The organism is uncultured Eudoraea sp. (genome assembly GCF_947260015.1).
GTDB lineage: Bacteria > Bacteroidota > Bacteroidia > Flavobacteriales > Flavobacteriaceae > Eudoraea.
Map to the genome: position 1 here is coordinate 57672 of NZ_CAMYOM010000006.1, position 57671 is coordinate 115342.

Annotated in this window: 52 protein-coding genes and 2 pseudogenes (1 of these 54 only partly in view); 9 read left to right on the forward strand and 45 right to left on the reverse strand. The window is 36.0% G+C overall.

The genetic code is table 11. The features are described from left to right. Positions 1-65: 65 nt before the first annotated feature. The 7 genes from Q0X66_RS04945 to Q0X66_RS04975 form a co-directional block, all read right to left on the reverse strand. Entirely contained in the window at positions 66-1136 is a 1071-nt protein-coding gene (locus Q0X66_RS04945) for a HesA/MoeB/ThiF family protein (protein ID WP_297703809.1), read from the reverse strand. Continuing rightward, entirely contained in the window at positions 1133-1738 is a 606-nt protein-coding gene (locus Q0X66_RS04950; protein WP_297703811.1) for an NTP transferase domain-containing protein, read from the reverse strand. The genes Q0X66_RS04945 and Q0X66_RS04950 overlap by 4 nt, the downstream gene beginning before the upstream one ends. Before the next feature lie 54 nt (positions 1739-1792). Continuing rightward, on the reverse strand, positions 1793-2776 hold the full coding sequence (gene moaA, locus Q0X66_RS04955) for a GTP 3',8-cyclase MoaA (RefSeq protein WP_297703813.1): 984 nt from the start codon (positions 2774-2776) through the stop codon (positions 1793-1795). Between the two features lie 37 nt (positions 2777-2813). Then, positions 2814-3059, reverse strand: a complete 246-nt coding sequence (locus Q0X66_RS04960; RefSeq protein ID WP_297703815.1) for a MoaD/ThiS family protein — start codon at positions 3057-3059, stop codon at positions 2814-2816. A 1-nt stretch (position 3060) separates the two neighbouring features. Continuing rightward, positions 3061-5232: a molybdopterin cofactor-binding domain-containing protein gene (locus Q0X66_RS04965; protein ID WP_297703817.1), complete on the reverse strand. Its 2172-nt coding sequence runs from the start codon at positions 5230-5232 to the stop codon at positions 3061-3063. A gap of 22 nt (positions 5233-5254) precedes the next feature. After that, positions 5255-5716, reverse strand: a complete 462-nt coding sequence (locus Q0X66_RS04970; RefSeq protein ID WP_297703819.1) for a (2Fe-2S)-binding protein — start codon at positions 5714-5716, stop codon at positions 5255-5257. A 97-nt stretch (positions 5717-5813) separates the two neighbouring features. Then, positions 5814-6740: a polysaccharide deacetylase family protein gene (locus tag Q0X66_RS04975; RefSeq protein ID WP_297703821.1), complete on the reverse strand. Its 927-nt coding sequence runs from the start codon at positions 6738-6740 to the stop codon at positions 5814-5816. A gap of 161 nt (positions 6741-6901) precedes the next feature. Here Q0X66_RS04975 and Q0X66_RS04980 point away from each other — a divergent pair, with 161 nt between their 5' ends. Then, positions 6902-7993, forward strand: a complete 1092-nt coding sequence (locus Q0X66_RS04980; RefSeq protein ID WP_297703823.1) for a VWA domain-containing protein — start codon at positions 6902-6904, stop codon at positions 7991-7993. Positions 7994-8435: 442 nt separating this feature from the next. Here Q0X66_RS04980 and Q0X66_RS04985 read toward each other — a convergent pair whose 3' ends face one another. The 5 genes from Q0X66_RS04985 to Q0X66_RS05005 all read right to left on the reverse strand — a co-directional run bounded on the left by Q0X66_RS04985 (position 8436) and on the right by Q0X66_RS05005 (position 13505). Beyond that, positions 8436-9905, reverse strand: a complete 1470-nt coding sequence (locus Q0X66_RS04985; protein ID WP_297703826.1) for a M14 metallopeptidase family protein — start codon at positions 9903-9905, stop codon at positions 8436-8438. After that, positions 9895-10569: a peptidoglycan recognition family protein gene (locus Q0X66_RS04990; protein WP_297703828.1), complete on the reverse strand. Its 675-nt coding sequence runs from the start codon at positions 10567-10569 to the stop codon at positions 9895-9897. Before Q0X66_RS04990 ends, Q0X66_RS04985 begins: the two co-directional genes overlap by 11 nt. Before the next feature lie 54 nt (positions 10570-10623). Continuing rightward, positions 10624-11031 carry a hypothetical protein gene (locus tag Q0X66_RS04995; protein WP_297703830.1) on the reverse strand — a complete coding sequence of 136 codons (408 nt, stop codon included), beginning with the start codon at positions 11029-11031 and terminating at the stop codon, positions 10624-10626. A 14-nt stretch (positions 11032-11045) separates the two neighbouring features. Further along, positions 11046-12542: a VCBS repeat-containing protein gene (locus Q0X66_RS05000; RefSeq protein WP_297703832.1), complete on the reverse strand. Its 1497-nt coding sequence runs from the start codon at positions 12540-12542 to the stop codon at positions 11046-11048. Positions 12543-12632: 90 nt separating this feature from the next. Continuing rightward, positions 12633-13505, reverse strand: coding sequence for a pirin family protein (locus tag Q0X66_RS05005; protein ID WP_297703834.1), 873 nt, complete (start codon positions 13503-13505; stop codon positions 12633-12635). Between the two features lie 522 nt (positions 13506-14027). On the opposite strand from Q0X66_RS05005, the gene Q0X66_RS05010 reads away from it, so the two are divergent. After that, positions 14028-15179 (forward strand): ATP-grasp domain-containing protein, encoded by a 1152-nt coding sequence (locus Q0X66_RS05010; protein ID WP_297703836.1) that lies wholly within the window; start codon positions 14028-14030, stop codon positions 15177-15179. Positions 15180-15206: 27 nt separating this feature from the next. Here the strand turns inward: Q0X66_RS05010 and menB are convergent. The 5 genes and pseudogenes from menB to Q0X66_RS05035 form a co-directional block, all read right to left on the reverse strand. Beyond that, positions 15207-15979: pseudogene (gene menB / locus Q0X66_RS05015) on the reverse strand (1,4-dihydroxy-2-naphthoyl-CoA synthase). A gap of 95 nt (positions 15980-16074) precedes the next feature. After that, on the reverse strand, positions 16075-17322 hold the full coding sequence (locus Q0X66_RS05020) for a glycosyltransferase family 4 protein (RefSeq protein ID WP_297703838.1): 1248 nt from the start codon (positions 17320-17322) through the stop codon (positions 16075-16077). Positions 17323-17420: 98 nt separating this feature from the next. Then, entirely contained in the window at positions 17421-18932 is a 1512-nt protein-coding gene (locus Q0X66_RS05025; protein WP_297703840.1) for a DEAD/DEAH box helicase family protein, read from the reverse strand. Positions 18933-19051: 119 nt separating this feature from the next. Further along, entirely contained in the window at positions 19052-19981 is a 930-nt protein-coding gene (locus Q0X66_RS05030; RefSeq protein ID WP_297703842.1) for a glyoxylate/hydroxypyruvate reductase A, read from the reverse strand. Positions 19982-20046: 65 nt separating this feature from the next. After that, positions 20047-20556, reverse strand: coding sequence for a DUF6155 family protein (locus Q0X66_RS05035; protein WP_297703844.1), 510 nt, complete (start codon positions 20554-20556; stop codon positions 20047-20049). 203 nt (positions 20557-20759) lie between these two features. Here Q0X66_RS05035 and Q0X66_RS05040 point away from each other — a divergent pair, with 203 nt between their 5' ends. Next, the gene (locus Q0X66_RS05040; RefSeq protein ID WP_297703846.1) at positions 20760-21623 is read left to right on the forward strand and encodes an RNA polymerase sigma factor RpoD/SigA; all 864 of its coding nucleotides are present in this window, start codon (positions 20760-20762) and stop codon (positions 21621-21623) included. A 443-nt stretch (positions 21624-22066) separates the two neighbouring features. Here the strand turns inward: Q0X66_RS05040 and Q0X66_RS05045 are convergent, their stop codons facing one another. Genes Q0X66_RS05045 through Q0X66_RS05070 form a run of 6 tightly spaced genes read right to left on the reverse strand, consistent with a single transcriptional unit; the run spans position 22067 to position 31713 of the window. Beyond that, positions 22067-23302 (reverse strand): YaiO family outer membrane beta-barrel protein, encoded by a 1236-nt coding sequence (locus Q0X66_RS05045; RefSeq protein ID WP_297703848.1) that lies wholly within the window; start codon positions 23300-23302, stop codon positions 22067-22069. Next, positions 23302-25698 (reverse strand): LTA synthase family protein, encoded by a 2397-nt coding sequence (locus Q0X66_RS05050; RefSeq protein ID WP_297703850.1) that lies wholly within the window; start codon positions 25696-25698, stop codon positions 23302-23304. The genes Q0X66_RS05045 and Q0X66_RS05050 overlap by 1 nt, the downstream gene beginning before the upstream one ends. Before the next feature lie 4 nt (positions 25699-25702). Beyond that, a complete protein-coding gene (locus Q0X66_RS05055; RefSeq protein WP_297703852.1) occupies positions 25703-27130 on the reverse strand; it encodes a glycosyltransferase in 1428 nt (475 codons plus the stop codon). After that, on the reverse strand, positions 27123-29579 hold the full coding sequence (locus Q0X66_RS05060) for a HEAT repeat domain-containing protein (RefSeq protein WP_297703855.1): 2457 nt from the start codon (positions 29577-29579) through the stop codon (positions 27123-27125). The genes Q0X66_RS05055 and Q0X66_RS05060 overlap by 8 nt, the downstream gene beginning before the upstream one ends. A gap of 3 nt (positions 29580-29582) precedes the next feature. Continuing rightward, positions 29583-29954, reverse strand: coding sequence for a response regulator (locus Q0X66_RS05065; RefSeq protein WP_297703857.1), 372 nt, complete (start codon positions 29952-29954; stop codon positions 29583-29585). A gap of 1 nt (position 29955) precedes the next feature. Beyond that, positions 29956-31713 (reverse strand): ATP-binding protein, encoded by a 1758-nt coding sequence (locus Q0X66_RS05070; RefSeq protein WP_297703859.1) that lies wholly within the window; start codon positions 31711-31713, stop codon positions 29956-29958. Between the two features lie 194 nt (positions 31714-31907). Here Q0X66_RS05070 and Q0X66_RS05075 point away from each other — a divergent pair, with 194 nt between their 5' ends. Then, positions 31908-33194: a dipeptidase gene (locus Q0X66_RS05075; RefSeq protein ID WP_297703861.1), complete on the forward strand. Its 1287-nt coding sequence runs from the start codon at positions 31908-31910 to the stop codon at positions 33192-33194. Between the two features lie 456 nt (positions 33195-33650). Here Q0X66_RS05075 and Q0X66_RS05080 read toward each other — a convergent pair. Next, positions 33651-34506 (reverse strand): annotated as a pseudogene (locus Q0X66_RS05080) (DUF72 domain-containing protein). Positions 34507-34699: 193 nt separating this feature from the next. On the opposite strand from Q0X66_RS05080, the gene Q0X66_RS05085 reads away from it, so the two are divergent. After that, positions 34700-35107 carry a glyoxalase gene (locus Q0X66_RS05085; protein WP_297703863.1) on the forward strand — a complete coding sequence of 136 codons (408 nt, stop codon included), beginning with the start codon at positions 34700-34702 and terminating at the stop codon, positions 35105-35107. Here the strand turns inward: Q0X66_RS05085 and Q0X66_RS05090 are convergent. Then, complete coding sequence (locus Q0X66_RS05090) at positions 35099-35779, reverse strand: DUF2461 domain-containing protein (RefSeq protein WP_297703866.1); 681 nt, start codon at positions 35777-35779, stop codon at positions 35099-35101. The two genes, Q0X66_RS05085 and Q0X66_RS05090, sit on opposite strands and share 9 nt — an antisense overlap. Positions 35780-35871: 92 nt before the next feature. Between Q0X66_RS05090 and epsC the strand changes: the two genes are divergently transcribed. Together epsC and cysM are read left to right on the forward strand one after the other, a co-directional pair. Beyond that, the gene (gene epsC, locus Q0X66_RS05095) at positions 35872-36666 is read left to right on the forward strand and encodes a serine O-acetyltransferase EpsC (RefSeq protein WP_297703868.1); all 795 of its coding nucleotides are present in this window, start codon (positions 35872-35874) and stop codon (positions 36664-36666) included. Next, the gene (cysM, locus tag Q0X66_RS05100; protein ID WP_297703871.1) at positions 36656-37540 is read left to right on the forward strand and encodes a cysteine synthase CysM; all 885 of its coding nucleotides are present in this window, start codon (positions 36656-36658) and stop codon (positions 37538-37540) included. The genes epsC and cysM overlap by 11 nt, the downstream gene beginning before the upstream one ends. Here cysM and Q0X66_RS05105 read toward each other — a convergent pair. From Q0X66_RS05105 to truA, 3 genes are read right to left on the reverse strand one after another with little or no spacing between them, the layout of a single operon-like run. Then, positions 37491-38339, reverse strand: a complete 849-nt coding sequence (locus tag Q0X66_RS05105; protein ID WP_297703873.1) for an alpha/beta hydrolase — start codon at positions 38337-38339, stop codon at positions 37491-37493. The two genes, cysM and Q0X66_RS05105, sit on opposite strands and share 50 nt — an antisense overlap. Continuing rightward, on the reverse strand, positions 38340-39200 hold the full coding sequence (locus Q0X66_RS05110; protein ID WP_297703875.1) for an alpha/beta fold hydrolase: 861 nt from the start codon (positions 39198-39200) through the stop codon (positions 38340-38342). 45 nt (positions 39201-39245) lie between these two features. Beyond that, on the reverse strand, positions 39246-40028 hold the full coding sequence (gene truA, locus Q0X66_RS05115; protein ID WP_297703877.1) for a tRNA pseudouridine(38-40) synthase TruA: 783 nt from the start codon (positions 40026-40028) through the stop codon (positions 39246-39248). 193 nt (positions 40029-40221) lie between these two features. On the opposite strand from truA, the gene Q0X66_RS05120 reads away from it, so the two are divergent. After that, positions 40222-40662, forward strand: coding sequence for a hypothetical protein (locus Q0X66_RS05120; RefSeq protein WP_297703879.1), 441 nt, complete (start codon positions 40222-40224; stop codon positions 40660-40662). A 312-nt stretch (positions 40663-40974) separates the two neighbouring features. After that, entirely contained in the window at positions 40975-41454 is a 480-nt protein-coding gene (locus tag Q0X66_RS05125) for a hypothetical protein (RefSeq protein WP_297703881.1), read from the forward strand. Between the two features lie 170 nt (positions 41455-41624). Here the strand turns inward: Q0X66_RS05125 and Q0X66_RS05130 are convergent, their stop codons facing one another. From Q0X66_RS05130 to Q0X66_RS05210, 17 genes are all read right to left on the reverse strand, one after another. Then, complete coding sequence (locus Q0X66_RS05130; RefSeq protein ID WP_297703884.1) at positions 41625-43094, reverse strand: AAA family ATPase; 1470 nt, start codon at positions 43092-43094, stop codon at positions 41625-41627. Between the two features lie 50 nt (positions 43095-43144). Continuing rightward, on the reverse strand, positions 43145-44287 hold the full coding sequence (locus Q0X66_RS05135) for a VWA domain-containing protein (RefSeq protein WP_297703886.1): 1143 nt from the start codon (positions 44285-44287) through the stop codon (positions 43145-43147). Positions 44288-44351: 64 nt separating this feature from the next. After that, on the reverse strand, positions 44352-44957 hold the full coding sequence (gene hisIE, locus Q0X66_RS05140) for a bifunctional phosphoribosyl-AMP cyclohydrolase/phosphoribosyl-ATP diphosphatase HisIE (RefSeq protein WP_297703889.1): 606 nt from the start codon (positions 44955-44957) through the stop codon (positions 44352-44354). 33 nt (positions 44958-44990) lie between these two features. Continuing rightward, the gene (hisF, locus tag Q0X66_RS05145; RefSeq protein ID WP_297703891.1) at positions 44991-45746 is read right to left on the reverse strand and encodes an imidazole glycerol phosphate synthase subunit HisF; all 756 of its coding nucleotides are present in this window, start codon (positions 45744-45746) and stop codon (positions 44991-44993) included. Between the two features lie 3 nt (positions 45747-45749). Beyond that, on the reverse strand, positions 45750-46271 hold the full coding sequence (locus tag Q0X66_RS05150) for a DinB family protein (RefSeq protein WP_297703893.1): 522 nt from the start codon (positions 46269-46271) through the stop codon (positions 45750-45752). Next, positions 46268-47044 (reverse strand): 1-(5-phosphoribosyl)-5-[(5-phosphoribosylamino)methylideneamino] imidazole-4-carboxamide isomerase, encoded by a 777-nt coding sequence (locus Q0X66_RS05155; protein WP_297703895.1) that lies wholly within the window; start codon positions 47042-47044, stop codon positions 46268-46270. The genes Q0X66_RS05150 and Q0X66_RS05155 overlap by 4 nt, the downstream gene beginning before the upstream one ends. Next, the gene (locus tag Q0X66_RS05160) at positions 47045-47452 is read right to left on the reverse strand and encodes a GNAT family N-acetyltransferase (protein ID WP_297703898.1); all 408 of its coding nucleotides are present in this window, start codon (positions 47450-47452) and stop codon (positions 47045-47047) included. It lies immediately after the preceding gene. Positions 47453-47458: 6 nt separating this feature from the next. After that, positions 47459-48040, reverse strand: a complete 582-nt coding sequence (hisH, locus tag Q0X66_RS05165) for an imidazole glycerol phosphate synthase subunit HisH (protein ID WP_297703900.1) — start codon at positions 48038-48040, stop codon at positions 47459-47461. A gap of 49 nt (positions 48041-48089) precedes the next feature. Then, positions 48090-49241, reverse strand: coding sequence for a bifunctional histidinol-phosphatase/imidazoleglycerol-phosphate dehydratase HisB (hisB, locus tag Q0X66_RS05170; protein WP_297703902.1), 1152 nt, complete (start codon positions 49239-49241; stop codon positions 48090-48092). After that, entirely contained in the window at positions 49241-50281 is a 1041-nt protein-coding gene (gene hisC / locus Q0X66_RS05175) for a histidinol-phosphate transaminase (RefSeq protein WP_297703904.1), read from the reverse strand. Before hisC ends, hisB begins: the two co-directional genes overlap by 1 nt. A 26-nt stretch (positions 50282-50307) precedes the next feature. Continuing rightward, the gene (gene hisD, locus Q0X66_RS05180) at positions 50308-51597 is read right to left on the reverse strand and encodes a histidinol dehydrogenase (protein WP_297703906.1); all 1290 of its coding nucleotides are present in this window, start codon (positions 51595-51597) and stop codon (positions 50308-50310) included. Beyond that, positions 51594-52451, reverse strand: coding sequence for an ATP phosphoribosyltransferase (gene hisG, locus Q0X66_RS05185; protein ID WP_297703908.1), 858 nt, complete (start codon positions 52449-52451; stop codon positions 51594-51596). The genes hisD and hisG overlap by 4 nt, the downstream gene beginning before the upstream one ends. A 202-nt stretch (positions 52452-52653) precedes the next feature. Then, the gene (locus Q0X66_RS05190; RefSeq protein ID WP_297703910.1) at positions 52654-53469 is read right to left on the reverse strand and encodes a prohibitin family protein; all 816 of its coding nucleotides are present in this window, start codon (positions 53467-53469) and stop codon (positions 52654-52656) included. A gap of 11 nt (positions 53470-53480) precedes the next feature. Continuing rightward, complete coding sequence (locus tag Q0X66_RS05195) at positions 53481-55514, reverse strand: vWA domain-containing protein (protein ID WP_297703912.1); 2034 nt, start codon at positions 55512-55514, stop codon at positions 53481-53483. Between the two features lie 85 nt (positions 55515-55599). Continuing rightward, a complete protein-coding gene (fabG, locus tag Q0X66_RS05200) occupies positions 55600-56346 on the reverse strand; it encodes a 3-oxoacyl-[acyl-carrier-protein] reductase (protein ID WP_297703914.1) in 747 nt (248 codons plus the stop codon). Between the two features lie 127 nt (positions 56347-56473). Next, positions 56474-57346 carry a succinate--CoA ligase subunit alpha gene (gene sucD / locus Q0X66_RS05205; RefSeq protein WP_297703916.1) on the reverse strand — a complete coding sequence of 291 codons (873 nt, stop codon included), beginning with the start codon at positions 57344-57346 and terminating at the stop codon, positions 56474-56476. A gap of 66 nt (positions 57347-57412) precedes the next feature. Next, a protein-coding gene (locus Q0X66_RS05210) for a UDP-3-O-(3-hydroxymyristoyl)glucosamine N-acyltransferase (RefSeq protein ID WP_297703919.1) crosses the window boundary here: on the reverse strand, positions 57413-57671 show its 3' end. Its footprint extends 677 nt past the window's final position; only the last 259 of its 936 coding nucleotides appear in the window; its start codon lies beyond the right edge, outside the window — the gene reads right to left on this strand; its stop codon occupies positions 57413-57415.

A 57671-nucleotide genomic window follows, 5' to 3' on the forward strand; every position in this document is an offset into this window, starting at 1 on the left:
ATCATAAAAGTGTTTTGTACAAATACGCTTCTTAAGGTTCAATGAAAAAATAGCGCAGTTACCAATTAAATAAGTAATGCGTTATACTGGTTTATTCCACCCAAGATATTATAAATAATGGTTTTACTATTGACTTTTAGCAATTTTTGTTGTGCGATTCTACTTCTAATACCAGATTGGCAAATAATATAAATGGGATTTGTAAAGTCTAATTCGTGTTTACGATTTTCCATTTGCTCTATCGGGATATTTATCGAATTTACCAGATGATTTTGCTTGTACTCCTTTTTTGACCTGACATCAATGAGTTGAATAGGATCTTTACTTTCCAATAGATGATAAAATTCATTGGCAGAAATTGAATTAGTTATTTCGCATTCACCATCAAAATAATAGTTGCCGAGAACCTTGATTTTTTTGTTTTCAGGGATATGTGGAAATTTCACTTTAAGAAATGACTGATCTAAACCATTATAAATAAGTAACTGGCCTGATAATACTTTACCTTTCCTTATAATTATTTTTACAACTTCTAAGGCTTGTAAACTACCCACAATACCAGGAATAACACCCAGAACACCGTTTATATTGCAATCGGGAATCTCGTCATTAGATGGCATCACAGGAAATAAGCATCTGTAAGTTGGCCCTTCCTGGTAATTAAAAACACTCACCTGAGCTTCAAATCCGTGAAGTGCCCCATAAACAAAAGGTTTGTCCAGGATAACACAAGCGTCATTAATTAGATAACGGGTTGGGAAATTATCTGTTGCATCTACAATAACATCATAATCAGCCAGAATAGTCAAAGCATTATCGCGTGTCAGAAATGTATCATGCCCTATTAATGTTGTACCAGAATTTTGCGATTTTAATCGCTCTAAAACTACCTCAAGTTTCGCTTTTCCAATATCTTTTTCGGAATAGATTACCTGCCTTTGTAAGTTGGTAATTTCTACCTTATCCCCTTCTACAATTCCCAGGGTTCCAATACCCATAGCATTTAAATATTGTAGGACAGGAATACCAAGACCACCTGCGCCTACCACCAAAACGCTTGATTTTAGCAATAAATCCTGCGATTTATGACCAAATTCTTTAAGGGAAGTTTGACGTATGTAGCGATTTGAATTCAAATGGATTCTAATTTGGATAAAACTTCTCTATAGTCTTCCTCAGAGTTGGCATTCATTAAAACAATATCATCCATGGGATAGACCAATTTAATCTCAGAATTAATCAAAAATTTTCGTGGACAACTGCTAGTCGCATGCTCCAAATAATCTATCGAATTGGCTAATCCATGAGGTTCCCATATAGCAGCCAAAGGTTCCGGTAAACCACTTTTCCTTGTGGCGAATGCAGTTGCATTTTTTTCACTATCTCTTGCTGTTATCAATTGTTTTATTGCATTAATATTTATTAAAGGAAGATCGCATGCCAAGACAAACCAGGCAACTTCAGGATAGATATTATGCGCACTCAACAATCCATTAAAAGGGCCTTTAAATTCATCCTTATCAATAATTGTAGCTATATCCTTAGAAATTTCGGAGGCCTGCTCTTTTCGTATACTTAAAAATGTTTTTTCGCAAACGCGGGATAGTAAATTATATATATGCTCTCTCTGTGGGAGGTCATGATATTGAATTACACCTTTATCCTGACCCATCCGGGCACTTTTCCCTCCCGAAAGTACGAGCCCATATAATATTTTTTGTGAGTGAGTTTCTTTCATTTAAATCGTTCTTTAGAATTACCGATATAAGCTGACTAGTCCGGACTTTTAGTATTAACCCCCGATGGAGGTCATGGAATTATCAAATACTCCTTTGTGTTCCTTCTGGGCTTCAAAGCCCGTAATCGCCCTTTTGCCAATGACATTTTGTATTGCGTCTTTAATATTATATTCGGCAGAATTAGCCCTTATTATTTCTCTGAGATTAGTTTTCGGAGGGCCATATAAACAAGTAATAACATCTCCCAAAGCAGTTATTCTTAACCTATTACAACTACCGCAGAAAGTTCTGCTAAATGAAGGAATAATCCCAACATTACCTTTATGACCCGCTATCTTATAATTAATTGAGGTTGACGTTTTTGGTGATGGTATTTTTTGTATTGAGGGATAAGTATTACTTATATGAGACAAGATCATTTTGTAATCCCATTTTATAGTGTTGAATTTTTTAGATCCACCATTAAAGGGCATTTCTTCCAGGAATCGTACACTTACAGGATAATGCTTTTGTAATTCCAAAATTGGAATTATGTCCTGTACATTCTGATTGTCAAGTACAATAAAATTAATACGGACATTAAATCCTTCTGTTATAAGCCTTATAAGGTTATTATGGACGATATCGTACTGATCACGACGGGTTATTCTTTCAAAAGTAGCCTTATTTATAGCATCCATACTTACATTAACATCCTTAATGCCAAGCTCTTTTAGTTCATCAATATAAGGGCCAATCAACGTGGCATTTGTCGTAATTGAAATTTCTTTAAGACCTTCATTATTCTTAAGGTTTCTGAGTAAGACCATCAGATCTTTTCTAACAAAAGGTTCTCCGCCTGTTATCCGAATTTTATCAATACCCATTTGAACTAGTAATTCGCCAATTTTTGAAAGCTCTTCGATGGTCAATAGCTTATCTTTCTTAGCAAAGTCTATACCTTCAGATGGCATACAATAATTGCATCTCAAGTTACAACGGTCTGTAACAGCCAGGCGCAGGTAATTTATTTTTCTATTGTGATTATCTATTAGCATTCAACATACAATATTTACTTTACTTATTTCATAAACACTAACCCCCGCTTACCGGCGGAATCAATGCGATTTCATCAAAGCTATTTATTTCAAAATCATCCGTTGCATAATTGTTATTCACTGCTATTGCCAAAGAACTAAGCTTATTTAACTCAGGAAATGCAATGCCAAGATAGGATTTTAATTCTCCAACTGTGTTCAGCTTTGCAGATTTCACAACAGGCATTGATAAGGTTGAACTACCAACAATATCTTTGGTTATACCAAATAATAATATCGTCATATTAACCAATTATTTCCTTTTCCGGGCCTTTAAGCAGTTCCGGATATTTACTAAAGGGCTGTTTATACAATCTTTTTCCGGTTGCTGCCTTAAAAGCATTTGCAATTGCGCCACCCGCAGGGGGCAAAGTCGGTTCCCCAAGTCCTGTGGGAGAGAACTCGTTCTTCATTAGATGAGTTTCCACAATGGGAGCTTCTTTCATCCTAATCAGCCTATATTTGTCAAAATTGGTAGCCTGAGGTACTCCGTTCTGAAATGTAAAATCACCATACATTGAATGTCCAACACCATCAATAACCCCGCCTTCAATTTGATTTAATGCCCCTAATGGGTTTATAACAATTCCACAATCTACAACACAGGTTATTTTTTTGACTACGGGATTACCATTCTCCAATACCACATCGGCAACTTCTGCAACATGACTGTTATGACAGTAATAATTTACAAACCCCTGGTAGACCCCTTCAGGTTTTGTTCCCCAACCAGATTTTTCAACTGCTTTCTTGATTACCTTTTCCATTCTCTCAGGGGAATATTGAATGCGTTCATCAGTGGATCCTTTAACTTTCTGTAATAAGTCTAATCTAAGTTGTATTTTGTCCACTTCCATCATCTCGGCCAATTCATCAAAGAAACTTTGTTCGGCAAAGGCAAGGAAGTTGGTATAAGGTGCTCTCCAGGCCCCGGTTGTAATATTACTCTGATATTTGGCTACATCAACCTGGTAATTTTCAATTGCTCCAGCTGGAAAAAAGTTAGGTATCAGACCATACATATTAGAGTTAATAGCCGCCTCTTTAAGATGATATCCAGTAACTTTTCCATCTTTTACCGCTGCTTTAATTCGATATTTTATTGCAGGTCTGTAAATACCATCAGCCATATCATCATCTCTTGAAAACACTACCTTTACAGGTTTTCTGGCCAGGTTTGAAATCTCTGCGGCTTCTACAGCAAAATCCCCATACAACCTTCTGCCAAAACCTCCACCCATTCTGGTCATCTCTAAATGAACCTCCTCAAAATTGCGTTCCAGCATTTCAGCGATATGTTTGGCTGTACCTTCCGGTGTTTGAATAGGTCCTACCAAATGAATCTTTTCTGCTGTTACATTAGCATAAAAGTTCATCGGCTCTAAGCAGTTATGTGGAAGGAAAGGAGATTCATAGGTTCTTTCCAAAACCTGATCTGCTTGTTCAAATGCCTTTTTAACATTCCCGTCTGCACGGAGTGTTTCAAATTTGTTCCCGTTTAATAATCCCAACATCAATTTATCGTGATCTTCAGAACTTTCCAATTTTGAATCTGTTTTCCATTCTGCCTTTAAAGCTTTTTTACCTTTCATTGCAGACCAGGTATCTTTTGCCAAAACGGCTATTTTATCGCCAAACTTGAGCACTTCTATTACACCATCTATTGCCTTAGAAGCTGAATCATCATAAGACTCCAGTTTCTGACCAAATGCCGGAGGTCGCATTACAGAGGCAATGACCATGCCTTCGGTTTTATAATCTAAACCAAAAAGAGGTTCACCTGTTATTATTTTATCGATATCGACATTAGCAGCATCTGTTCCAATTATCTTATAGTCTTTAACATCCTTAAGAGTAACTTCTTCAGGTATCTCAAGAGCAGCAGCTTCATTAACAACTTCGCCATATCCCAATGTTTCTCCTGCAGCATTGCTAATAATGCCCTCATTAGTAGTGCATTCAGAAGGATCAACCCCCCATTTTACCGCAGCTGCATTAATAAGCATTTGTCGTGCTGTTGCCCCCGTTTCCCTTAAGGGATCCCAGCCAAATCTAATAGACTGGCTTCCTCCGGCCACCTGACGCGTATAGTTATTCGTATCTAAAATTCCTTGCTTAACATAAACGTCTTTCCATGCAACGTCTAATTCCTCAGCAATGATCATAGGCATGGAGGTTTTTACTCCTTGTCCAATTTCAGGATTAGGTGAAAATATAGTCACTGCACCATTATCTGCTATTTGAATAAATGCGTTAAAATCATTGTAGTTTAATTGCGCCAAATCAATTGCTGGTTTGGCATTGGGTTTACAGGCGTTAAACAAGTTAAAACCGATTAATAATCCACCTCCTGCCAGGGAGCTGGTTTTCATAAAGGATCTTCTGCTAAATGTTATTGAAGTTTTTTGTGTGGACATTTTGATGATTTTTGTTGATTCACTAGGCCAATTTATTAGCGGCTATTTCAACTGCTTTGTAAATTCTTGTATAAGAAGCACATCTGCAAATATTGCCTTGCATGGCATCTTTAATCTCAGCTTCTGTTGGATTTGGATTTTCTTTAAGAAATGCAGAGGCCGTCATAATCTGGCCTGTCTGGCAATAACCACATTGGGGTACATCTACCTCTTTCCAGGCCTCTTGAACAGGATGGTTACCATCTTCAGAGAGTCCTTCTATGGTAGTTATAGATTTTCCTTCTACCTGAGCCATTGTTAGAGCGCAGCTTCTGACGGCTATTCCATCAAGATGGATAGTACATGAACCACAAAGTGCAATACCACAACCATATTTTGTTCCTACTAAGTTTAAATGATCGCGTAAAACCCATAGTACTGGGGTGTCTTCGCTTACTTCTATTGACCTCGATTCACCATTAATATTTAGTTGATACGTTGGCATGTGCAAGTTGTTTTAGTGAATTATTAAAATACTTCTTAAAGTTATCAAAATTATAAGTATGAGATGCTCATTTAACAAATTGTTAAATGTTAAAAGTTTATTCTGTTCTTGTAATTTTATCTCTCAATTCTCTCCAGCTCACCAAAACGATGCCTTCTTGCCGGATAATTTCAATACATTCCTTACTGGTAAAAAAATCGAAATCAGCCTGTCGCCAGTCAGAGGCATAATAAGTGTGATTTATGGTAACTCCCTTCATCTCATAATTATCATATGCCAGATGTATCAAAAGACAATTTAAACCCGGTTCAAGTTTACGAAGAAGTGAACTGTAATATTCTTTCATTCCATTTTCATAATCTGCAGGTGAGGCCATATGGATAAAGTCCATCATTACTGTATTATCATCCAATAAAGATTTTAATTCTTCATTTGTTTCTGTTAGAATTCTTTTATCCAGCAAAACAGGCAATTTAAATTCCCTCCCTAAACGAATATAGGCTTCGGTATACTCTGGCCTTCCTGTAACAGCAGCCATATGTGTATCTAAATGTGTAATATCTATTCCAGTCTTTTTTGCTTTACTTATCTGGTTTCTCAATTCCAATTCTACTTCCAGGGGTTTGGCGAACATGGAGAGACTATCTACAGAAGAAAAGAAATATCCCTTTGAATTAACAAGGCTAGTCACTGCATCCCTTGAGGAAACAGGTCCCCATTTGTAAAAATCCCATTCACTAGTCAGAGTTAGATGCAAACCAAGGTCTAATGTTTGGTTTTTCTTTGCGTAATCGGCAATTTCAGGAAACCATGGACAAGGAACCATAATACTTCCAGAATTTACCGGGCCATTTTCCATAGCATATATACTTGCCATATTTTCGGAATGAGAAACGCCAAGATCATCGGCATGAATTATCAGAAGTTTAGCATCTGCCCTGTAGCCTAATTTTTCCGCGATCGTTTTACCCTGTCCGCAGGTAAATAAATTTCCTAGAAAAAAGAATACTAATACGAGGCGCATGATATGTATATAGATCATTTATTTAAATCTACATTAGAATCCATGACAAGCTACAAAATTTAAATATTTTCCTTTAACAAGATTTAACAAAGTTTTTAAATCCCCTTATAATTTTAAACAAAATTGGTCGTTGTGCTGTTTGAACAACAAAACTTATGAAAATGAAAACTTATCTGAAGCTACTATGCCTTCCGTATATTGCTATCCTATTTTTTTCTTGTGGAAATGCAGATGATGATGTAAATTTTAACATCAATCAGACCGGGTCACTTGGTGAAGGAATTCCGGTTGATGAATGCCTTAATCTTGGTGAAAGCGATCTAATACTATCCATCCAGGATCAGTTTACTACCCTACCCGGTAAAGTATCTGTTTTTTTTAAAGTCTCTGACAATAGCGGTAATCCAGTACCGGGATTAACTGCAGAACAATTTACTATTTATGAACAAGGAAGAAACGACGAATGTTTTAATACCATATCTGCTTCTGAGTCTTTTGCCCGTATTTCACCTAATTCACAAATTTTTAGTAACAGCACTTTATTGGTTTTAGACCTAAGTAACAGCGTGCTTAGTAGTAGTTTAGATGAACTAAAATCTGCCACAACTAGTTTTATAAATAATGTTATGCCAACAGTAGATGAAGCCTCATTTAAAATGGCTATTTATTGGTTTGACGGTGAAGATGAGCTACATTTATTGAATCCCTTAACTGCTTCCAGGGACGAGCTAATAGCTGCAATAGCAAGTATAACAACCACCATAAGTAATGACCCATCAACAGATTTATACGGTGCGGTTATTAAGTCTACCAACATCGCCTCTGAACTTCTCAGCGAAAGCACAAATAACAATATTATTGGTGCTACTTCAGTGGTAGTTTTTACAGATGGTACGGACCAGGCTTCCCGATATAGTGAAGAAGAAGCCCTGAAAAAAGTAGATGAAGCTAACAGTAATATTTCTTTTTTCGCAATTGGCCTGGGATCTGAAATAGATACTGAAATACTAATGAAAATTGGTAAAACTTCTAGTGTTTTTGCTGGTAATAAGGAAGAACTTGAAACAACTTTTAATGATATTTCATCCAGGGTTACTGAACAAGCAAATAGTTTTTATCTCTTTGAATATTGCACCCCAAAACGAGATGGTAGTGGTGAAAACAATCTTGCTATACAGGTTAGCGATGGCAGTTTACAGGGCGCCGTACAAAGCAAATTCGACACTACAGGATTTACGGGAGGCTGCCAATAAGGGGCTAATAACACAGAATATTTAAAGAGGTGCCAATTGGCGCCTCTTTTTTTTTTGGCTAAATAAAAAAATACTGTTAAAGTAGGGTTTTTGTAATCCTACTTGTTTTATAAGTAACAACAACAATTAACTATTGCAACCTAAATATCTTACTAAAAACTAAAAAAATTGTTTAACGCTAAAAAAAAGAAATCATGCATACAATAAATGAAATTATCCGTCAGAGTGCAATAGGGACATTATCTAAATGGTATCAGAGCGCCATACTTTTAGTATTTTCATCAATAGTAGCTATATTGTTTACTATGTTGTTTGTCCTACTTGCAAATGCTTCTCATCTTACAACTAATTTTAGTTACCTGTTCGAGGGAATTATGTAATCTCCGGAATACGAACGAATATGATTTAAATATTCGGGCCATCAATCTTATATTTGACTTATTTATCTATAGATCATGGCATTTACAAAATTGCTGTTCCCTGTATTTAAATCTATTAAAAACCCATTGATCACTGCTTTTTCAATTTTCTGGTCTTTGGTTAGGAGAAAAGTAGGATTCTTACCTACAATGAGATTAAATTTCGGAATCTTATAGTTTGTTGAAATTAGGTTAAGGGGAATTGGTGATTTCGATATATTTTTTTCCAGATGTTCCACTCTTATATAAGTATATCCTGATTTCAGTAATTCCATAGGATCCAACATATCGAGTTCTTTGATTGATTTTAGTGTTTTAGGATATACTTTGCCAGGTTTAAGGATGTAGCCATTGGCATTAAAAGTTTCATATCCATAATAAGTCGAAAGATCACCCTGATCTACTATTCTACTGCTATACCAAAAATCGTTATGATCTTTCATATCAACCTCCGGCCTTTGTATACCAAGATCAAGAATATATTCTGAGCCCAATAATTCATAACCTACCTCCTCTATTTTTAAATCAAAAAGCTTACGATCATTTTGAGGTATTTTCTCATAATCATCAAGGGTAATATCTCTATAATTCCCCTTTGCGATGGTATAAATTGCAGAAAGAATTGATACGTAATTCAACTTACGTATTTCCTGTTTTTCAACATCTCCCGGATAGCCACCGGACTCAATCAATATTGTACTTGTCCCCCACTTTTGAATATTATCACCAAAAGCTCTTGGTTCAAAATCGTCGTTATATCTACCAACCTGTCCCTGGGCATATTTCTGAATGATATCATTCATATAAACAATTACTTTCATAGCATTACCTCTAACCTCATTTATATCTTTCTCATAGTTATAAGCCGGTGCCAGATATGATATAGTAGCTGGTTTATCAGTACGTTCAGCGTTATAATAGGTACTCTGATCATGAAGATTAAATCCAAAGTTGGCACTTAGACTATCACGAACCCTTTTTAAGGTTTGACCTTCCGGCGATTGGAGTCTTAGTGCATCCCGATTAATATCAATTCCAAGGGTATTTCTTCTTTTAAAAACTTCCGCTCCATCCGGATTTAGCATGGGTAAAAAATGAAGTCTTAGATTATTTAAAATATCTTCTTTTTCATCTTTAAAATCATCACTATCCAAAAAGTTTAAAATATCAAATATAGCCTGGGTTGCGGTTGGCTCATTTCCGTGCATTTGAGACCATAAAAAGACATCGGTTTCTCCTTTGCCAATACTGATTAAAGATAAGGTTCTGCCTTCAATAGAATTTCCTGCCGTTATAACATCAAATTTGTGATTATTGCGGTATTCTGTTATCAGAGGTTTCAGATCCTCGTGTTTAATTCGTCTTTTATTCAGAGTCCTTTCTTTATACGCATCATATGTATCGTATAAGGAAATTGTTATATCCTCCTGCTGTGCAAATAGCTTACTTGTGAATATGATAAGAAGAAGTACTATTAGATATTTATATGTCATTATTTTCTGGGTTTTCCGGTACGGGTTTAAAATTAAGATTTTTGGTCGCTTTTCGTACTTTTTGCATAAAATCTTTACCAGGATCTGTTTTTATTGTCCTGTAGGTTTCGTCTTTTTCCAACCATAAAGGATGGCCCACAAAATTTGTATACTCGTAATGGCCAATTAAATAATCAATTGGATATTTGTCACTGAGGTATTCTACCAACCAAATATTTGCTTTTAGCTGTGCCCTGGTTAAGGGTAACTCTTCTGTACCTCCTATGTTTTCAATTCCTATTGCGCAATGGTTAAGCCCTATCACATGCCTCGCCATATTTGTCTCGGGCATCAAACTATAGATAGTACCATCTCTGTCTACCATAAACTGTGAAGATACATTCAGTCCGCTAACGTTTTGTATATCAGGTCGCCAATCAGGTAAAGTGGCTGCATCAAAGGCTTCGAAGGCCTCGTTCAGAGTAGGAATTACAGTATAGTGTAACACAATCATTTTCGGCAAAATGTTGGGAGATTCCTGTTGAATTCCATAGCGTTCTGACAGGTATTCTTGTGTCAATTCAACACGTTTCTGGTCAAAGACAATTGGCTTGTCTACAATTTTCTTAGAAGTTGAACATGAAAAAAATAGTATCGCAATAAGTATATAGAGTAACTTGTTCATTTAACTGGACTGAATTCTTAAGATATTTTCATATTATTTTTTAAGCGTAGATAACTATTCTTCTCGTCTCATAGCGTATTGCATAGTGACTTTTTTAGTCCCCCATTCCCTGGCGTTCTTTATGTTCTCTCCCATGTAAATATCTATTTTATTCTCCCATCGTTTGTTCATTTTATCCTTAACGAGATAGATTCCATCTAAACCATTAATTTTTACCTTGGTGTTGTGATTAATTCCTATGGTCAATAGATCACGGGATACGGCAATGCATTTCATTCCTGGTTTAAGCGTGTCTCCCCAGGCGGCTATATTAGGTTCATTAGAGGTTTGATAACTCACGGAATTATAAGCCGAGGCGATAACTTCAATCGATTTCCATACTAAATCCTCCTTTTTTTCATTTTGCCTTTTGCATGAAAATAGTAGAAAGCCAAATAGTATTGTTATAATGGCTTTATCCATAATATATAGTTGTTTTAATTTAACATATTTTCCAATATAACTATATCTATATTTTCCTTATTCCATCTTTCAGAAAAAGATTCAGGTACAGGTGTAAATACATAGGTAAAGGAAGATAATATTAAATCTTCATCTCCATCGCCATCCAGATCCCCTGTATCCATTAAGAGCCATCTTCCAATAGTGGACTCTTTAAAGCTATTTACTGAAAAATTGAAATTAGTTTCGTTTATATTGTCTAAATATACAAATGACATATCGGGTTTGTTTTGGTAATCCGGGAACGTTGATACCAAGGCTATATCTATATCTCCATCCTGATCAAAATCTAATGCTTCTACCGCCGTTGCCCCATTTAATGGATAGAAGTAAGCTTCAGTAAACCTATTTTCTCCGTCATTTATATGAATGCGCATTCCATGATAGGGTTTGGGAACAAAAGATTTGTCTGCATTATCGCCATGCACGGTAATTAGATCTTGATCACCATCATCATCATAATCGATTAATTGAAACGCACTGGTGCCATAAACAGGACTAAAGCGAATTACTTTCTCAGGTCTGAATTTCAAATCTTTTTCATAATAGAGTATAGTAACACCTTCATCCCCCTGGGCAGTTAAAACTACCAGATCTTTATTACCATCTTTATTCATATCTTTTAATTCGACACGTATCGTGCCTGCTTGATTTAAAAGTACATGTTTTGTATATATTCCATTTTCAGTACTTTTTTCAAAAAGAGACAACTGCCCTTTTAAGTCTCCAAATTCACAAACTAAAAGTTCATCTATCCCATCTTTATCAAAATCATGAGTTAATAAGTGCACTGGCCTGTGGAGTTCTTCAATAATTACTTTCGTGGTATCTTGCTTGACCTCAAATATTCTACCTGTAGACAATTCGGTTGGCCTTAATTGCCCAATTGCAAGTGCCAGCATATTTGCTCCATTATTTGCTGTAGATACAACCGGACTCCCATAACTGCTAATGAGGGTGTTCTGTTTGCCCAGAAAGCTATATTCAGATAAGTTACCATATAGATCCCCAAATAAAAGTCTATTTTGATCCAGTTTAAATTCCAAATAAGTAATTAAGGTTCCTTTTGTACTGTCCAGAGAAATCAAATTCGGAGTAAACAAAGATAATTCTTCAGGAATGTCATTGTTCGCTATTCCCTGTAATGAATCTGGTGCATTAGCAATAATATATGCTTTTAGAAGTTCCCAGTCCTTTTTATTGAGCATTGGTTTTTCCGGATATACCCCAGTTCTAATTACCGCTTCCATTTCTACAAATGAATGGTCTTTATATGGGTTATAACCCGAGTCTCTAATCCCTAACCTTGCCCCCATCTCAGGAAGTATTTTCTCTGACCAAATATCTTTTGGCAAACTATTGATTTCAGGAGGAATGTGACAACTTGCACAATAGGTTTCATAGAGGACCACTTCTTTATTCTTTCTTGGAGAATTACAACTACTTAGCAATATGTAAATAACAAATGCCAAACTGCTGTATTTAAAGCTTTTAAAGAAGTTATATAAGTAGATCATAAAATGAAGATAGCCTTTACAACATATTTATCCAAAATAGTTGACTTAACCGGGCAGTGGTACATAGGTAATATCTGTTTGCATCATTGGAAAAGTCTTATTTTTCCATGCCTCTTTAGCATCATCTATTTTATTTTTGTTATGAGAAACAAAATTCCAATATATATGTCGCTCCTCACTAAAAGGTTCTCCCCCAAACAACAAAAGATGGGAATTGGCTTTGACCGTAATGTTGCAAACATCTGAAACTTTGGAGACCAGGATATTTCCTTTTTTAATATCACTATCACAAGCCAGGATAGCACCTTCTACTATGCAAATTCCAATTTCACCATATAATTCGTCTGATGTATCCAACACAAAATCTTCAACGGTCTTTATTTCTAACATAAATAAAGGGGAATGAACAGGTACAGGTGATGTCTTGCCGTAGCCATTACCCGCTATTAATTTAAAGGTTGTACCACCATTATGCCATTGGGGAAGTTCATCAGCATCAAAATGATAAAATTGTGGATCTATATCCTCTAAATCCTTCGGTAGTGCAACCCATATTTGGTATCCATTGACAACAAAGCTCCTTCCATCCCTTAGATCAGATGGGGTACGTTCTGTATGGGACACTCCTTTGCCCGCGATCATCCAGTTTACAGAACCAGGTGTAATCCGTTGCTTGGTGCCCAAACTGTCTTCATGCATAATTTCTCCATCTAACATAAAAGTTAAGGTAGCCAGTCCGATATGTGGGTGTTGATCAACATCCATATATTTTTCGGGCCCCAAACTGGTAGGCCCCATATGATCAATAAAAATAAATGGGCCTATCATTCGCTTTTTACGAAATGGTATTAGTCTTCCAACGAGAAAGTCGCCAATATCCCTGCTTCTTTCTTCAATAATCAATCCTATATTCGACATTCAATCCATTTTTACATTCTAAATGAATAGGTTATTAATAAAAAAGTTAAGTTAATAAAATTCACTTAAAGATTCTTCAAGTGGGGTTTGAAAGAAATTATCACAATTGCTAAATAATTGAGGTGCCATTTTTGACCAAATAACAGGAATTGCTCTGTTTACCACAAATCTATGATCGCTCACAACAATAATTATATTTTCAGAAAGCTTGGATGTATGTTTACAGTGTAAATAACAAGAATTTAATTTTTTCATTTTCATATAGTGTTCTCGTAAAAGAGTCTTGTCTTAGTTGGCAGGGCTCTTTTTAGTTTTAATAACTTTCAATCTTATTGCTTTCACTAAAACCTATAACTATATCGGCTAGAATAGTGGATTATCCAATATAAATGGTCTTTAAACCACATTTATGTGCTAGATATAAGTTAAGTTCATAATTTCGGTATATTCTGTAAAGCTTAGCTCTATCCGAGTTTAAAAAACACAAGAGTTTAGCAAATTAATTCAAACTGATTGCAATAGATGAGAAGAGATGAGCATCAATTTTCAGTGTTAATCCCTGATGGAGAAAGCAAATATTTAATGCTTGTCTTAAATTGTCTTTCCCTTATTAAAGGTATTAAAGTGCATATAATGTCTAATGAAAAATACATTGCCATGCGGTATTCCAACGGGATAAGCAGTTTTTCATATTATCCAATAACCACTGATGACTCCGTTTGGATTTCGAATATTAACAAAGAACTTGACAAATATAAAATCGATGTTTTGATGCCAATATTTAATAAAGGTATCATGGCATTAAATTTGAATAAAAATTTATTGAGTAATGAATGTACATTGGTTGCTCTCTCCCCCTTAGCTTCATTAAATACTACCTTAAATAAATGGTCACTTGCAAAGCATATGAAGCATCATTTGATAGCCGGACCTAATAGTATTGGTCTAAAACCTTCGGAATTTAAACAAATAGATCAATTTAATTTTCAATTTCCATGTTTGATAAAACCAGCAGTTAACACAGGTGGTGGTGAGGGAATTCAAAAGATAAATTCTAAAGAAGAATTGATCCAATATATAAAAACAAACAATCCGGTAAATACTTTATTGCTACAGGAATATATTAACGGTTTTGATCTTGGGTGTAATGTCCTATGTTCACAAGGCCAAATTTTGGCCTATACGATTCAAAAAGGAAATTTATATACCAATATACCATATTCACCTCAAATTGGATTGCAATTTATAAAAGAGGATAAGGCTCTGGAATTAGCAAAGAAAGTTATGAAATCCTTAAACTGGTCCGGTGTTGCAAACATTGATATGATATATGATAGGGAAAGAGATCTTGTGCAAATATTGGAAATTAACCCACGATTTTGGCTTACTATTGATGCCTCAGCCATTGCGGGCGTTAATTTCCCTTACTTATACTGTCTTAATGCTCTGGGTGTAAATTTTAAAGTTCCTGCGTATTCAGAGCTTAAATACTTAAACCTAAAAGGCTTAGTAAAAAGCGTTAGAAAAGATCCGCGGCTACTGTTTAATTTCAAGTTCATCTGGAACAATACTCCTTTTAAATTTGCAATAAAAGATCCAATACCAATGATTTATCATTTTATATGGCGAACAAAAAACATTCTGCTTCGAAAAATAGGAAAGCTAAGGGGGTAATTTCATCTAAATAAACCTGGGCTAACTTTATGGAATCCATTTATCAGTTCCAAAATCGGGTTTTCTCTTTTCTAAAAAGGCATTTCTGCCTTCTTTTGCTTCTTCTGTCATATATGCCAATCTGGTGGCTTCACCTGCAAACACCTGCTGGCCAACCATGCCGTCGTCTGTGAGGTTCATAGCAAATTTTAACATTTTAATTGAAGTAGGTGATTTTGCTAATATTTCCTGAGCCCATTCATAGGCAGTATCCTCTAATTCTTCATGTGGAATTACGGCATTTACCATGCCCATTTCAAAAGCTGCCTGAGCGGTATAACTTCTTCCTAAAAAGAATATTTCACGTGCTTTTTTCTGCCCAACCATTTTGGCCAGATAAGCGGAGCCATAACCTCCGTCAAAACTTGTAACATCAGCATCCGTTTGTTTAAAAATAGCATGTTCTTTACTCGCCAGGGTAAGATCACAAACCACATGCAGACTATGCCCTCCTCCTACAGCCCATCCGGGCACCACAGCAATAACCACTTTTGGCATAAAGCGAATTAGCCTTTGCACTTCCAGGATATTCAGTCTGTGCATCCCATCATCGCCGAGGAGGGCCCTTCGGCAGAAAGCAATACTACGCCAATAGAAGTATCCTCTTGTGCGTTATAAAAAGCTTCATATAACTCGCTTGTGGTTTTAGGCCTGAAAGCGTTTCGTACATCAGGTCTGTTAAAAGCAATGCGTGCAACCCCATTGCTTTTTTTATAGGTTATATCTTCAAAGGTTTTTACGGTTTTCCAGTTTATATTCATTTCAAAGTATTTCTAAATATGCAATAAAGATAAGACTTGTACTGTTATTGTCTATTCCTTTTTATCAGGTCTTTATCTTATTAAGGCCAAATTTTTTATTGTTGCAAATTGTTTTTGGCCTCAATCCATTTGGACAAATATTTAGTGCTCTGTAAAGTATGATGTGCCAATATGCCCCCAATAATATTAGTAGCTCTATGTTCATCCAGATTTTTACCTAATTCTATAATTTTCTTATAAAGTTCTTTTCCAAAAACTACTTTGTTAAAATGATTGTTTATCAATTCTGTTCCCAGATTTTGGGTTTCATTCCATTTGTCTTTATTCTGGTAAAGTTCAATGGCGAGATTTGAAAAACCTATGGGTTCGTCCTGTGTAATAGGGATTAATGCATCAGAGTCGCCTATACCTTCCACACCAATAGACGTTGTAACAGCAGGTGTTCCGTTCATAAAACCATCCAAAAATTTTCCCTTTAATCCGGCGCCAAAGCGCAAGGGTACCAGATTAAGCCTTGCCTTAGACATTATAGAAGCTACATTACTTACCCATCCCTTAATTCTAAACCCTGTTTTTGCACTATCCATTTTACGAATTCTTTCAGGCATATAGGGTCCATAAATATGCAATTCTGATTCCGGTAGTTTTGCCCTAATTAAAGGCCAGATGTTGGTATTAAGCCATGAAATTGCATCTATATTTGGGGCATGTTTCCCGTTTCCGATGAATACAAAGTGTTGTCTTTTATCAAAAGGCGGCCAACTCTTAGTAATACTTTCGTCTAATTGCTCGTACATAAAAGGAAGATGGAAAAGTAAACTCTCATCTACCTTGACTATATCTTTTAGTAGTTTAATCTCAAAATCGGAAATTATCAACGATAAATCTGAACGGAAAATACTTGCCAGTTCTCTTTTTGTAATATCCAAACTTAGCCAATCAGAAATTTTAAATTCTCTTTGAACAGAGAGGTTTTTTTCTCTTGAGGATCTTAGCGAATGAAGATCTTCCGTATCCAAAATCCGAAGTGCATTGGGTGCATTTTCTGCTACTCTCCAGCCAAATTGTTCCTCCATAATATAACGGTCGAATACGACAATAGAAGGATTTAACCTCCGAGCAAATTCATCAAAACTATTATGGTTTAGTTTTATGGGTTGCTGGTCAATACCATATGCGGTTAAATTTTCGGAGTAATCAGTGTGGGCAGAGGTACTGGCAAAAGTAATTTGAAATTTTTTTTCTAAAAACCAATGAATTAGTTGCATCATCCTGATTCCTGCCGCCGTTGCCAGAGGCTCCGGCCAGGTTAGACCAAGAATCAACACTTTATTTGAATGCATAGCTTTATATACAATTAACTAAGAAATATACCCTAATGAATTAATTAACATTGTCCAGGTCTATTATGGTTGGCTTTAGCTATTCATAGCCGTAAAAATTACATCCTTGACGCAAATTTTTGAGATATATTTAAGCGCAGTTTACGTTCATAATCTTCTTCCAGCCATTCTTTATAATTCTTTGTATTATTCATAATACAATATGAATATTGCCTCACCCGATAGGAGATTTCTTCTTTAAGCTTTTTGGCCAGAATTCTTGCATCAAAAACATCTTCACTATTTTCAACACATATTTGAGCATGCTGTTCTATACTGCGTTCAAGTACAGTTTTAGACTTCAGTCCTTGTTCAAACACTTTTTTATATTCAGCCTTAACATCAAAATCAATTTGGGTTGAATTCGTAAATTCTGACTTGAGTTCGGGAGGCATGGTATAAACAAATTCACGTTCAATTTCTTCATCATTCTTAATGTTTTCCAGGAAAAAATCCGGAAAGTGGAATATTTCTTGCCAGTCAATAGGTGCATCCCACATACCAAAACGGGACGTATTATTTCCCATATCTACAACAGTGAAATCCGTTTTATTTTGAAGAATACGCGATCCTCTACCAATCATTTGAAAATAAAGAGTTAGTGATCTTGTTGCCCTGTTAAGAATAATAGTCTCCACGGTTGGTTCATCAAATCCGGTAGTTAAAATACTTACAGAAGTCAAAATGGCATCTTTGGTTTCTGAAAACCATTCTAAGATTTGCTTTCGCTCTGAAGCAGTATTTTTATTATCTAAGTGTTTTATAGGATAACCAGCCTTTTTAAAAGTTTCATATACATAACGGGAAGTGTTTATCCCGTTATTAAAAATCAATGTTTTTGTTCCTTTAGCAATCTGCTCGTAGGCATCTAATAATTTAGCCAGCATATTTTGATTTCCGTACAATTCATCCGAAGATTTTACGGTGTAATCTCCACTAATACCCAGCTTTAATGAACGCAGGCTAACATCATAGCTATACATATTGGCATTCGCAAGAAACTTCTTTTTAATAAGCGATTCAATTGATTCTCCAACAATTAACTTGCTGTAATTATCCTTCATAGGAAGCTTAATGTTGGAACTCAGCGGTGTAGCAGTTACGCCTAAAATAATCGATTTTTCAAAGTACTTAAAAAGCTTTCGGAAAGAATTATAATGTGCCTCGTCAATAATTACCAAACCCACATCGTTTAGCTCAATCATCTCCTCCTGTAGTCTGTTATTCAGCGTTTCAACCATTGCTACAAAGCACATGAAGTCATTTTGGTCTCGTAATTCCTTAATTTCACTATTAATGATCAAGTTCTTAACTCCAAATCCACTCAGCATTCTGGAAGTTTGGACACTTAATTCTATCCTATGGGTAAGAACTACTACCTTTTTTTGGGTATTGGCAATAAATCTTTTGGCTATCTCGGAAAATACGACGGTCTTACCACCACCTGTCGGTAGCTGATAGAGCAGATTTACGTCTTCCGGAGCTTCTTCCAAATAGGAAAAAATTGTATTCAGATCCTCTAATTGGTAATCGTAAAGTTTTTTTTCTATTTGATTTGTTTGTATCTGCAAAAGCGAAATTTCATTGAAAGATTTAAGGAAATACTAATCTTGAAGTTGTCGTGACTCCAATTTTGCAAAATTATATGTTTTTTATACTTAAATGAAATTATAACGCTGAAAACTACAAGTTAATATCCCTTTTCGCGATTAACTGTATTATTTAAAGGCTTTCCTTCAGTTAGTTTTCTATAGTTCTCTAATAATTGTGGTATTACAGATTCAATATCAGAAACACTGGCAACATGAGGTGTAATTTGTATTTTTGGATGAGTCCAAAAGGGATGTTCGCATGGCAGTGGTTCCTCGTGAAAAACATCTAATCCTGCTCCGGCCAGATGTCCGTTGTTAATATATTCCAATAGGTCTTCATCTACCAAATGACCTCCCCTTGCGACATTAATAACATAAGATTGTTTTGGTAATTCTTTAAACAATTTACTATTTAAAATTCCTGTAGTTTGCTGAGTTAGTGGCAACAGACAAACAAGTATATTACTCCTGGACAGAAAGGTGTTTTTTTCACTATCACCGGCGTAAACTTCTGACTCAGGAATTTCTTTGGGTGAAGTTGCCCATCCAATTACTTTAAATCCATTTTTTATTAAGTCTACCGCGAGCTCCTCGCCTAAAGCTCCCATACCCATAATTCCAACAGTAATATCCGAAATCCTTTTGTATTCCCGGGGGTTCCATACCTTTTTTAATTGATCTGTTTTATAGCTATTGAGATTTTTTAAAAAACTAAGTATTAAAGCTAAAACAAATTCAGACATATCACCGGCTAAAACAGGATCTACTACGCGAGTTATTGGAATATGTTTAGGGATAGACTGGTCTTTGAATATAAAATCGACCCCGGCTCCAAATGAAGCAATACATTTAAGGTTGGGATATTGTTTTAGAATATCTACAGGTTGTTTCCAAACGCATGCCAGAGTAATTTCTTCTTTTGGATGTTCTTCCAAATAACTGTAAATAGAGATATCCGGAGCTTTGGCTACTAAAGCTTTCTTCCATGAATCTATCTTGCGGTCTTGTCTTATAATTACAATAGCCATTTAGATTGTAAAATTTTAAAATATAAAAACATTTAATTTGTTTCCAAAGCTTTAATTTTCAAGACTTAATCAATAATATCCAATGCCCTGGTAAAACCTTCGGAATACTCCCATTTTTGTTCCAAAGTGGCATTATATACTTTTATAATTCGATCCTTAAAGTCGGGGAGCAATTCATAGAAAGCAACATGGTGTATTAGCTGTGTAAATGAATTAAGCATGCTTTTATAAAAGGCATCAGGAACGTTGCGATTTTGAGAAAATGATTGAGCTACTTCAAGGTTAAATAGCATAACATCTGCTATCAAATAGGGAGCCATACCCAATTTCAAAAACTGTTTAATATACTTTTGTGCGACTGACCTTCTGGCCCTTGCTTTTTTCCTTTTAAGAGGAAAGTACTCATTGGAGATTTTTACTTTAGCTTCCTGTACCCATTTATCTTCTCTGGGATTAAAAACAAAGTCATAGTATTGTTTTACAGTAGGAAAACGGTCATATAAATCAACCATTTGTTCTTCTAATTCTGGCTTTTTAAGACCCGTCAAATACTTTTTAAGCGCTCGTCTACTCATAATACACCTATAAAGATAGTATTGTTAACTTTAATCATCATATAAAGTAAAGTATAATAGTATTCAAATGTCATAAAAATAAGGCCTTCATCCGAAATTTAGAATCGTCATATTTTATGTAAAACATTAGTGGTTTCAGTTTGGATAAGACAGAATAAAACACTATACTGAGAAATTATAAACTAATAATCTAGACAATATATATGAGGCAACTTAAGATTATCAAGCAGGTAACCAATAGAGAATCAAAATCATTAGATAAATACCTGCAAGATATCAGTAAAATAGAGCTAATCACGGCAAATGAAGAAGTAGAATTAGCGCAGAAGATCAGGACCGGGGACCAGGCTGCACTGGAAAAATTAACTAATGCCAATTTGAGATTCGTAGTCTCCGTGGCTAAACAATATCAAAACCAGGGATTAAAACTTCCCGATTTAATTAATGAAGGCAATGTGGGCCTCGTAAAGGCGGCCAAAAGATTTGATGAAACCAGAGGGTTTAAATTTATCTCCTATGCGGTTTGGTGGATACGCCAGTCTATTTTACAGGCATTGGCGGAACAATCAAGAGTAGTTAGATTGCCTTTGAATAAAATTGGATCTATAAATAAGATTAAGAAAACTTTTTCCTATTTGGAACAAGCGCATGAAAGACCTCCTTCTGCTGAGGAAATTGCAACGGAATTGGAAATGAGTGTCAGTGAAGTAAAGCAGTCCATTAAAAATTCAGGCAGACATGTTTCTATGGACGCACCTCTTAAAGAAGGTGAAGATTCCAATTTATATGATGTTATGCGATCCGGTGAATCTCCCAGACCAGATAAAGATCTGATGCAGCAATCACTCAACACAGAAATAAACCGGGCTTTAGAAACTTTGTCCCCAAGAGAGGCAGATGTCGTTAAACTTTATTATGGTATTGGAGATCAGCAATCAATGACCCTTGCAGAGATTGGACAAACATTTGACCTTACCAGAGAACGGGTAAGACAAATACGGGAAAAGGCAATTCGGAAATTGCGTCATAATTCCAGAAGCAAGCTACTTAAAACGTATTTGGGATAAATACAAAATAAAAGCCCGGTCTTCCCGGGCTTTAATTAACATTCTATAAAATAAAACATTTAAGAACAGCTTAATTTGTGGATATTGAAATCCATTAGAATTTCGTTAAGATCCTCAATGAAATTCAAATATGCGGTATTGTCTTGATTTTGGTTTGCCATAATAATATTTTTTTAAAATGAAAAAGCCGAGTGTTCTATAAATAGTCCAATTCGGCTAATTCGTTTAAACTTAAAATTTCATTCAAATCTTGGAGGAAATTTAAGTACTCCTCTCCGTAGGTGTCGTATAACATGGTAAGATTGGGTTTTACATTATTGAGATTTGGGTATCAATAATCATATAGTAAACGTAAAAAAATCAATAATATTACCCAATTAAATGTGGTGAAGCCAGCTAATTTTGTTGTAAACTATCAATTTGTATCGGTCAGGCAATGTAAATTAGAACTTTGTATGGTACCTAAATCCGGCAGTAAGCGCCAAAAAGAACTTACCCGGATCAAAGACCAGTTCCTGCCTTGTGATGCCAAGGCTAGCCCTGTAACTGTTAGTTAAGCTATTGCCGGTAAACTGATATTCGAAAAGAAGTTGCTGAGATTCCACAAAAAGCAATGTCTGGGCCAGTATTATATCACTATCAGAGATGAGTTGCTTAATTTCAGGGGAATAGCCCAAAATCAGGTTTGCTCCAAAATAATTTTCACGGTCCTGAAAATACTTTCGCGCCAAAAGACTACCCGAGATGCCCATAGGGCCATCAGATCTTGGTGTAATATAAGGTCTCAAGGAAAAATAATAATTTCCATTGTAAAGCCCTACAGAACCAGTATAAATAATAGCCCGGCTGGTTACGAAATCCAAATAACGCATTCCCGCTGATACTTCAAACGCTTTTGGGAGATTAGCATAGAGCTCAGCCCCTGCTCTATGGTTTGGAAAAATCTGCGAATTGGAATACCCATAATTGGTATAGGCGTAGAATGTTTTAGAAATTTTGGGATAGAAATCCATCTCATATTGTAATCCGTTGGTATTAAAACGGTTGCTGAAGTTTATTCTAGGAATTATTTTTCCTATCTCAGTTTCGCGAATATACTCCACACCGGAATAAATCATAGGGTCATATACGATATCAAATACATCAAGGGAATTAACAATTCCTAACCTATTCTTATCGGATTTAGACTCTGTTTCCTTCAATTCTTCTTTGGCACTCGTTTGAGAAGCATTTTGTTTTTTGTGAATCTCATTTATAATTTCATTGCGCATTGTTTGTATATCCGGATCAGCTTCCATAAAAGTTAGCGCTTTGTTTGCCAAACCCAAGGCGATTATATAATTCTCGGCATAAATTTCATTTTTGACAGCAGCTATCCACACTTCTTTATTCTGTCTTTCTACTGAAGTTATTTTGTTGAAATGTTTCCTTGCTTCAGTATGATTACCATCCCAGCTGTATGTTTTAGCAAGAAGGTTTCTGACATCTGTATAATCGGGGTATTTAGAAAGAATTAGCCGTAAAGTATCTCTGGCGACACTATGGTGCCCTTCAAAAGCAAGATCCCTGGCGACAAAGAAAGAATTGTCCGGATTGCCCTGATATGCCAATTCTTGTGCTATTCCCTTTTGAAGGAAAAACAACAGAAATAACCCTAAATATATGATTCGATATAACATTAGTTCCTATTAGAAATTAAAGGTGATTCATCAATTGATTTTTGTAATTTTTTTTGATTGTCTTCCAGTTCTTTATTTTTATCAATTTTCTGCCGAGCCCGCTTCATTTTGTTTTGTACTTCTTTATTCTGAATGTTATTCCTCTCTATCATACGTTGAAGAGACAAAGCGCGATGGTTATTATCTGACCAGAAAAAGACATCTAATAAAGCGGCATAGCCATCAGCATATATAGGGTACTTTTGAATAGCTCCTTCCAGAATATCAATTGCGATATCATACCTACCTTCCCAAGCGTGGATTCTTCCCATTAATATTTCCGTATCCGCATGACCCGGTACCTGAGATAAAATATATCCACTTAAAAGAAGGGCACGTTGCGTATCACCTTTAAAGGCTAATTCTTTTGCTGTATTGTACGCCTTATCATAGTCACTACTATTAAAAACACTATTTATCCAAACCATCTCCTCTTTGGAAGGGTTAATTTTTAGTTGAGCGAACAAGTTTAATGAGGAAGGAATAATTTTGTTATTTTTCATAACGTATTTATTGACCGCTTTGAAATACTTATAATGTTCTTTTACCTCTTGTTTTAATACTGAAGGATCAGGATCTGTCAATTTCAGTTCACTATCAAGTTCAAATAAATTACCCCCAGTAAGAAAATGATTGCCGTAAACAAAATCCTGAATATTGCTATTATGTCTCAATAGAGGAATCTTTTTAGTTGAGTCAAATACCCCATCATGAATTAGTCCTTTCCCCAGCCAGGCAACTTCATCTGGAATTGTTATATCATATCGCGATTCTAATAGCCCCAGGATTGCCGGTGAAACGTCTTCGTGGGAAACCAAAGAAGCTATCTTTGCTGGCTGCTTTAATAAAGGACTGTAGATAATTAAAGGCACCCTGTATCTTCCTAAATTATCTTCCTGCGGCAGATCGGTAAGGTTATGACTGCCGGTAATTATAAAGATGGTGTTGGCGTAATCCTGATTTCCGGCATATGAAGAGAAAAATGATTTTAATGCACTATCAGCGTAAATAATACTGGCAAAAACCTCTTTATTCTTTTTTACCAACTTTAAAGGCCTTGACTGCATTTTTCCTTCAGCTAAAATTTTGTCAACCTTAAGGATATAAGCTTCTTTTTCAGGAATAAGAAAGGGCTTTTTAGAGCTTAAGGTAAAGAAGACATCTAATCTTGGTTTTTTAGAACTAAAGAGATCATTTTGCCATTTCTGAAAAAGTTCTTTATCAGGATACCCAAGGGATATTCCTGCTGCATCTTCATTTTGTTTTTGATATTTGCTTCCAAACCCTTTGCTGTCCAAAATAAAATCAACTCTTTCTTCATAGATAAATTTGTCTAATTGATTTAGTGCACTGTTCCCACCATAGTTAAAAGAAGTAGTGTAATTATTTTTTTTAAGGATCCCATAAATAGTCTGTCTGGCGGGAGAATCAGACGAATTGGTAAAACCATTCTCTCCAAACGGCAAAGAACCTAATAAACACGGTAATGCAGCATGGCTTTCTCCAGCATTACTCAAATAATTATTCCAAACCATGGATTTGGCCTGAAGCGAATCTAAAAAAGGAGTAAATCCATGATATATTGACCTATCACCAACAAAATCTGATCCCAGACCTTCTATCATTATAAAAACCAAATTGGGTTTCCTATCCTTTAAATTAAAGTAGGGAGCAAGTCTTTTATTAGGAACATAGTTGTGTAATAAAGGATACTCTTCTTCTCCTTCATACTTATTAAAATCAAAAATCTCATCAGCTACACTATACGCTAAATGCTGTAGTTTATTTTCGTTAACTGGGTTTTTATCGGAAGTTAAAGTGGCTAGAAATAAACTAAATAGAATAATAGTTAGTGGAAACATCCGGCTAATACCACCATATACGGAAGCTGTAAATTTATAAAAGAAGTATAGAAACCCTGCCATAACGGGTAGCAAAAGCAAGATAGAGAGTATCAAGGTAGATGCAGATGTCCTACTATTATAGACTTCTAAAAATCCTGTACCAAGTATGTCGTAGTTTCTCACATAGAATTCTATTAATAAGCCCTCTATAATTAAAATAACAATGAATAGAATGCATGTAACTTTTAATCCCAAAGAATGTTTCTTATCCTCCAAATAATTAAATAGGAAAGCCATAAAAACACCGATCATGGCTGTAAAACCAGAATGATGCACAACTAAAAGTAATAGGCTTTTAGTCAATACCCCATCGAGAACACCCGCCATATACAGGCGTACGTTTTGATAAAATGACAAAACCACCAAACATAAGAAAAAGGCCATTATAAGGCGTATAAAGTCCCTTAAGGTCTTTCGCCCGGCATTTTCCGAAATGTTATTGACTTTCTGCATTTTATTATGTTTTAGCAAATCCTTTTCGTACCTGTGATCCCCAGCCCGTTTTTACTTTAAACAGTTTCTTGTAATTACCCCTAATGGCCGACCATACCACTAAAGGGTGAAATGTAATTGGTTCAATTATTGCACACAACATAAGAATAAGTATATCCTTAGTCTTTGAATATTGATTGTAAGAAAACAGTTCCCATAGAATTGCATAGAATGAGAACATAATGGAAAAAGTATAGACTGTAATGGTAATGGCTAAAAAGAAGTCAACGTTTAGAATTCCCATATAGTAAAATATGATAACAGAGAAAAAACCTATGAATTCTAAAATTGGGGCCAGCCATTCATAAAAAAACCAATAAGGATAACTAAGCATACCAAGTCGGCCAAACTTAGGATTAAAAAACATATCCCTATGTGCAAACAGGGTTTCCAGGTTTCCACGTGCCCATCTATCTCGCTGATTTACCAGGTTTTTAGTACTTTCCGGAACTTCTGTCCAACATAGTGGATCCGGGATATATTCAATAGTATAGGGAAGTTTGCGCTCATGCATATGACGCCTCATTCTAAATACAATCTCCATATCTTCTCCTACTGTTTTTGTATCATAACCACCTACTTCCAGGGCTATTTCCCGATCGAAGAATCCAAAAGCACCAGAAATGATAAGCAGACTATCTATACGGCCCCAAGCCATCCTTCCTAAAAGAAAAGATCGGGTATATTCTAACAATTGAAATCTGGCCAGCCAATTTTTTGGAAGCCTTATCTCCTCCAAAGTTCCCCCTGAAATTTTACTCGAATTGGCTACACGAATTACACCGCCAACGGCAATTACCCTTTTTTGAGTTCTTTGATAAAATGATTTTACAACATGTAATAACGCATCAGGTCTTAAAAGGCAATCCACATCTATGCAGCCTACATATTTATTTGCTGATAGTTGTATGCCCGTATTTAAGGCATCAGATTTACCACCATTTTCTTTATCAATAACTGTTAGCTTTGAGAAGGAGCGCTGCCTTGATTTGTAAACTCCGCGTATAGGTTTTGAACTCCATTCGGGGTCTATTATCCGTTCCACTTTCTCCAGATCATAGGCGTCTATCATTTTCTGTAAAGTGTCATCCTTACTTCCATCATTAACCACCATTACCTCATAATTCACATATTGTAGGGAAAGAAGAGACCGTATGTTTTCAACTATGGTCAACCCCTCGTTATAGGCCGGAGCAATAATAGTAATGCTTGGTGCCAACGGTGAAGCCATTATCCTGGATAGGTCGACGAAGCTGTTTTTATTTCTATAATGGATAGAATTTCTTGTAGACAAGTACCCCATAATACTAAACATGGCGAATAGTACCACTGTAAACACAAGAAAAACAATGTTTATATAATCTATGAATATTTTGAATAAACTACTATCCATTAAACTTCTCCTTTAGTTTTTTCGGGAATGAAATGATATTTCCTATGAGCGAACTCAATACCTTCTCTTCCTTTCTATTCTCTTCTTTTTTATTGATTTCATTTATCTCCTGGTCATCTTCTAAGTCCTCTAATGGAGTGCCCACCAACTCAAAATCTAACTCAAATAGATGCATTTGATTATTGTCGTTTTCACTAATTAAATCGTTTAAAAAACAAAATTCTAAAGACTTCATGTTATCCTCTTCTTTATCCAGGATGTTCGGATCTATTGTGTTTATATGGTTTATAGAATCAGGTCTTTGTTCATCTAAACCAGGTTGTTGAGCTTCTAAGTCAATAGTTTGTATTTGAGTTAGAGTCTCTTCAGTTTCTATTTCAGGTGTTAAAAGTGCCTGCAATTCTTTTAATATTATTTCTGATTTAGCTCTTACTTTTTTATCGCTATCATTTAAAAGTGTTTTTAAAAAAAGAACTTCTTTCTCATCACCCACAGCCAATATTTCATCTAATAAAATTATTTTAGACTCGGTATCACAGGTTCGGAATAATTCCTGGAAAATGCTGAATCCTCTAAATTCCTGAATAGGATTTACATTTTCGTTATCGCTATGATCAGCCTCAATATTATAATTCAATTGAGGATCATTTAAGCCGTCAGAATGTCCAGTATTATCGTATACTTCAGATTCCTTTGCAAATGCCATCCAGTCTATCGATTTTTGGGCTATAGTTTCGGAACTTTCGAGTTCTTCCTTTGGCAACCAGTCAACTTCCAGGAATTTGTTATGCAAATTTGAAATTCTTTCTTCTTGAATTACTTGCTCTTCGTTTACTTCTATAGCTAATATGTTTTCATCCGTGGTAATCAAATCTTCTGAATCTTCCTCTGCATTCCTTTCAACAACCATTGGTAAAAATTCCAATTCTGAATCTTCCTCATTTTCATTCACATAATCTTCATCATGGGTTTTGATTTTATCAAGAATTGCCTCTAATTCTTCTTTAAAACTTTCCTCTTCCAGAATTTCTTCCCTTTCAACATCACTATTCTCAGAATTTTGAGGGTCCACAGTTGACTTTATTTTCTCTTCTTCTGATACCATCGGTAAGAAATCCAGGGGTAAATAGTTCACTTCCTGATCCGATTCATTAAATTCCGTCAGGATGTCATCCAATTCCTCCATAAAGCAGAGATCAAAAATTATTTCATCCTCAAATTCAGGATCCAAATAATCCTGTATGTCTAATGTATCTTCTTCATGGTCCGAAGCCGGTAGACCGTCGTCCTTATTTAACTCGTTATTATTCATAACTTCCGATAATTGAGTAGAATTGTCTTCTACATTATTTTTAAAATTTTTCGTGGCAATATTTTTATCAATTCCTTCTGTTGGAACATAGGTTTCTGGCGCTATGGCATTAATTGTACTTATAGCTTTACTTTTTACAAGGAAATTTGACTCTTTATTTACTATAGTTTGAAGAAATTCTAAATCTTCCTCTTTCCCTAATGAAGAAATGGTGTCGAGAATCTGTAATTTAATATCCACCTTACAGTTTCGAAAGACAGATTTTAAAGTATACAAAGCTTCAAAAACACCAAAATCCTTAATACATTGAATGGCTTCTGATTTAATCTGGTCATTCCTATGTTTTACTAATTCAATCATAGACTTATTAGCGTCATTTTGGTTATAATGCTTAATAAGCCGAAGGGCAAATAAAACCACATCCCTGTTTTTGGAGGTAAGCCAGGCCTTAAATCGCGGAGGTGAAAAGTCCTCAAAATTCCTTAGTACATCGAGTAGTTTTAATTGTTGCCACTCTGAGATTCCATATCTTGTAGTATCTAAAAAATACGCAATGCCTTCATGCTTTAATGTAACCGTTGCTATTTGCGCTTGTTTGCGCACTACCCCTCTTTTATCATTAATAAACTTTTTTATAAATCCATAAGCAACTAATACTCTCATTTGGGCTAATTCAAGTATTCCCTTAGAAACGAGCTCCCAGCGCCAACTCTTTAATTTTTTAAAGGCATCTAGATGTAGTTCAAGGTCCTGGTATAATTTATATAAACGATTACGAGAATCACCAGAAAGGTCTTTTTGAAGATCTAATAAGATCTCCGTTAATACTAATCTGCTAAATGGTGATTTCAATAGATCACGAATTTCAATTTTTAATTTTATGTATTCATAATTTTCCTCCTTTGTGGAATCTGTCTCGTAGAAGAGAAAATTGCTGATGATAGGTGCCAGTATCTTTTTTTGATGGGATACTTTCGACCTTTTAGCAGAAAGACGGTTTCTGAATATAAAAACAAATGCAAAGAATAAGATCCCGAGTCCGGAAAACAATATTGTTAAATCCCACAAAAGATCCGTATGGATCTTTGGCGCACTTATCAGCATAATGCTGCGATATGTTTGTGAGACTATTTCCAAAAATTATTTTTTATTTAGCTCCCTTCCCACCCTAACCAAAAGTTCCGAAGGACTCACTGGTTTAGATATAAAGTCATTGGCTCCTAATTCAAAAGCACTAAGAACATTTTCTTCGTTTCCTGCAGACGAAATAATGATTATTGGAATCTTTGAATTCAATTGGTTTCTTACATAATCTATAAGTTCAATTCCAGAGAAATAGGGCATCATTATATCACTGACAATAATATCAGGAGTTGCCGTTTTAAGATATTCTTTTACATCCCTGCCATCTTTCGCTAAATGGACATTATAGCCCCCTTTTTGAAGTCTATAATCCAATAAAGATGCTAGCAACTCATCGTCCTCCGCTAATAACAGATTCTTCTTTACCATCCTACTCGTTTCTGTTTTTATTTAATCGTCTTAATTCTTCATCAATCATCTTTTCTGCTTTCGGATATTCCTGAACAAATCGGTTTAGCAGAAATTGCATATGATTTTTATCTTTAGTAGTCTTTGCAGCTGTATTTAATTGCTCAACGATGGAAAACAGGTCCATCGTCTGCATCATTTTTAAACCACATTTTATCTTGTGTGCTGCGAACGCAACCCCTTCTGCATCGCCATCCTGGAGTTTCATTTTAACATTACCTATAAATTCAAGGGCATTTCTTTTGTAAAGACCTATCAGCTCCTCTAACATTTCTAACTCGCCCATGCAGTCTTCTAAAACAGAATTAAGGTTAAAGCTCGAATCAGATACCGTCTGATCAACCTGATTATCGTCCGATGACGTGTTTAATTTAAAATTAGTTTGGAGGTCATGCCTGTTTTTAACTAATTTTGATAGTAGTTCTTCCGGGCTAAACGGCTTAAGGATGAAATCATTGATTCCATAATTTTCACATTCGTTTTTATCATCAAAGGTGAAGTCTGCCGTGAGTGCTATTATGGGTATCTCCGCCACTTCTTTTTTAGTGCTCTTCCGGATTTTTTCTGTTACTTCAAACCCACTCATTATGGGCATTCTGAGATCCATGAGTACAATATCAATTGCATTTGTTTCAAGGAGATTAAGACCGTAAATGGGATTTTCCGTAATATAGGTTTTGCAACCCCAAGAGTTTAGTCGACGCTCTATAAGCCGCTGATTTAACTCATTGTCTTCAAATACCAGGATCCTCATTCCTTTTACGTCTTCCGAAGAGATTTCAGTTGGTTTAGATTTAGATATGGCAGTAGTTGAACCAGTTGTATAGGGCAGCTTGAATTTAAATGTTGTACCAACGCCAAGCTTACTTTCAACTTTTATATCCCCGTTAAGTTTATCGACGATCTGCTTCACAATGTTCAATCCAAGCCCGGCGCCACCATATTTGGAAAATGTTTGCTGATTAGCTTGTTTAAATGAACCGAAAATATGTTCTAAATCCTCTTTGGAGATTCCAATTCCGGTATCAGTAACAATGAAGTCTAATACAACCTTTTCTTTTCCCTGTCTGAGTAGTTTAATTTTAAGCATTATCTCGCCCTCTTCTACAAATTTTATAGAATTCCCAAGCAGGTTTAGTAATATTTGTGATAGTTTAGAAGGATCCCCAATAAGGTTCTCAGGGATGTTCCTGTCAATGTCAACTTCGAGTTTTACATCTTTACCCAACATAAGCGTATTACAGAGATAAACAACATCCTGTATTATGCTGAAAAAATTAAAATCAAGCATCTCGAAATTTTCCAATCCAGCTGAAAGTTTGGAATATTCCAAAAGTTCGTTGATAATATCCATAAGGGAATTGGAAGCCGATTGAATGGCGTTTACCTTATCCTGTTGATCTTCGGAAAGTTCCCCTTCTTTTAAAAGGTCTGCAAATCCAATTATACCGCTGAGTGGGGTTCGTATCTCATGGCTAACTGTTGCAATAAGCATTTCCTGTGCCTTTTGCAACTGTTCTTTTTCTTTTATCGATTCTGATTTGGAATCCTGATTAAGTGTTATATCTTCTCCCCAAATCCTTTTTTCAAGATGGGTTTTAAAGGCTTCAAAAGATTTTTTAAGACGGGTGGCTTCATCTGCAGATAATTCTTCAAATGAAAAATTATTGAGAGTCGTCTCCAGTTCCGACAATTGAGAAAGTAGGTTTTTTGGTTTCAAGGGGGTACTTTTTAGTTAATTTGATGATCGTAGATTCAAAAGTATAATTGTACGCAGGGACTTCTCAAACTCGAGTTTTATAAGCTTTATCATGTCTAAAAATCCTCATTTACATACCCCTGGGCAATTAAATGTTACCTAGCATGCGTATTATGTTGTCAAATTGCTTTATTTGTAGGTCTAAAACATATAGAATGCGTCATATTGTCGGTATTTTCTGTCTTTTATCGTTCATTGGGTGCAATGAACATAAAACACCACAAAGTTTGGATCTTGAAGCAAGCGCCAAACAAATCCATAAAAATGTGATTACGATTGATACGCATGATGATATTAATGTGAAAAATTTTACGGATAGTATAAATTACACTCAGGATCTGAAGACCCAGGTTAATTTACCGAAAATGAAGGCCGGTGGGTTAAATGTGGCATGGTTTATTGTCTATACTGGTCAGGATTCCTTAAACCCCGAAGGTTATGCTAAAGCAGAGGCAAATGCCATGGCCAAATTTAAAGCTATACACCGTTTGTGTGATACTCTCGGTTCTAATGAAATCGATCTTGCCAGAACTTCCGAAGAGGTTAGGAATATTCATCGAACTGGCAAGAAAATAGCTATGATTGGTGTGGAAAATGCATATCCGATTGGCGAGGATCTATCCAAATTTGAACAATATCAAAAATTGGGCGCCAGGTATATCTCACTTGCCCATAATGGCCATAGTCAATTTTGTGATTCTAATACAGGAGAAAAAGATAATATATGGCTATATAATGGTTTAAGTAATCTAGGTAAAGAAGCTGTATATGAGATGAATAGATTGGGTATTATGATTGATATTTCACATATTTCAAAAGAATCGATGATTCAGATTGTTTCCTTATCTAAAGTTCCAATAATAGCTTCCCATTCTTCTGCACGTGCGCTATGTGATCACAGTAGAAATTTAGATGATGAGCAACTAAAATTACTCAAAGAAAATGGAGGGGTTGTACAAACGGTGGCCCTGGATGCCTATTTAAATACTGCCAAATATGATAAAAGGGAAAATTATATGATAGGAATATACAAGCATATAGCAGATTCACTTGGAATAAAATGGATTGAAAAATCCAAATTAGGGCAACTCACCGAAAAACAACAGGATGATTATCTTGAAAATTCCAAAAGAGTTACCGAAATAGCAAGAGCAGTTGTTGCTGATCGAAACGATGTGCCGCCCGAAGTGGACGTGTCGGACTTTGTGAACCATATTGACTATATGGTTAATCTGATAGGGATAAACCACGTGGGAATAAGCTCTGACTTTGATGGTGGCGGTGGTATTAAAGGATGGTCGGATGCTTCCGAAACCTTTAATATAACTTTAGAATTGGTAAAAAGAGGATATTCTGAATCCGAAATTGAAAAATTATGGGGAGGCAATTTGCTAAGAGTACTGGATGAGGTTCAGGAATATGCACTCTCTCTTAAAAAGTAAGCCCTTACCAAACAGTAGCGAATAGTTTGAACTTAATTTGTGATTTAAGCCTAAAACATAATTAGATTTCTATATCTGTCCGAAAAAGGTAAAAGTGTTAACAAATAATTGGGGAAGAATTATAAATAATGTTAAGCTAACAATAAACTTTTCTTAATTACTTTATTATGAGGGATGAAATTGAATAGCTTTAATAAACCTAAACAATTTCCTCATGCAAACAATCAGTAAATACTTCGTTGCACTTCTTTTTTCTTTTTTCTCCAATTATGTGGATAAACCTCCATTAGAATCTAATAAGCAGGCCGGAATTCATGAAGTCCAAATTCAACTCAAGAAACATTCTGACTGCAATAAAATGAAAAAGAGTTTTTCTGAATTCAAAAATTACATTTAATGCATCATGGAGTCAGGAATAGCTTATCACAATTCTGATTCTTGCTTCCTGCCTATTTATTAATTGATATTAGTAGCAAGCGTATTTGGTACATTAAGCTTAATCCTGAATTTTTCATTTAGCTTCTTTATAAAGAACGCGGACAACAATGGAGATTCCAACTCCATGTTCTGATGAATGAAAAAATGGATATTATTAAGGCCCAAACTATGCCATTCCCAAAGCCGTTCTACCCATTCCTCCAGACGTTGATAATCACTTTTATGATTGGCTCCAACAAAACGAATAAAAGCCTCGTTGTTAGTGAGCCGCATATGCATAATGTCTCTTCTTCCGGCAGTATCTACCAAGACATTGGCAATATTTCTTTCTTCTAATAAATTATAAAGCTCATGAGCTACATGTTTATCATTAAACCAATCTGTATGCCTGAATTCCAGGGCAAGAGGAAATTCTTTGGGCCAGTATTCCACCAAGCGTACTACCCTATCCCAGTTTTTTGGACCGAAGTTGGGGTGCATTTGTAAAAATATAGTTCCCAATTTATCTTTGAAACCTGTATGCCATGTCGTTTAAACGTCTCAGGTGACTTACATTTTGAACAACCTTAGGGAAAAACTTAAAGGTATCCGGTACCATATCGTACCATGCTGCATATTGTTCAATGGGAAATATGCGATAAAAGGTGGCATTGAGTTCTATACAATTAAATTGACTGCTGTAATATGGCAATTCTTCTTTAGTCCCCCGGGGATAAAAATTTTTTAAATCCTGTCTATTCCACTTGGCACAGCCTACAAATATTTTTAATGGGCTGTTACTAACACCAGAAGCTAATATAACTGGAAGGTGAGGATGATTTTGGGGAAGGGTTAAATCTATAAGATCCGGGTGGTCTACTTTACCAAATTTCATGCTGCATCTTATTACTTTTAAACGATGATGAAATTACATATAATTCATAATATTATGGAAAAGGAACTTATACAAATAGACTATTGCACTATTTTTTTTGAAATTCTTCATGTTCATAAACAAGTTAACAACTAATTGCACTCTAAGTACAGCATGGATGGCGTATTATCTATTTTTATAGAAACTCCTTCAGATGAACCAAAGATCTGCTGACCTCCTTGGCCTAAGGCCGGAGATTCCAAATGCCAAAATAACCCCTGACATGAGTAAAGACGAGCAATTCCAGAACAAAACCTTGCGTCCTATAATCAAATTTCAGAACCCATTATTAATCGAGGCATTTAAGAACTATATTATTAAACATAAGAATGCGTTTTATGACATGAGCATTGAAAAGCGTTTGGATTACATAGAAAATGCTATTCAAAAAGACATCAAATTCCGAAATGCCCTTAAGGGAATGGTCATTGGACAATTTACGGTTGAAGAATATATGACCTATATTCAAAACTCATCGGCTCTCAATAAACGGATGATGAATATGGTAGTTGAACGTCTAAAAGACCAGGTGCAGGCTTTCGAAGCTTCGGTATTAGTTTAGAAGGGATTCTCCGTTGAGATTGGTAGTGAGGATTTCGCTCATTTGATTAAAATAGGATCTGATTTCTTTGAAGGAGGTGTTCACTTCATCAATAAAATCCTTATTCAACACTTCTTTATCGGTAAAATTTCGCACAAAAATAAAAGTTTTCTTCCTTATCAAATCAATATTAGGATCTTCCTTATTAAATCCTTTAGGAGCTGTTTTTACTTCATCCCCTACTAGTTCACCCCAAATATTCTTAAAGGAAGGCTTATTGATTACTTTTCGAAAGGCCGTGGCATCATGTTCCAATTCTTTGCGAATGCGTAATAGATCTTCCTTATTAGGTTCCCAAAAACCCGCAGCTATAAATGATTCTCCGGGTCGAATCTGCAAATAATAACCACCCCTAAGCTTTGCTCCGGCCCTTGAAAAAGAACCTGCGAAATGAGATTTATATGGAGTTTTGTCTTTGGAAAATCTTACATCCCTGTAAATTCGAAACATTTTTAGTTTTTCAATTTCATCATGTTCTTTCATCTTATCCATCAGGTTGTTATAAAATCCTTTTACACCAGATTCCAAAGATTTGAATTCAGGCTTATGTTCTTCAAACCATTCGCGATTATTGTTTTTTTTCAATTCGTTCAAAAAACGCAGTGTGTCTTTAGTAATTACTGTATTTGCCATTCGACTAAGCGGTATTAATTTTATGCTAAAGTTAACCATTTTGGCTAGATGCTTTTTAAATATTGGTTAATTTTGATACTCAAAATCGTACAATGGATAAGTCAATAATCATAAAGAAAATCATCGAAAATAAAAAGCAACCCAATCTCAGATATCGCCTTAAGCGTAATGTGGAAGATTTTACAGACCTTTTATTCCTTACTTTATTTGATATTGAAACTCCCGTTGAGACAAATATTGAATCTCTTGAAATTAAATTTGATGAGTTGATAAATCTTGCTTGTTGGGATGTTGAAAAGCCCTGTGCCAAAATATGGGGAAATTATTTGGAAAGACTGCCTATGGTCCTGGAAAAACTGAATTTAGACGCAGAGGCAATAGCCAGCTGCGATCCGGCTTCCTTATCAATTGAAGAAGTTTATATGGCTTATCCCGGTTTTTATGCAATAGCTATCTATCGACTGGCTCATGAATTATACAACAAGGGGTTTCCCCTGGTTCCCAGATTAATGACAGAATATGCTCACAGACAAACCGGAGTAGATATAAATCCTGGTGCTCATATAGGAGAATCCTTTTTTATTGATCATGCTACGGGAGTAGTCATCGGCGAAACGGCAATAATTAAAAATAATGTAAAAATCTATCAGGGCGTGACTTTAGGAGCGTTATATGTGGCTAAAAATTTGCAGAAGACTAAGCGCCATCCTACTATAGAGGATAATGTTACCATATATGCTAATGCCACTATTTTAGGTGGCAATACTATAATTGGAGAAAATTCGATAATTGGTGGAAACGCCTGGGTGACTTCTTCTGTGGCCCCAAATTCTACAGTATTTCATAGCGCTGAAATAAAAATAAAAACCTTGCCTAATGTCTCATAGTATTATAGATCTAATAGGGAACACACCTCTTGTGGCCTCAAGATCTTTAAATGTCAACCCTGGTGTTACCCTTCTGTTTAAAATGGAAGGCCATAACCCTGGAGGTAGTGTAAAGGATAGGGCCGCTTACAATATGATCAAAAGCGGGATAGGACGTGGGGAGATTAACAGCAGCAGCAAATTAATTGAGGCAACCAGCGGTAATACAGGTATTGCCCTGGCAATGATTGCCGGCATATATAAGCTAAATATTGAATTAGTAATGCCCGAAAATTCAACTAAGGAAAGGGTACAAACCATGCGTGCATATGGAGCAAAAGTTACATTAACCAATGCGGAGCTGGGTATAGAAGGTGCCCGTGACTACGCAGAGGCAAAGGTAATAGAAGATGGTTATCAAATGCTTAACCAATTTGCAAACGACGATAACTGGAAAGCACATTTCGAGACTACTGGCCCGGAAATATGGAGGGATACGGCAGGGAAAGTCACCCATTTCGTATCCTCAATGGGAACAACTGGAACTATTATGGGTACCTCGACCTATTTGAAAGAACAAAACAAAAATGTAACTATTGTAGGTGTACAGCCCAAAGATGAATCTAAAATTCCCGGAATTAGAAAATGGCCCAAAGAATACCTTCCAAAGATCTTCGACCCTTCAAAAGTTGATCAGATTATGGAAGTAAGCGAAGATGAAGCAAGGAATATGGCTAAGCGCCTGGCTAAGGAAGAAGGTGTTTTTGCAGGCATGAGTAGTGGTGGAGCAACTGTAGCCGCTTTAAAACTTGCTGCAAGCCTTAAAAGTGGCCTGATTGTTTCAATTATTTGTGACCGGGGAGATCGCTATTTATCTTCAGATTTATTTGACTGACAGGAGAAAGAATTTCCTGAATCCCATCACGATAGACCTGGAATTCCTTTAAATTATTATGTCGCCCGCCTTTTATTGTAAAGAATTTGTTTTTATTGACTGAGACGGAATTAAAAAGGCGTAAACCGGAATTATAGGGCACTACTCTATCTTCTGTGCCATGAAAAAATGCTATCGGACAGCTCACTTCTGAAATGTACTCATATGTTTTTAATGGATATTTTAAAAACCACTGGACCGGCAAATACGGGAAACGGTTTTTTCCCAAATCTAAAAGACTGTAATAAGGCGTTTCCAGGATAAGGCGAAATGGGTTGTTTTGTGATGCCACCCTAGTCGCAATCCCAGTACCCAATGAACGACCGTACAATGTAATTCCCGACTCATCATAATGTTTTAAAGCGTATTCATAAAATAGGTGTCCGTCACTATAAAGCGCTTCTTCACTAAGCTTACCTGTACTTTTTCCGTAGGTTCTGTAGTCCATAATAATCACATCATAGTTCTTTTCAACAAAAAAGAGCGCAATATTACCCCAACGGGTAAGATCGCCGGCATTGCCATGGTAATACACAATAACTCCTTCAGCTTGTTTCTGTTTAAAATGAATACCATTTAAAACGGCGCCATCTGCAGCTGTTAAATAAATTTCCTCAAAGGGTTGTGTGAAGGAATAAGTATAATCTGAAGGTAATTTAGAAGGTAAAAAAATTAGTTTTTCCTGAAGTAAATAGAGCATAGTAGATATGAGTAAATAAGCCGATAATAGAAATAGAACAATTTTTTTTAGTTTGCCCATTTAAACCTTTAAATTGTGTTTCACATGTATACTGGATCCTTTGAGATCAACTTTAATTGGTTTTTTAGTGATAATTTCACTTAACATTTTATGGTAAGATTCGAATGTATTCAAATTCTTATGACCGCCTCCAATCACTGTATGTAAGGTTGTTGAAGTCGGTTTTATTTTGGATAGCTTAACGCTGTTCTTGTAAGGTATCAACTTGTCATCTGTGCCATGAATAATATGGATAGGGCAATTTACGTATTGTAGCCATTTATAGGTAGGCATAGGAAATTTAATCAGTATCGAAAGAGGCATAAAAGGAATGTATTTTTTGGCCACTTTACTTAAACTGTAATAAGGAGCATCCAGAATCAACATTCTTGGATTGTTCATAGATGCTAGTTTGGCGGCAAAACCAGAACCTAAAGAGCGACCGTAAAGAATGATATATTTTTCGTCAACTTTTTCCTTTATTTTATTGTAGATCACCTGCATATCCCGCTTAATGGCTTTCTGCGTGCGCCTGCCTGTACTTTTACCAAAACCCCTATAATCTACCATTAAAACATCATAGCCATGCCTTGTAAAATCAACAGCAAACTTCCCCCAGCCTTTTATACTTTTGGAATTTCCTTTTAGATAGAATACAATACCCTTAGGCTGCCTTGCTTTAAATCTAAGTCCATTTATTATTGCTCCATCCCTTGTTTCAACATTGTATTCCTCTATTTCCTGGTGCTCATATTGAAACAGGAAATCCTTAGGGAGCTTTTCGGGTTTGAACATAAGGTAATCCTGAAGAAAATAAAGAAGTGCGCTAATTACTATATAAACCAGAAACAATATAACAACAATATAACCCCAACTTGGCATAGAATTACTTTTGTTTCAATGTACAAAAAATTCTAGTTACGGGGTTTATTCAAATTCAAGCTTGTGCAATAGCAGTCCAGAACCGGGAGCGATATAAGATATCTTTATTTCTGTGCCTTCAAGTAAAGATGATTCAATTTCCTGTATGCTAAGCAGACCTTTGCCTAATTGGACCAGAGCGCCCATAATCATCCTAACCTGGTAACGCATAAATCCTTTTCCGCAAATTCTAAGTATATAACTGCGCTCTGGAAAAAAACTGGCATTAATTTCTGTATTCTCTATAATTTCGCAAGAAGTTAATGTTCTTGTTACTTGTTTATTCTCTCCGGGTTTCGCGGTATAAGCCCTAAAATTGTGGGTGCCTGTATAAAGTGCTGCAGCCTTTATCATAAGGTTTATATCCAGATCCTCTAAAATGTTTGCCATGTAAGGTGCACAAAAAGGGTGGTTCTTTTCACCAAAAGAAAAAAAATAGCGGTATTCCTTAGATTTACTATCCTTAATAATATTAAAGCCTTTATCTATATAATTTATTTTAAATACCTTAATATCAGTAGGTAAGTTGTTATTAAATAATTTAATAAAATCCGATAAATCCGAAATTGGTTCTTCTTCGAGTATCAGTTGAAAAGCCGCATCTAATGCTGAAACTTTTGCATCAGTTCTCCCAGCACCTAAGATTTTGAATTTCTGTTGGGGAAGAATAAATTTAAGTGTTTTAAGAAGCATTCCTTCTATAGTTCTTTGTCCGGGTTGCTTTTGCCATCCACTATATCTGAAGCCTAAAAACTGAACTCTAATCAAGTAATAATAGCGTTTTTTCATGATGGTTAAGATAATTAAATGTAAGGTTTCCAGATAGTAATTTCTGAAACTTTGAATTTATTTCTCTACGGTCTTGATAGGGTAGTTTTGGTATTTACGTATTGACTTATCTTGGGAATTCATAGATTATTTAAAATAGGAAATACATTTTTTTGTATTTTGTATAGTATAAAACAACCTAAACTAAAACAAAATGAGCGAAAAATTAAACACAAAACCACCTGTTTGGTTTTGGATTGTGAGCATTCTAGCACTATTATGGAACTTAATGGGAGTTATGTCTTATCTGGAACAGGCATACATGACTGATGAGATGAAAGAGCAATACACTGCAGATCAATTGACCTTAATGGACGGTATTCCGGCATGGGTTACAGCTGCATTTGCTATAGCTGTGTGGGGTGGCCTTCTGGGGTGTATTGCCCTTTTACTTAGAAAAAAATGGGCCAAACCTATACTATTGCTTTCCCTTATTGCTATACTAATACAGATGGGATATTCATTTTTTATGACTAATGCTGCGGAAATTTATGGTCCGCTGCCAGGTATAATTATTCCGTTGCTTGTTATTATTATTAGCTTTGCACTGGTACAATTCGCCCGGATTGCAGAGAAACGCAATTGGATTACTTAGAAAGAAACTAATCTTTTCAAAAAGGTGCATATTTAAATATGCGCCTTTTTTTGTTTTATTCTTATTCTTATTTATTATAAAGATTCTTGAACAGATCTGGTAAAGCTTAATTTTTTTGGGACATATACTTTTGCGGACACCCTCAGCATAATCAAAAAAAGAGGTTAGAAAACGGAAACCCAAGTTGTTTTCGCAACAACTTTTTGAGGTTACTCAACATTGTTTGCGCTTCATCGAATTTTTTCAAATAAAGAATATAGGCTTACGTTAAAAATTGCAACAAGGTTTCCCAAAGCCTTGCAACCTACTTATATGAAGGCAATTTTAAAACTATTTTCCTGGAGGAAATGTTTGGTACTATCCATTGCAGTTATTGCAATACTTATAGTTTTCAACTTTTATGGTTTGTATACCAATAAGTTTTACTTTTTCAAATTTGACAACTATATATTTCCATTATTTACAGTAGTTCATTTTATTTATCTATATGTCCTTTGGTTTAAAATAAAAGTACAGGAGTATACAGATCCACAAATGCGGAATCTGGAATATGCCATGTATGGCATTTTTCTTATTTACATTTTTAAAATAATGGATACGGGATATATATTGCTTAGCTATTCTGAATATAAGGACCATATTGTGCCAAATACATTTATACCTGTTGGCACAATGATTTTTCTTTTGCAGTTCTTTCTACTTTTCATAACCATAATGACGTTTAAACACAGAACATTAATAGTGGGTCCATATAACTTTGATAACCTTAATGAGAATATTGATTCCTGGTAATAATAATTTTCTATTATGTTATGGCAATGCAAAAGACCCTGGATGAATTTCCAGGGTCTTTTCACATAAAGAAAGCACACTAAATCTGTAGTAATTTTAATGATTGTATACTAAATAAAAGTGACAAAGAATTTAAGGTGATCACAGAATTCTAAAACTTTGATTGAAGCTTATAACTTACTTATAAAACTCCCATAAAGGTCTTTAAATTGATATCCCTTTTGAAATCTGCGTTTACTTAATTTTTTATTAGCAACAAGTCCCCATAATAGAAATTCCTTAAGAAAATATGTATCCTCTTCGGGAATATCAGGCTGATACCTTTTAATAAGCGTGTTTAGTTCGGGAATGCCGTTGAGGGTATCTTCATACTCACTATCTGTTAAATTGTCCATTAAATCAAATCCCTCGCTTTCAAAGAACCAATTGATCAGGTCATCATATGGGCTTTCAGCATCCTTCTGTTCCAATTTCTCAATCTTTGGAAAATAATTGGAGAATAACGTTTTAATGGCATCTTCAAATAGTATAAGTGCAACTGTATCTGCACCTTCCTGTTCGCCTTCATATACCAGTTCTATTTTGCCAGTAATAGCCGGAATGATTCCCATAAAATCACTAAGCCTTACCTGTGTCTTATCTTCACCGGAGATCAACGCTCTTCGCTCTGCAGTGCTTAACAGGTTTTCGAAGCCCGTAATACTTGTTCGTGCACTAACCCCACTTTTTGAATCTACATATTCACTTTTCCGTGCCTCAAAACTAATCTGCTCAAGTAAATCTTTCGCCATGTCTGGTACATAAATAGATTTTACCTGCCTCTCATCTAATTGAGCCTCTTGTTCGGTAATTCTTCTGGCAATTTCAATTTCTTCCGGGTAATGCGTAAGAATTTGAGATCCTATCCTGTCCTTTAAAGGTGTAACTATACTACCCCTGTTCGTATAATCTTCCGGATTCGCGGTAAAGACAAACTGAATATCCAGGGGTAATCTCAATTTAAAGCCTCTTATCTGAATATCCCCTTCCTGTAAAATGTTAAATAAGGATACCTGAATCCTTGACTGGAGATCCGGTAGTTCGTTGATAACAAAAATGCAGCGGTTGGAACGTGGTATCATTCCAAAATGAATAACCCTGTCATCTGCATAAGATAGTTTCATATTTGCTGCCTTAATCGGATCTACATCGCCTATTAGATCTGCTACAGTCACATCTGGTGTGGCTAGTTTTTCATAAAAACGATCTTCTCTGTGCAGCCACGAAATAGGCGTTTTATCGCCCTTCTCCTTGATAAGTTCTCTACTGAACCGTGATATGGGCTTAAGAGGGTCATCATTAATCTCAGATCCCTCAACAAAAGGTATCCATTCATCGAGCAGGTTAACCATTAGCCTTGCCAATCGCGTTTTAGCCTGACCTCTGAGCCCTAATAAATTAATATTATGACGAGATAAAATAGCACGCTCCAGCTCAGGTATAACCGATTCTTCATACCCCCAAATGCCGTGAAAAGTCTCTTCTCCTTTGCTTATTTTATCACGTAGATTCCATCTTAGTTCATCCTTTATACTCCTGCTATGATAGCCTGAAGCCTTGAGCCCTCCTAAGGTGGATATTTTTTTAAAATCTATTTTCATAATTATCTAAATCTTTATATAACAATACTTTATGTAATTAATATAATGTTTTACTTTAATCTTTTTTTTCTATTTTGTTCATAATCTTCAAAAATCATTTCTCCTAAACCTTCCAGTCCTGTAAAAAATGCTTTTCCATTATTAGCTTCTGTAAAGTGCCTTATGAATTGTCTTAAATAAGGATCTTGTGCTATCATGAAAGTAGTAATGGGAATATGTAATTTTCTCGCCTGCCTTGCCGTATTGTAACATTTTTCAACAATAAAATCGTCGAGGCCAACACTATTTTTATAATAAGTACCATCCGGCATTCGCAAACAACTGGGTTTACCGTCCGTGATCATAAAGATTTGTTTATTGGTATTTCTTTTTCTCCTCAACATATCCATAGCAAGCTGTAATCCGGCGACAGTATTGGTATGGTATGGTCCTACTTTTAAGTATGGAAGATCCTTAATGGGAATGGGCCAGGCATCATTACCAAAAACCAAAATATCAAGAGTATCTTTCGGGTACCTTGTGGTAATAAGCTCGGCTAATGCCATTGCGACCTTTTTGGCTGGTGTAATCCGGTCCTCTCCATATAAGATCATAGAATGACTAATATCTATCATCAGGACAGTACTCATTTGAGCTTTAAAATGGGTGTCTTCAACTACAAGATCGTCTTCGGTGAGGGAAAAACTATCCATACCATGGTTAATCTGGGCATTTTTCAAACTTTCGGTCATGGAAATATGCTCTAAAGAATCTCCGTAACGATACTCCCTAAAATCACCGGTATGCTCGTCACCCTGACCCGATTTGCCGGTCTTATGATTCCCGGCTCCACTTCGCTTAAGTTTGCCAAAAATCTGATCTAAAGCACGCTTACGAATAATACGCTCCATTTTAGCAGTAATTGCAAGACTAGCTTTACCAGGTTCACCTTCACCATCACCACTACTCTCTTTTAATTCTTCCTGTAAAAATCCCTTTGCCTTCAGGTCCTCAATAAAATCATCAATGGTATAATTCTCATCTGTAAGTTCATACTCCTTATCCAATTCTCTTAGCCAATCCAGGGCCTCGTCCACATCACCTGAGGTATGCGTGATAAGTTCCTGAAAAATCTCAAAAAGTTTTTCAAAAGGGGAAAGTTGTGGCGCCTCGTAATTTAAAAATCGAAAGCCTTTTCCTGTTTTTATAGCCATTAGCTAAAAGTACTACATTTCATAAAATGCAGTATTAACTTTAAGAAAATTTAAAGATTTTGGACTATTCTGTTGAATGCCTGCTCTTGAGTATGTCCACTACATCATTAAGTTGAAAACCTTTAGCCTGTAATAAAATAAGGTAATGAAAAAGTAGGTCGGCACTTTCTTCCAGAAAAAGCTTGTCATTATTATCCATTGCTTCTATGACAGTTTCTACTGCTTCTTCACCAACTTTCTGGGCAATTTTGTTTATTCCACTTTTAAACAAGGAACTTACATAGCTCTTTTCATTACTGTTATGCTCTTTTCTATCCGATATTACAGTTTCAAGCTGGGTTAGAAAACCAAAATTTTGATCATTCTTTTTATCCCAGCAGGTATCGCTTCCCTTATGGCATGTAGGACCTATGGGGTTTGCAGCAATCAATAAGGTATCATTGTCACAATCAATTGCAGCATCTACCAATTTCAGATAATTACCACTTTCCTCACCTTTTTGCCATATTCTATTTTTGCTCCTGCTAAAGAAGGTAACTTTTCCGGTTTCCAAAGTTTTTTTGAGGGCATCCTCATTCATATAACCAAGCATTAGTACATTTTTGGTAGTATGGTCCTGGATTATTGCCGGTACAAGTCCATCTTTATTTTTGTCAAATGCTATTTCCATAGTTCAATTCTTTTATTGCAGAGTAAAATTTAATTATAATCTAACAGGTATGCCATTATCCTGTAATTCCTTTTTAAGATCTTTTATCTCCATTTCCTTAAAATGAAATACACTGGCAGCCAGCGCGGCATCTGCTTTGCCATCATTAAAAGTGTCTATAAAATGCTGCATGTTTCCGGCCCCACCTGACGCAATTATGGGAATATTGCGCTCTGTTGAGAGTCTTGCCAGTGTTTTATTTGCAAATCCGTTTTTTGTACCATCATGGTCCATCGATGTAAATAATATTTCCCCTGCGCCTCTTTCTTCAACTTCCTTCGCCCATTGAAACAGCTCTAATTCCGTAGGTACTTTACCTCCCATAAGATGTACTTTCCAAACCCCATTTATTTGCTTTGCGTCTATAGCCACTACAATGCACTGAGAACCGAATTTAGCAACCAGTTCATTAATTAAATCTGGGTTTTTAACCGCAGAGGAATTTATAGAAACTTTATCTGCCCCATTATGCAACAGGATATCAACATCTTCCACTGAAGAAATACCACCACCAACAGTGAAAGGGATATTAACCTTTTCTGCTACCCGTTTAACTAAATCAGCAAGGGTCTTTCGCCTTTCTTCTGTTGCAGAAATATCAAGAAAAACCAGTTCGTCTGCACCTTCATTTGCATAAACTTCTGCAAGTTCAACAGGATCTCCGGCGTCTCGTAAATCCACGAAATTAACACCTTTTACCGTACGGCCATCCTTAATATCCAAACAGGGAATTATTCTTTTGGTAAGCATCTTCTAAAGTTTATTTTTAATATTCAAGTCGCTACCATCAAAAAATCCTAAATCCTTGTTGGTCAATAACTTTGTCCAAAATGCAATTTGACCTGTATGATAGGAATAATGTTCAACTGCATGAATTACAATTCCTATTCCAGAGAGATTAAATCCCTGTACTTCACGTTTTGTAATTAATTGTTTTTTATTACACCCATTTAGCACAAGCTTTACATTTTTGACAGTTTCTTCCAATTTTTGTATGAGCTGGATTTTAGTAAGACCATGGGTCATTGAAAATTCTTTATCTCTATTTCTATAATCATCCTGTTCTCCTAAAGATGCAATAATATATTGGGTCATATTGCCACATATATGTACTAATTGGTTACCAATACTATTGGACGATTCATTTGGTTTTTTCCAGATATCTGATTCTGTAATAGAATCAAGACTAATTTTTATCATTCGGGTACCCTCATCTAATCTGTAAATAGAATTTTCCAAAAATTCTGACACCCATTTATCTTTTATATTAGTCATTCTGATAATATAAACTGTTCTAATTGCTCTAGACTAATCTTATTCTCATAGATGGCTTTACCTAGTATGGCACCTTCGCAACCAATTTCTTGCAATTCGGCTAAATCTTCAAAATGTGCTATACCGCCACTTGCAATAAGATTTATACCCGGAATTTTAACATCTTCCACACCACTCATACTTACCACCGTCTTATTTATCCTCGTTTCCGAAAGAAGCCGCTTATATAAGTCTGTTGCCGGTCCTGCTAACATCCCGTCCTTTTTGATATCCGTACAAATGATATATCGGATCCCTTTCTTATGGTAATCCTTAACAAATGGAATCAATTTCTTATCCGATTCTTCCTGCCATCCTGTAATTGCAATTCGTTCGTCTTTAACATCTGCTCCCAGGATGATTCGTTCTGCTCCATAGGTTTCAATCCATCCCAGAAAAGTGTCACGGTCATTTACTGCGATGCTGCCTCCGGTTATCTGCCCGGCCCCGCAATCAAAGGCAATTTTTAAATCTTCATTCGTCTTCAGCCCCCCTCCAAAATCGATTTTTAAATTTGTTTTGGTAGCAATGGTTTCTAAAACCTTATAATTTACAATATGCTTTGCTTTTGCACCATCGAGATCTACCAGATGAATATATTGAATTCCATGAGCTTCAAATTTAAGTGCTACTTCCAGCGGACTTTCGCTATAAACTTTTTTGGTAGCATAATCTCCCTGTGAGAGCCTAACACATTTACCTTCTATAATATCTATTGCCGGGATTAATCTCATTTATCGTCTTTTTTGCATCCAAGTTTCCGGTTCCGAAATTTTGTGAAACCCATATTTTCTATAAAAGCCATGGGCATCATTTGTTCTTAAACCAATCCCATTTACTTCCTCAATACTGGGCAAATTCATAATATAATCCATCAAAAACCTGCCTACTCCTTTGCTCCTGTATTCATCAATAACAAATACGTCCATTAACCATGCGAATACTACATAATCTGTAACGAGCCTCGCAAAAGCAATTTGCCTTTTGCCGTCGAATACGGCAAAGCATATAGCGTTCTCCATAGATGTTATAACTTCTTTTATGTTTCGTCCTTTTGCCCAGTATGATTGCTTTGAAAGATAATTATGGACCAAAGCAATATCCATTTCACGAATATCTGTACTGATTCTCAATTCTTTCATTTCTCACTATAATTCCAGAAAGTTTTTTAAAATGCGCGCTCCAACTTTACTGCTTTTTTCAGGGTGAAACTGAACCCCATAAAAGTTATCTTTCTGTAAAGCGCTACTATACGGCAGTTCATATTCTGTGACCGCTATAGTCTCTTCACAAATTGGGGCATAATAACTATGTACTAAGTAAATATGATCTTTTTCAATTACATCCTTAAATAAAGCAGATTTAAGATTAGTTATTTGATTCCATCCAATTTGCGGGACTTTGACGCTATTGGTAAATCTGACAACATCGGTATCAAAAATACCCAAACCTTTTGTATTTCCTTCTTCCGAAGAATGGCACATTAACTGCATCCCGAGGCAAATGCCTAAAACAGGCTGTTTCAATTCCGGAATAATTTTGTCTAAACCACTTGCCTTCAATTTATTCATAGCACTACTTGCTTCCCCAACACCCGGAAATATCACACGGTCAGCGGCCTTTATCTCTTCAGGCTTATCACTCAATACGGCCTCAACCCCAAGGCGTTTAAAAGCAAACTTTATGCTTTGGATATTCCCTGCCCCATAATTTACTATAACCAATTTCATGTATTTTAATACTTTGCGATTATTTGTTTCGCTACTCTATTCGATATTTCTAAAGCAATCCCTTGGTTGTTGGTAATAACATTTTATCCACATCTCGCTTTACGGCCATCTTGATTGCTTTGGCAAATGCCTTAAATATGGCTTCAATCTTATGATGTTCATTGGTTCCTTCTGCTTTTATATTCAAATTGGCTTTTGCTCCATCCGAAAAAGATTTAAAGAAATGATAAAACATTTCCGTTGGCATCTTGCCAATCATTTCTCGCTTAAAATCAGCCTCCCAGACCAACCAGCTCCGCCCTCCAAAGTCCAGAGCTACCTGTGCCAAACAATCGTCCATTGGCAAACAAAAACCATAACGTTCCAATCCTAACTTATTACCTAAAGCTTTATGGAAGACTTCCCCCAGGGCAATACCTGTATCCTCTATGGTATGGTGTTCATCTACTTCCAAATCACCCTTTACACTGATATCCAGGTCCATCTGACCATGCCGGGCAAGTTGGTCCAACATATGATCAAAGAATAAAATCCCTGTAGAAATATTGCTTATCCCTGTTCCGTCCAAATTCAGTTGAATACGAATATCAGTTTCTTTAGTTTTTCTAGAAATTTCAGCGACTCTGTTTTCAAGTTTTAAGAAATCATAAATGGCCTTCCAATCTGCCGTTTCCAGGACGATTGTCTCCTTTAATTCCGATTCTTCAACAGTTATTTCATTTGTACCCAAATGCGTATTTGTATTTATATAAATTCCTTTAGATCCCAAATTTTTCGCCAGTTCCATATCGGTTAACCGATCACCAATTACAAAAGAGTTTAGCAAATCATATTCTTTAGCGAAATACTTCTTCAGCATTCCTGTACCAGGTTTTCGGGTATCTGCATTTTCATGTGGAAAGGTTCTGTCTATGTAGATTTCTGTAAAGACTATCCCCTGGCCCTCAAAACACTTAAGAATAAAATTATGAGCCGGCCAAAATGTTTCTTCGGGGAATGTCTGGGATCCAAGACCATCCTGATTAGTCACCATGACCAATTCAAAATCCAATTCCATAGCAATTCTGCTTAAATAGCTAAGAACGCCGGGATAGAATACTATTTTTTCTAAGCTATCTGTTTGTTCGTCTGGCGGTTCTACAATAAGTGTACCGTCGCGATCAATGAATAGGACCTTTTTCCTGGTGGGCTGTAGTTCCATTACAAGGAGTTTAATATTTTTAACAATGTTTCGTTTTCTTTCGGAGTACCTATTGTAAACCGCAGTGTATTATCGCAAAGAGGTTGTGTTGATCTGTTTCTAACCACCACCCCTGATTCTAATATTTCCTTATATCTTTTATCAGCATCATCAACCTTTACCAATATGAAATTGGCATCCGTAGGATATATTTTATTTATAAAATTAATTTCGGCTAACTGTCTTACCATTCGATCTCTTTCCGCCAAAATTTCAGTAATCTGTTCTTCTATTAAGGCAGTATTCTGAAGCATTTGCAATGCCTTTCGCTGAGTAAGTTCATTTACATTATATGGGGGTTTTATTCGATTCAAGATAGTAATTATATCTTCAGACGCATAGCATACTCCTAAGCGTAAACCCGCCATTCCATAGGCTTTGGAAAATGTCCTGGTCACAATTAGATTAGGAAACTGGCCAAATCTATTTAGCCAGCCACTCTTGGTCGCAAAATCAATATATGCTTCATCAACGACTATTAAACCTTGAAAATTATTCAGCAGATATTCTATATGTGTTACAGAAAAGCTGTTCCCCGTGGGGTTATTTGGTGAACAAAGTAGGATTACCTTGGTGTTCGAATTTATAGACTCCAATATTTTATCCACATCAAGCTCAAAACTTTCCGTCAATAGAACCTCCCTGTTCTCTATCGCATTAATACCCGCCAGAACTTTGTACATTCCGTAGGTAGGTGGCATTGTAATGATATTATCTGTATGTGGCTCACAAAATGCCCGGAAAATAAGATCCAATACTTCGTCACTTCCATTACCAAGAAGAATATTAGCCGGGGATAAAGAAAACGTTTGGGCTAAATGAGTTTTAAGCTCACGTTGTTGCGGATCAGGATAGCGATTAATTCCATTAGAATAAGGGCTCTCATTGGCATCTATAAATACCATTTTAGAACCATCAGAGAAATATTCATCTCTGGCCGATGAATAAGGTTTTAATTCCCTTACATTTTCCCGAACCAATCTATTTAGGTCAAATTTCATAAATCGTATTCTTTAAGCAAATGCAATTACTTGTCTTTTAAACTTTGAAGTCTTAGCGATACTGCATATTTATGCGCCTGAAGTCCTTCTGCCTCTGCCATTACTTCAATGGTATTACCAATATTCCTTATCCCTGTTTCAGATATCCTTTGAAAAGTAATGCTCTTGGTAAAACTGTCCAGATTTACGCCACTATACTGTTTTGCATAACCGTTCGTCGGCAAGGTGTGATTGGTACCGGAGGCATAATCACCTGCGCTTTCCGGGGTATAATTTCCAAGAAAAACAGAGCCTGCATTCACCACGTTTCTAATATAATATTCCTGGTCTTTACAACAGACAATAAAATGTTCCGGCCCATATTCATTTATTAGATCGATTGCAACTTCATCACTTTTAACAAAGATCAACTTACTATTTTCGATTGCCCTTTTAGCAATGGCAACCCTTGATAAATTGATAATTTGTTTTTGCAATTCCACCTCGACTTCTTCTATAAGCGATTTGGATGTTGATACCAGTATTACCTGACTATCTGTTCCATGTTCAGCCTGACTTAAAAGGTCTGAGGCTACAAAAGATGGATTGGCAGAATCATCTGCGACTACTAAAAGCTCGCTTGGACCGGCTGGCATATCTATGGCAACGCCAAATTTGGTTGCTATTTGTTTAGCTACGGTAACATATTGATTCCCTGGTCCAAATATTTTATAAACCTTGCTTATACTTTCTGTTCCAAATGTCATTGCCCCTATTGCCTGAATTCCGCCTACTTTAAAAATCTGCGTAATGCCACAAAGTTTAGCCGTATAAAGAATAGCCGGGTTTATTTTACCTGATTTATCGGGAGGTGTACATAAAATCAACTCGGAACATCCTGCAATATTGGCTGGAATTGCCAGCATTAAAATAGTAGAAAACAAAGGAGCAGTGCCTCCGGGGATATAAAGACCCACTTTTTGAATTGGCCTTTTTTCCTGCCAGCAAGTTACGCCTGGCGTGGTTTCAATTTCTATTTTGGATGTTTTCTGAGCCTTATGAAACTTTTCAATATTAGATTTAGCCGTTTGTATCGCATCTTTTAGCTGATCAGGCACTACTTTTTCAGCTTCCATAAACTCATCACTGCTTACTAATAATTCAGATATTTCAACACCGTCAAATTGCCTTGTATATTTATTTAAAACCTTATCGCCATGAGCCTGCACTTCATTGAAAATCTGCATTACGGTACTCTCAATATCTGCAACAGTTTGAGTTGGGCGCCCTAGAAGTTCAGGCCAGTCTTTTTTTTCAGGATTGAATATCTTTTTCATAGCACCATTTTCTCTATCGGGCAAACTAATATTCCCTCAGCGCCTGCCTGTTTCAATTCATTTATGACTTCCCAGAATTTATCTTTATTGATTACTGTATGTACTGAACTCCAACCCTCTTCAGCCAATGGCAAAACCGTTGGACTTCGCATTCCCGGTAATAATTTAATAATATCTCCTAATTTGTCATTAGGGGCATTCATCAAAATATATTTGGATTGCCTGGCAACCAGAACGGATTTTATTCTAAATCTCAGATCCTCCAGAATTTCTTTCTTATTCTCATCGATCATTGGTGAAACGGCCAATACAGCTTCACTTTTGAGCATTACTTCTACCTCTTTAAGATTGTTTTTGAATAAAGTACTACCACTGGATACTATATCGCAAATAGCGTCAGCCAATCCAATATTTGGGGCAATTTCCACAGACCCGTTAATAATATGAAGTTCAGCCCGGACCCCCTTATCTGAAAGGTATTCATTTAATGTATTTGGATATGAGGTAGCAATTCGCTTTCCTTCCAAATCTTTAATCCTTGAATAAGTACTAGATTTTGGGACGGCCAGAGAGACTCTGCATTTAGAAAAACCAAGCTTTTCTGCAACCGTGATATTGCTTCCTTTTTCTTTCAGTACGTTCTCCCCTATGAAGGCAATATCCACGACTCCGTCTTTAAGGTACTGAGGGATATCCCCATTTCTAAGGTAAAGCACTTCCATAGGAAAGTTCCGGGCTGAAGCTTTTAATTGGTCTTTTCCATTATCAATAGAAATACCGCAATCTTTTAGTACTTTTATAGAATCTTCGTTAAGCCTTCCGGACTTTTGTATGGCGATTTTTAATTTTTCCATTTGTTTAATTTCTTTATCAAGCGACCAAAAAGGTTTAAAAGCAAAACCCGTTTGATTGCTCAAACGGGTTAGATATATTTTGGAATACAACAATACATTTCTACCTCGCCTGAGTGCAAGTGTACAAATGATGATGTGTATTTTTAGTTCTCATTAGATTGTAAAATTAGAACTTATTTTTATTTCACAAAACTTATTGCAATTAATTATTACCAAGGATAAGTGGCAGCCCATCACCACCTGATCCTATTACCACTACTTTGGCATTAGGTGATTCTGCCATTTTTAAAGTAGCATCTATACCTTTATCCTTAAGGATTTTGTCGGTTAATGAAGCGCTAAGTATCCTGTTGGCATCAGCCTTTCCCTGAGCTTCAATAGTTACTTTTTCTGCCTCTTTTAGAGCAGTAACCAAACGAAACTCATACTCTAAAGACTCCTGTTCCTGCTTCAATTTTCTTTCGATAGCCTCTTTAATTGTTGGCGGGAGTGTAACATCGCGGATAAGAATTTCATTCAATTGAATATATTGATCCTGAACAATATTCCTGGTTTCCTCGAAAATCTCAACCTGAATTGCATCTCGCTTACTTGAATATAATTGTTCAGGAGTATATCTCCCAACTACACTACGAGCCGCAGACCTTATTGCTGGTAAAAGAATTCGCTCTTTATACATCTCACTCTTTTCCTGATGTAATTTGCCTAGCTGTGCATAATCTGGTTGAAACCAGGCAGATGCATCAAGCTGAATATCCAATCCATTGCTGGAAAGTACTTTCATCTTTTCAAAAACTTCCTGCTGTCTTACCTCGTACACAAAAACTTTATTCCAGGGTGCCACAATGTGAAAGCCCTCATTAAGAGGTGGTTCATCTATCACCACACCGTTGTCAAAGGTTCTATACAGAACCCCTGCCTCACCCGATTTAATGGTAATTGCAGATTTAGAAATAAGTATTATCAATAAAATAATTACAAACACCGCTGGCAGTGCTATTTTTGGTAATTTATCCATTAGGTATAAAATTAAATTAGTCCGTTATATTTTCTTATAAACCACTCGGCAGTCAAAGCGGCAGCAATGATTCCCAAGAGGATTTTAAAATCGATCAAAGATACGACATTTTGCTTGCTTTTCTGGATTGGCACAAACCTATTGTCTTTAATTATATCCTCAATGAAGTTAGAGGCCTCAGAAGGAAAATAAAGTGTGGCATTGGTGCCTTTTGCCAACCTTCCTAATTTCTTATAATTACTTGATAACAATTGCTGTTCTAAATCGTATTCCAGAATTGTGAATTTTCCGGATTTGGTTAGATTTTCATCCTTAACATTGGCAGTAAAGCTATAATCCCCAGATGGGAGTGTACGAATATCAGCTTCATAATAACCATTCTTAAGCAACATGGGAAATTGCCTGCTAGTATTATTAGCAATACTATTTAATACTAAATTAATTGTTGCATTATCATCAAAAACAAAAGTTTCATCAAAATAAGTAGCCTTTATGGTTGCTTCATTTAAGCCCTGATAAATATTTTCGTACTCCAATGTTAGTCGACTTCGCGGTTTGCTGTTTGCCAGGAATAATATAACCTTAGAAATAAAATCATCAAATTTTTTAAAATCCTGATCTTCCCTGTAACTCTGTATGCGCCATTTCCAAATATTTTCACCTAAAAGAAGGGCCTCACGACGTAAATTGGTTTCGAGTATTGTAAAAAGAGGTTCATTCAAATCTACACCCTTGATGCGTTGACTCAACATATTTTCATAAGACGCAGTAATAAGCGATTCACCCAAAGTTGTCTCAAGGGGAGGAAATTCGGATACGTCAAGATTTGTGATATCAAAATGCGTAAATCCTGGGTTTAAAATAGGTGTTACTTCTTCTTTCTGATCAAAACTATTCTTTTGAAAACTATTCTGGACTTTATTTAGAAAAGTCCAGTCCGTTTTGGGGCCGGTTATAGTAAAAATATTTGCCCCTTTGCTTTCTATATAAGAATATACCTTTTCAAAAGATGTGTCTGGCTGATATATGATAAAAAGATCAAATTGTTCCAGTTCATTTGGTGATAAGGATGGTTTTATAATTGAAACCGATCGTTGCTCATTGCTTTCAATTGATTTTTTTAAAGCACCCAGATCAGGATGAAGTATATGAGAGACTATTGCAATATTGGTTTTTTCATCAATAACTTCTATGCCTATTTGTCTGGAATTATTGTTAATGTTCCTTTCATTTTCCAAAGGACTAAGGCTAATCCTTATATTCTTTATTCCAACAGTAGTCGCATCCAGTACAGTACTAATAATTTGGGAATTCTCGATATCATTTAGAGCAATTTGTTTTCTATATAGATTTTGACCAGCTTCAGAAATGGTTAGTACTGTTGAAGCGGTATTTTTGCCCTGGTAGGAAACGAAAATTTCTATAGGGTATTTATTTTTTAAAAAGGCATATTTGTTTGTGTTTACCTGATCTATTCTGATATCCTGATAACTCGTTGTATCTCCAACAACCAAAGGGAAAATAGGAAATTTTTGTCTTCCTGCATAGAATTCATAATCTTCACCTAAAGTCTGGTTTCCATCCGTAAGAATCAAAATGGCTGCGGTGCTTCCAGTGAAAATTTCATTTAGTGATGAAAGAGCACGTCCAATATTCGTAGCTTTCTCCGTAAATGACAAACTGTCTAAAGAATTTAATTCGTTCCCAAATACATATTCAGAGACATTAAACTTTTCCGCAATATTAGTATTCTCCTTAATCAGTTTTTTGGCATTAATAAGCTGGTTAACCCCATTTTCCTGGCCAATTGAAGAAGTATTGTCTGCTAAAATAATTAGATTCGCTTTCTCCAAAGAATACTGCTCTTTGGTGATTTTTGGATTTATGAGAAGTAAAAACACAGAAAACAATGCTATAAATCTCAAAAAGGAAAGTCCTAAATATAAAATGCCTTTGCTCTTGGATTTGTAGTAGTACTGAAAAATAACCAAACCAAAAGCCAAGATCGCAGCAAATAATATCAGAAATACCGTTTGTAGTTGCATGAAACTTTTTGGATAACACCTAACTGCCAGAAACCAATCTGGTCAGTTGTCTTGTTCTGGGATTAATAAATAGAGTAACTGGGCATTATGTTAACATACCGCCATCAACATTTAAAACTTGTCCGGTAATGTAAGCAGACAGATCTGAAGCAAGAAACAAACAGGCATTTGCAACATCTTGGGGAGTTCCACCTCGTTTCAGTGGAATTGCCTCTCGCCATCCCTGCACAGTATTTTCATCTAATTTATCTGTCATTTCTGTTTCAATAAAGCCCGGGGCAATCGCATTGCAACGAATATTTCTTGAGCCAAGTTCAAGAGCAACAGATTTAGTAAATCCAATTATTCCTGCCTTAGAAGCGGCATAATTTGTTTGACCTGCATTCCCTTTAACACCAACTACGCTACTCATATTAATAATGGATCCATTGCGTTGTTTTAACATAGTACGCTGCACGGCTTTAGTCATATTAAAAACAGATTTTAGATTTATTTCGATAACCGCGTCGAAATCCTCCTCCCGCATCCTCATTAACAGGTTATCCTTTGTGATACCTGCGTTATTTATTAACACGTCTATTCCTTCGAAATCTTCCAATACTTGTGTAATCAGCTTCTCCGATTCCGTAAAACTGGCTGCATTACTTTTATATGCTTTTGCTTTTACTCCTTTAGAGTTTAGCTCCTTTTCCAATTCAAGCGCAGGAGCTTCACTAGAGCTATAGGTAAAAGCTATATTAGCCCCATGTTCAGCAAAAACTTTGGCAATACCCATACCTATACCCCTACTTGCACCGGTTATAATAACATTCTTCCCGTCTAATATTTTCATATCACTATTATGTTTTCTCACTTGTATTTCAAAGATAAGTTTTGTTTCACATAAAGGCTAAAAAAAATCCCGACTAATTCGGGATTTTTCTCTCAGATTTACCGAGAATAATTGTTGTTATTTTTGACTATCCAACCACTTCTTTAACCTTCTTTCCAATCTCTGCGGGAGAATCCACTACCTTTATTCCACATTCGCGCATGATACGTTTTTTGGCCTGTGCAGTGTCATCCGTTCCTCCTACTATTGCCCCGGCATGCCCCATAGTTCTTCCTGCGGGTGCCGTTTCCCCGGCGATAAAACCTACAATTGGTTTTTTACTACCACTAGCTTTGTACCACTTGGCCGCATCTGCTTCTAAATGACCGCCTATTTCTCCTATCATAACTACACATTCCGTTTCAGGATCATTAATTAGCAATTCTACTGCATCCTTTGTTGTAGTGCCAATTATTGGATCGCCTCCAATACCGATAGCAGTTGTAATGCCCAATCCCTGTCTTACAACCTGATCTGCTGCTTCATAAGTTAAAGTACCAGATTTAGATACAATACCAATAGTTCCTTTCTTAAACACAAAACCAGGCATAATACCTACTTTAGCCTCTTCCGGGGTAATTACTCCCGGGCAATTTGGACCTATTAAGGTGCAATCTCTCTCTTTAATATAATTATTTGCCTTAACCATATCAGCTATCGGAATACCCTCAGTGATTGTAATTATAACTTTTATTCCAGCATTTGCAGCTTCCATGATCGCATCTGCCGCGAATGCCGGTGGTACAAAAATGATTGAAGTATCTGCACCAACACTCTTAACAGCATCCTCAACTGTATTAAAAACTGGTTTCCCAAGGTGTTCCTGACCACCTTTGCCCGGAGTAACTCCCCCCACTACATTTGTGCCATAGGCTATCATCTGTTCTGAGTGAAAAGTACCCTCACTACCGGTAAAACCTTGAACAATTATCCTGGAATCTTTATTTACTAATACACTCATTGTTATTTTGTCTTTTTAGTTATGTAAAAATATATTTTTGAAAACTATTTATGGGTGGTTAATTACTTATTGTTTGTTTAAATTTTTTAAAATTGATGGAAGACTGCGCAGATGGGCTAATTCTCTGAATTTTTCCCGAGCTTCACCAGCCGGACTTCCCAGGTAACTTTTACCTCCTTCCAGAGATCTGCCAATACCAGCCTGTGCCATTATTACTGCTTTCTTTCCTATGGTAATACCGCTTATTATCCCAACCTGGCCCCAAATAGTAACTTCATCTTCGATTATAACACAGCCAGCAATTCCGGTTTGTGAAGCAATCAGA

Bases quoted from the DNA above. Each gene is read 5' to 3' on its own strand.
- Q0X66_RS05045 (WP_297703848.1), bottom strand. From the start codon at position 23,302: ATGTTATATCGAATCATATATTTAGGGTTATTTCTGTTGTTTTTCCTT.
- Q0X66_RS05150 (WP_297703893.1), bottom strand. From the start codon at position 46,271: ATGACTAATATAAAAGATAAATGGGTGTCAGAATTTTTGGAAAATTCT.
- hisB (WP_297703902.1), bottom strand. From the start codon at position 49,241: ATGGAACTACAGCCCACCAGGAAAAAGGTCCTATTCATTGATCGCGAC.
- hisF (WP_297703891.1), bottom strand. From the start codon at position 45,746: ATGCTTACCAAAAGAATAATTCCCTGTTTGGATATTAAGGATGGCCGT.
- Q0X66_RS05035 (WP_297703844.1), bottom strand. From the start codon at position 20,556: ATGAGTAGACGAGCGCTTAAAAAGTATTTGACGGGTCTTAAAAAGCCA.
- Q0X66_RS04980 (WP_297703823.1), top strand. From the start codon at position 6,902: ATGAAAACTTATCTGAAGCTACTATGCCTTCCGTATATTGCTATCCTA.
- Q0X66_RS05040 (WP_297703846.1), top strand. From the start codon at position 20,760: ATGAGGCAACTTAAGATTATCAAGCAGGTAACCAATAGAGAATCAAAA.
- Q0X66_RS05195 (WP_297703912.1), bottom strand. From the start codon at position 55,514: ATGCAACTACAAACGGTATTTCTGATATTATTTGCTGCGATCTTGGCT.
- Q0X66_RS05010 (WP_297703836.1), top strand. From the start codon at position 14,028: ATGAGAAGAGATGAGCATCAATTTTCAGTGTTAATCCCTGATGGAGAA.
- Q0X66_RS05130 (WP_297703884.1), bottom strand. From the start codon at position 43,094: ATGAAAATAGATTTTAAAAAAATATCCACCTTAGGAGGGCTCAAGGCT.
- hisIE (WP_297703889.1), bottom strand. From the start codon at position 44,957: ATGGAAATAGCATTTGACAAAAATAAAGATGGACTTGTACCGGCAATA.
- Q0X66_RS05055 (WP_297703852.1), bottom strand. From the start codon at position 27,130: ATGGATAGTAGTTTATTCAAAATATTCATAGATTATATAAACATTGTT.
- sucD (WP_297703916.1), bottom strand. From the start codon at position 57,346: ATGAGTGTATTAGTAAATAAAGATTCCAGGATAATTGTTCAAGGTTTT.
- Q0X66_RS04960 (WP_297703815.1), bottom strand. From the start codon at position 3,059: ATGACGATATTATTATTTGGTATAACCAAAGATATTGTTGGTAGTTCA.
- Q0X66_RS05125 (WP_297703881.1), top strand. From the start codon at position 40,975: ATGAAGGCAATTTTAAAACTATTTTCCTGGAGGAAATGTTTGGTACTA.
- Q0X66_RS04970 (WP_297703819.1), bottom strand. From the start codon at position 5,716: ATGCCAACGTATCAACTAAATATTAATGGTGAATCGAGGTCAATAGAA.
- Q0X66_RS04975 (WP_297703821.1), bottom strand. From the start codon at position 6,740: ATGCGCCTCGTATTAGTATTCTTTTTTCTAGGAAATTTATTTACCTGC.
- Q0X66_RS05120 (WP_297703879.1), top strand. From the start codon at position 40,222: ATGAGCGAAAAATTAAACACAAAACCACCTGTTTGGTTTTGGATTGTG.
- hisC (WP_297703904.1), bottom strand. From the start codon at position 50,281: ATGAAATTTGACCTAAATAGATTGGTTCGGGAAAATGTAAGGGAATTA.
- Q0X66_RS05005 (WP_297703834.1), bottom strand. From the start codon at position 13,505: ATGTCGAATATAGGATTGATTATTGAAGAAAGAAGCAGGGATATTGGC.
- moaA (WP_297703813.1), bottom strand. From the start codon at position 2,776: ATGCTAATAGATAATCACAATAGAAAAATAAATTACCTGCGCCTGGCT.
- Q0X66_RS05030 (WP_297703842.1), bottom strand. From the start codon at position 19,981: ATGGCTATTGTAATTATAAGACAAGACCGCAAGATAGATTCATGGAAG.
- Q0X66_RS04995 (WP_297703830.1), bottom strand. From the start codon at position 11,031: ATGGATAAAGCCATTATAACAATACTATTTGGCTTTCTACTATTTTCA.
- Q0X66_RS05105 (WP_297703873.1), bottom strand. From the start codon at position 38,339: ATGGGCAAACTAAAAAAAATTGTTCTATTTCTATTATCGGCTTATTTA.
- epsC (WP_297703868.1), top strand. From the start codon at position 35,872: ATGGATAAGTCAATAATCATAAAGAAAATCATCGAAAATAAAAAGCAA.
- Q0X66_RS04990 (WP_297703828.1), bottom strand. From the start codon at position 10,569: ATGAACAAGTTACTCTATATACTTATTGCGATACTATTTTTTTCATGT.
- Q0X66_RS05050 (WP_297703850.1), bottom strand. From the start codon at position 25,698: ATGCAGAAAGTCAATAACATTTCGGAAAATGCCGGGCGAAAGACCTTA.
- truA (WP_297703877.1), bottom strand. From the start codon at position 40,028: ATGAAAAAACGCTATTATTACTTGATTAGAGTTCAGTTTTTAGGCTTC.
- Q0X66_RS04965 (WP_297703817.1), bottom strand. From the start codon at position 5,232: ATGTCCACACAAAAAACTTCAATAACATTTAGCAGAAGATCCTTTATG.
- cysM (WP_297703871.1), top strand. From the start codon at position 36,656: ATGTCTCATAGTATTATAGATCTAATAGGGAACACACCTCTTGTGGCC.
- Q0X66_RS05065 (WP_297703857.1), bottom strand. From the start codon at position 29,954: ATGGTAAAGAAGAATCTGTTATTAGCGGAGGACGATGAGTTGCTAGCA.
- fabG (WP_297703914.1), bottom strand. From the start codon at position 56,346: ATGAAAATATTAGACGGGAAGAATGTTATTATAACCGGTGCAAGTAGG.
- Q0X66_RS04950 (WP_297703811.1), bottom strand. From the start codon at position 1,738: ATGAAAGAAACTCACTCACAAAAAATATTATATGGGCTCGTACTTTCG.
- hisD (WP_297703906.1), bottom strand. From the start codon at position 51,597: ATGAAAAAGATATTCAATCCTGAAAAAAAAGACTGGCCTGAACTTCTA.
- Q0X66_RS05020 (WP_297703838.1), bottom strand. From the start codon at position 17,322: ATGCATTCAAATAAAGTGTTGATTCTTGGTCTAACCTGGCCGGAGCCT.
- Q0X66_RS05085 (WP_297703863.1), top strand. From the start codon at position 34,700: ATGAACCAAAGATCTGCTGACCTCCTTGGCCTAAGGCCGGAGATTCCA.
- Q0X66_RS05090 (WP_297703866.1), bottom strand. From the start codon at position 35,779: ATGGCAAATACAGTAATTACTAAAGACACACTGCGTTTTTTGAACGAA.
- hisG (WP_297703908.1), bottom strand. From the start codon at position 52,451: ATGGAAAAATTAAAAATCGCCATACAAAAGTCCGGAAGGCTTAACGAA.
- Q0X66_RS05135 (WP_297703886.1), bottom strand. From the start codon at position 44,287: ATGGCTATAAAAACAGGAAAAGGCTTTCGATTTTTAAATTACGAGGCG.
- Q0X66_RS05155 (WP_297703895.1), bottom strand. From the start codon at position 47,044: ATGAGATTAATCCCGGCAATAGATATTATAGAAGGTAAATGTGTTAGG.
- Q0X66_RS05075 (WP_297703861.1), top strand. From the start codon at position 31,908: ATGCGTCATATTGTCGGTATTTTCTGTCTTTTATCGTTCATTGGGTGC.
- Q0X66_RS05190 (WP_297703910.1), bottom strand. From the start codon at position 53,469: ATGGATAAATTACCAAAAATAGCACTGCCAGCGGTGTTTGTAATTATT.
- Q0X66_RS05110 (WP_297703875.1), bottom strand. From the start codon at position 39,200: ATGCCAAGTTGGGGTTATATTGTTGTTATATTGTTTCTGGTTTATATA.
- Q0X66_RS04985 (WP_297703826.1), bottom strand. From the start codon at position 9,905: ATGACATATAAATATCTAATAGTACTTCTTCTTATCATATTCACAAGT.
- Q0X66_RS05160 (WP_297703898.1), bottom strand. From the start codon at position 47,452: ATGAAAGAATTGAGAATCAGTACAGATATTCGTGAAATGGATATTGCT.
- hisH (WP_297703900.1), bottom strand. From the start codon at position 48,040: ATGAAATTGGTTATAGTAAATTATGGGGCAGGGAATATCCAAAGCATA.